General features: G+C 59.3%; 54 protein-coding genes and 1 rRNA gene (1 of these 55 cut by a window edge). 25 read left to right on the top strand and 30 right to left on the bottom strand.

The window, feature by feature from the left end; translation table 11 throughout:
* Nucleotides 1–5: 5 nt before the first annotated feature.
* Nucleotides 6–121: ribosomal RNA gene (gene rrf / locus ACSBQQ_RS22860) — 5S ribosomal RNA — on the top strand.
* 72 nt (nt 122–193) lie between these two features.
* Here rrf and mobB read toward each other — a convergent pair.
* Nucleotides 194–712: a molybdopterin-guanine dinucleotide biosynthesis protein MobB gene (gene mobB, locus ACSBQQ_RS22865; protein ID WP_033654511.1), complete on the bottom strand. Its 519-nt coding sequence runs from the start codon at nt 710–712 to the stop codon at nt 194–196.
* A complete protein-coding gene (gene mobA / locus ACSBQQ_RS22870; RefSeq protein ID WP_060427004.1) occupies nt 709–1,299 on the bottom strand; it encodes a molybdenum cofactor guanylyltransferase MobA in 591 nt (196 codons plus the stop codon). Before mobA ends, mobB begins: the two co-directional genes overlap by 4 nt.
* A gap of 148 nt (nt 1,300–1,447) precedes the next feature.
* On the opposite strand from mobA, the gene ACSBQQ_RS22875 reads away from it, so the two are divergent.
* The 3 genes from ACSBQQ_RS22875 (at nt 1,448) to dsbA (ending at nt 3,455) form a co-directional block, all read left to right on the top strand.
* Nucleotides 1,448–1,717 (top strand): YihD family protein, encoded by a 270-nt coding sequence (locus ACSBQQ_RS22875; protein ID WP_033638631.1) that lies wholly within the window; start codon nt 1,448–1,450, stop codon nt 1,715–1,717.
* 98 nt (nt 1,718–1,815) lie between these two features.
* Nucleotides 1,816–2,802 carry a serine/threonine protein kinase gene (locus ACSBQQ_RS22880; RefSeq protein ID WP_060427002.1) on the top strand — a complete coding sequence of 329 codons (987 nt, stop codon included), beginning with the start codon at nt 1,816–1,818 and terminating at the stop codon, nt 2,800–2,802.
* Between the two features lie 29 nt (nt 2,803–2,831).
* Nucleotides 2,832–3,455 (top strand): thiol:disulfide interchange protein DsbA, encoded by a 624-nt coding sequence (gene dsbA, locus ACSBQQ_RS22885; protein WP_004931264.1) that lies wholly within the window; start codon nt 2,832–2,834, stop codon nt 3,453–3,455.
* A 46-nt stretch (nt 3,456–3,501) separates the two neighbouring features.
* Here the strand turns inward: dsbA and ACSBQQ_RS22890 are convergent, their stop codons facing one another.
* Nucleotides 3,502–4,398, bottom strand: coding sequence for an acyltransferase (locus ACSBQQ_RS22890; RefSeq protein WP_033636498.1), 897 nt, complete (start codon nt 4,396–4,398; stop codon nt 3,502–3,504).
* Nucleotides 4,399–4,895: 497 nt separating this feature from the next.
* Between ACSBQQ_RS22890 and polA the strand changes: the two genes are divergently transcribed.
* On the top strand, nt 4,896–7,697 hold the full coding sequence (gene polA / locus ACSBQQ_RS22895) for a DNA polymerase I (RefSeq protein ID WP_060427000.1): 2,802 nt from the start codon (nt 4,896–4,898) through the stop codon (nt 7,695–7,697).
* 517 nt (nt 7,698–8,214) lie between these two features.
* On the opposite strand, the gene yihA is transcribed toward polA, so the two are convergent.
* Nucleotides 8,215–8,859, bottom strand: a complete 645-nt coding sequence (gene yihA, locus ACSBQQ_RS22900; RefSeq protein ID WP_019452177.1) for a ribosome biogenesis GTP-binding protein YihA/YsxC — start codon at nt 8,857–8,859, stop codon at nt 8,215–8,217.
* A gap of 505 nt (nt 8,860–9,364) precedes the next feature.
* Between yihA and ACSBQQ_RS22905 the strand changes: the two genes are divergently transcribed.
* The 3 genes from ACSBQQ_RS22905 (at nt 9,365) to hemN (ending at nt 11,689) form a co-directional block, all read left to right on the top strand.
* Nucleotides 9,365–9,568: a hypothetical protein gene (locus tag ACSBQQ_RS22905; protein WP_223182053.1), complete on the top strand. Its 204-nt coding sequence runs from the start codon at nt 9,365–9,367 to the stop codon at nt 9,566–9,568.
* A 25-nt stretch (nt 9,569–9,593) separates the two neighbouring features.
* The gene (gene yihI, locus ACSBQQ_RS22910) at nt 9,594–10,133 is read left to right on the top strand and encodes a Der GTPase-activating protein YihI (RefSeq protein ID WP_071883854.1); all 540 of its coding nucleotides are present in this window, start codon (nt 9,594–9,596) and stop codon (nt 10,131–10,133) included.
* 182 nt (nt 10,134–10,315) lie between these two features.
* Entirely contained in the window at nt 10,316–11,689 is a 1,374-nt protein-coding gene (gene hemN, locus ACSBQQ_RS22915; RefSeq protein ID WP_048322033.1) for an oxygen-independent coproporphyrinogen III oxidase, read from the top strand.
* Nucleotides 11,690–11,723: 34 nt separating this feature from the next.
* Here hemN and ACSBQQ_RS22920 read toward each other — a convergent pair whose 3' ends face one another.
* The 4 genes from ACSBQQ_RS22920 to glnA form a co-directional block, all read right to left on the bottom strand.
* A complete protein-coding gene (locus ACSBQQ_RS22920; RefSeq protein WP_015379453.1) occupies nt 11,724–11,846 on the bottom strand; it encodes a YshB family small membrane protein in 123 nt (40 codons plus the stop codon).
* 113 nt (nt 11,847–11,959) lie between these two features.
* Entirely contained in the window at nt 11,960–13,372 is a 1,413-nt protein-coding gene (gene glnG, locus ACSBQQ_RS22925) for a nitrogen regulation protein NR(I) (protein ID WP_048322032.1), read from the bottom strand.
* Nucleotides 13,373–13,380: 8 nt separating this feature from the next.
* Nucleotides 13,381–14,430 carry a nitrogen regulation protein NR(II) gene (gene glnL / locus ACSBQQ_RS22930; RefSeq protein WP_004931246.1) on the bottom strand — a complete coding sequence of 350 codons (1,050 nt, stop codon included), beginning with the start codon at nt 14,428–14,430 and terminating at the stop codon, nt 13,381–13,383.
* Nucleotides 14,431–14,623: 193 nt separating this feature from the next.
* Complete coding sequence (glnA, locus tag ACSBQQ_RS22935) at nt 14,624–16,033, bottom strand: glutamate--ammonia ligase (protein WP_004931244.1); 1,410 nt, start codon at nt 16,031–16,033, stop codon at nt 14,624–14,626.
* A 370-nt stretch (nt 16,034–16,403) separates the two neighbouring features.
* On the opposite strand from glnA, the gene typA reads away from it, so the two are divergent.
* The 5 genes from typA (at nt 16,404) to fabY (ending at nt 21,331) form a co-directional block, all read left to right on the top strand.
* Nucleotides 16,404–18,227, top strand: a complete 1,824-nt coding sequence (gene typA, locus ACSBQQ_RS22940) for a ribosome-dependent GTPase TypA (RefSeq protein ID WP_004931243.1) — start codon at nt 16,404–16,406, stop codon at nt 18,225–18,227.
* Nucleotides 18,228–18,393: 166 nt separating this feature from the next.
* Nucleotides 18,394–18,984 (top strand): glucose-1-phosphatase, encoded by a 591-nt coding sequence (yihX, locus tag ACSBQQ_RS22945; protein ID WP_033636494.1) that lies wholly within the window; start codon nt 18,394–18,396, stop codon nt 18,982–18,984.
* A gap of 51 nt (nt 18,985–19,035) precedes the next feature.
* The gene (locus tag ACSBQQ_RS22950; RefSeq protein ID WP_033636493.1) at nt 19,036–19,929 is read left to right on the top strand and encodes a virulence factor BrkB family protein; all 894 of its coding nucleotides are present in this window, start codon (nt 19,036–19,038) and stop codon (nt 19,927–19,929) included.
* The gene (dtd, locus tag ACSBQQ_RS22955) at nt 19,926–20,363 is read left to right on the top strand and encodes a D-aminoacyl-tRNA deacylase (RefSeq protein WP_016929644.1); all 438 of its coding nucleotides are present in this window, start codon (nt 19,926–19,928) and stop codon (nt 20,361–20,363) included. The genes ACSBQQ_RS22950 and dtd overlap by 4 nt, the downstream gene beginning before the upstream one ends.
* A gap of 20 nt (nt 20,364–20,383) precedes the next feature.
* Nucleotides 20,384–21,331 carry a fatty acid biosynthesis protein FabY gene (fabY, locus tag ACSBQQ_RS22960; RefSeq protein WP_033636491.1) on the top strand — a complete coding sequence of 316 codons (948 nt, stop codon included), beginning with the start codon at nt 20,384–20,386 and terminating at the stop codon, nt 21,329–21,331.
* A gap of 36 nt (nt 21,332–21,367) precedes the next feature.
* Here the strand turns inward: fabY and ACSBQQ_RS22965 are convergent, their stop codons facing one another.
* Together ACSBQQ_RS22965 and ACSBQQ_RS22970 are read right to left on the bottom strand one after the other, a co-directional pair.
* Nucleotides 21,368–23,029, bottom strand: a complete 1,662-nt coding sequence (locus ACSBQQ_RS22965) for an AsmA family protein (RefSeq protein ID WP_060429421.1) — start codon at nt 23,027–23,029, stop codon at nt 21,368–21,370.
* A 128-nt stretch (nt 23,030–23,157) separates the two neighbouring features.
* On the bottom strand, nt 23,158–24,558 hold the full coding sequence (locus ACSBQQ_RS22970; protein WP_060429420.1) for a nucleobase:cation symporter-2 family protein: 1,401 nt from the start codon (nt 24,556–24,558) through the stop codon (nt 23,158–23,160).
* Nucleotides 24,559–24,798: 240 nt separating this feature from the next.
* Here ACSBQQ_RS22970 and gltS point away from each other — a divergent pair, with 240 nt between their 5' ends.
* A complete protein-coding gene (gltS, locus tag ACSBQQ_RS22975) occupies nt 24,799–26,010 on the top strand; it encodes a sodium/glutamate symporter (protein WP_033649747.1) in 1,212 nt (403 codons plus the stop codon).
* A 42-nt stretch (nt 26,011–26,052) separates the two neighbouring features.
* Here gltS and recG read toward each other — a convergent pair whose 3' ends face one another.
* The 6 genes from recG to ACSBQQ_RS23005 all read right to left on the bottom strand — a co-directional run bounded on the left by recG (nt 26,053) and on the right by ACSBQQ_RS23005 (nt 32,744).
* On the bottom strand, nt 26,053–28,134 hold the full coding sequence (gene recG / locus ACSBQQ_RS22980) for an ATP-dependent DNA helicase RecG (RefSeq protein WP_033636486.1): 2,082 nt from the start codon (nt 28,132–28,134) through the stop codon (nt 26,053–26,055).
* On the bottom strand, nt 28,131–28,826 hold the full coding sequence (trmH, locus tag ACSBQQ_RS22985; protein ID WP_060429419.1) for a tRNA (guanosine(18)-2'-O)-methyltransferase TrmH: 696 nt from the start codon (nt 28,824–28,826) through the stop codon (nt 28,131–28,133). Before trmH ends, recG begins: the two co-directional genes overlap by 4 nt.
* Nucleotides 28,827–28,831: 5 nt before the next feature.
* On the bottom strand, nt 28,832–30,943 hold the full coding sequence (gene spoT, locus ACSBQQ_RS22990; protein ID WP_019452189.1) for a bifunctional GTP diphosphokinase/guanosine-3',5'-bis pyrophosphate 3'-pyrophosphohydrolase: 2,112 nt from the start codon (nt 30,941–30,943) through the stop codon (nt 28,832–28,834).
* Nucleotides 30,944–30,961: 18 nt separating this feature from the next.
* Nucleotides 30,962–31,237: a DNA-directed RNA polymerase subunit omega gene (gene rpoZ, locus ACSBQQ_RS22995; RefSeq protein ID WP_004931221.1), complete on the bottom strand. Its 276-nt coding sequence runs from the start codon at nt 31,235–31,237 to the stop codon at nt 30,962–30,964.
* Between the two features lie 54 nt (nt 31,238–31,291).
* Entirely contained in the window at nt 31,292–31,915 is a 624-nt protein-coding gene (gene gmk, locus ACSBQQ_RS23000; RefSeq protein ID WP_004931218.1) for a guanylate kinase, read from the bottom strand.
* A gap of 211 nt (nt 31,916–32,126) precedes the next feature.
* Nucleotides 32,127–32,744, bottom strand: a complete 618-nt coding sequence (locus ACSBQQ_RS23005) for a trimeric intracellular cation channel family protein (RefSeq protein WP_025304704.1) — start codon at nt 32,742–32,744, stop codon at nt 32,127–32,129.
* Nucleotides 32,745–32,997: 253 nt separating this feature from the next.
* Here ACSBQQ_RS23005 and ACSBQQ_RS23010 point away from each other — a divergent pair, with 253 nt between their 5' ends.
* A complete protein-coding gene (locus ACSBQQ_RS23010; protein ID WP_060429418.1) occupies nt 32,998–33,432 on the top strand; it encodes a DUF3574 domain-containing protein in 435 nt (144 codons plus the stop codon).
* Nucleotides 33,433–33,466: 34 nt separating this feature from the next.
* Here the strand turns inward: ACSBQQ_RS23010 and ACSBQQ_RS23015 are convergent, their stop codons facing one another.
* Nucleotides 33,467–34,651, bottom strand: coding sequence for a NupC/NupG family nucleoside CNT transporter (locus ACSBQQ_RS23015; protein WP_004931212.1), 1,185 nt, complete (start codon nt 34,649–34,651; stop codon nt 33,467–33,469).
* 361 nt (nt 34,652–35,012) lie between these two features.
* Here ACSBQQ_RS23015 and ACSBQQ_RS23020 point away from each other — a divergent pair, with 361 nt between their 5' ends.
* Nucleotides 35,013–35,402, top strand: coding sequence for a hypothetical protein (locus ACSBQQ_RS23020; protein WP_048322030.1), 390 nt, complete (start codon nt 35,013–35,015; stop codon nt 35,400–35,402).
* A 55-nt stretch (nt 35,403–35,457) separates the two neighbouring features.
* Here the strand turns inward: ACSBQQ_RS23020 and ACSBQQ_RS23025 are convergent, their stop codons facing one another.
* Nucleotides 35,458–36,321, bottom strand: a complete 864-nt coding sequence (locus tag ACSBQQ_RS23025) for a YicC/YloC family endoribonuclease (RefSeq protein ID WP_015379441.1) — start codon at nt 36,319–36,321, stop codon at nt 35,458–35,460.
* Between the two features lie 126 nt (nt 36,322–36,447).
* Here ACSBQQ_RS23025 and rph point away from each other — a divergent pair, with 126 nt between their 5' ends.
* On the top strand, nt 36,448–37,164 hold the full coding sequence (gene rph, locus ACSBQQ_RS23030; protein WP_025160305.1) for a ribonuclease PH: 717 nt from the start codon (nt 36,448–36,450) through the stop codon (nt 37,162–37,164).
* Nucleotides 37,165–37,260: 96 nt separating this feature from the next.
* Nucleotides 37,261–37,902 (top strand): orotate phosphoribosyltransferase, encoded by a 642-nt coding sequence (gene pyrE, locus ACSBQQ_RS23035; protein ID WP_004931204.1) that lies wholly within the window; start codon nt 37,261–37,263, stop codon nt 37,900–37,902.
* A 31-nt stretch (nt 37,903–37,933) separates the two neighbouring features.
* Here the strand turns inward: pyrE and slmA are convergent, their stop codons facing one another.
* The 3 genes from slmA to coaBC form a co-directional block, all read right to left on the bottom strand.
* Complete coding sequence (gene slmA / locus ACSBQQ_RS23040) at nt 37,934–38,530, bottom strand: nucleoid occlusion factor SlmA (protein WP_004931203.1); 597 nt, start codon at nt 38,528–38,530, stop codon at nt 37,934–37,936.
* Nucleotides 38,531–38,781: 251 nt separating this feature from the next.
* Nucleotides 38,782–39,240 (bottom strand): dUTP diphosphatase, encoded by a 459-nt coding sequence (gene dut / locus ACSBQQ_RS23045; RefSeq protein ID WP_033636478.1) that lies wholly within the window; start codon nt 39,238–39,240, stop codon nt 38,782–38,784.
* Nucleotides 39,218–40,435 (bottom strand): bifunctional phosphopantothenoylcysteine decarboxylase/phosphopantothenate--cysteine ligase CoaBC, encoded by a 1,218-nt coding sequence (coaBC, locus tag ACSBQQ_RS23050; RefSeq protein WP_033649757.1) that lies wholly within the window; start codon nt 40,433–40,435, stop codon nt 39,218–39,220. Before coaBC ends, dut begins: the two co-directional genes overlap by 23 nt.
* A 183-nt stretch (nt 40,436–40,618) precedes the next feature.
* Between coaBC and radC the strand changes: the two genes are divergently transcribed.
* The 4 genes from radC (at nt 40,619) to mutM (ending at nt 42,877) form a co-directional block, all read left to right on the top strand.
* The gene (radC, locus tag ACSBQQ_RS23055; protein ID WP_025304698.1) at nt 40,619–41,302 is read left to right on the top strand and encodes a RadC family protein; all 684 of its coding nucleotides are present in this window, start codon (nt 40,619–40,621) and stop codon (nt 41,300–41,302) included.
* 262 nt (nt 41,303–41,564) lie between these two features.
* Nucleotides 41,565–41,801 carry a 50S ribosomal protein L28 gene (rpmB, locus tag ACSBQQ_RS23060; RefSeq protein WP_004931195.1) on the top strand — a complete coding sequence of 79 codons (237 nt, stop codon included), beginning with the start codon at nt 41,565–41,567 and terminating at the stop codon, nt 41,799–41,801.
* An 11-nt stretch (nt 41,802–41,812) separates the two neighbouring features.
* On the top strand, nt 41,813–41,980 hold the full coding sequence (gene rpmG, locus ACSBQQ_RS23065; RefSeq protein ID WP_002442576.1) for a 50S ribosomal protein L33: 168 nt from the start codon (nt 41,813–41,815) through the stop codon (nt 41,978–41,980).
* A gap of 81 nt (nt 41,981–42,061) precedes the next feature.
* Nucleotides 42,062–42,877 (top strand): bifunctional DNA-formamidopyrimidine glycosylase/DNA-(apurinic or apyrimidinic site) lyase, encoded by an 816-nt coding sequence (gene mutM / locus ACSBQQ_RS23070; protein ID WP_039569556.1) that lies wholly within the window; start codon nt 42,062–42,064, stop codon nt 42,875–42,877.
* 2 nt (nt 42,878–42,879) lie between these two features.
* Here the strand turns inward: mutM and coaD are convergent, their stop codons facing one another.
* Genes coaD through waaA form a run of 3 tightly spaced genes read right to left on the bottom strand, consistent with a single transcriptional unit; the run spans nt 42,880 to nt 45,420 of the window.
* The gene (gene coaD, locus ACSBQQ_RS23075; protein WP_004931181.1) at nt 42,880–43,365 is read right to left on the bottom strand and encodes a pantetheine-phosphate adenylyltransferase; all 486 of its coding nucleotides are present in this window, start codon (nt 43,363–43,365) and stop codon (nt 42,880–42,882) included.
* A gap of 3 nt (nt 43,366–43,368) precedes the next feature.
* Nucleotides 43,369–44,142 (bottom strand): glycosyltransferase family 2 protein, encoded by a 774-nt coding sequence (locus tag ACSBQQ_RS23080; protein ID WP_060429417.1) that lies wholly within the window; start codon nt 44,140–44,142, stop codon nt 43,369–43,371.
* The gene (gene waaA, locus ACSBQQ_RS23085) at nt 44,143–45,420 is read right to left on the bottom strand and encodes a lipid IV(A) 3-deoxy-D-manno-octulosonic acid transferase (protein WP_025304695.1); all 1,278 of its coding nucleotides are present in this window, start codon (nt 45,418–45,420) and stop codon (nt 44,143–44,145) included.
* A 125-nt stretch (nt 45,421–45,545) separates the two neighbouring features.
* Here waaA and ACSBQQ_RS23090 point away from each other — a divergent pair, with 125 nt between their 5' ends.
* Nucleotides 45,546–46,559, top strand: coding sequence for a glycosyltransferase family 9 protein (locus ACSBQQ_RS23090; protein ID WP_060429416.1), 1,014 nt, complete (start codon nt 45,546–45,548; stop codon nt 46,557–46,559).
* A 44-nt stretch (nt 46,560–46,603) separates the two neighbouring features.
* Here the strand turns inward: ACSBQQ_RS23090 and ACSBQQ_RS23095 are convergent, their stop codons facing one another.
* The 3 genes from ACSBQQ_RS23095 to rfaQ are packed head-to-tail and all read right to left on the bottom strand — an operon-like array spanning nt 46,604 to nt 49,913.
* Nucleotides 46,604–47,704 carry a glycosyltransferase gene (locus ACSBQQ_RS23095; protein ID WP_060429415.1) on the bottom strand — a complete coding sequence of 367 codons (1,101 nt, stop codon included), beginning with the start codon at nt 47,702–47,704 and terminating at the stop codon, nt 46,604–46,606.
* A gap of 2 nt (nt 47,705–47,706) precedes the next feature.
* Nucleotides 47,707–48,834, bottom strand: coding sequence for a glycosyltransferase family 4 protein (locus ACSBQQ_RS23100; RefSeq protein WP_033649737.1), 1,128 nt, complete (start codon nt 48,832–48,834; stop codon nt 47,707–47,709).
* Nucleotides 48,831–49,913: a putative lipopolysaccharide heptosyltransferase III gene (rfaQ, locus tag ACSBQQ_RS23105; RefSeq protein WP_033649736.1), complete on the bottom strand. Its 1,083-nt coding sequence runs from the start codon at nt 49,911–49,913 to the stop codon at nt 48,831–48,833. Before rfaQ ends, ACSBQQ_RS23100 begins: the two co-directional genes overlap by 4 nt.
* Before the next feature lie 210 nt (nt 49,914–50,123).
* Between rfaQ and ACSBQQ_RS23110 the strand changes: the two genes are divergently transcribed.
* Together ACSBQQ_RS23110 and ACSBQQ_RS23115 are read left to right on the top strand one after the other, a co-directional pair.
* Nucleotides 50,124–51,080 (top strand): polysaccharide deacetylase family protein, encoded by a 957-nt coding sequence (locus ACSBQQ_RS23110; protein WP_033636469.1) that lies wholly within the window; start codon nt 50,124–50,126, stop codon nt 51,078–51,080.
* Nucleotides 51,081–51,088: 8 nt separating this feature from the next.
* Nucleotides 51,089–52,183 (top strand): glycosyltransferase family 9 protein, encoded by a 1,095-nt coding sequence (locus ACSBQQ_RS23115; protein ID WP_047570021.1) that lies wholly within the window; start codon nt 51,089–51,091, stop codon nt 52,181–52,183.
* Nucleotides 52,184–52,219: 36 nt separating this feature from the next.
* Here ACSBQQ_RS23115 and ACSBQQ_RS23120 read toward each other — a convergent pair whose 3' ends face one another.
* The 3 genes in view from ACSBQQ_RS23120 to ACSBQQ_RS23130 are tightly spaced (at most 28 nt apart) and all read right to left on the bottom strand, a layout consistent with a single transcriptional unit that may run on beyond the window.
* Nucleotides 52,220–53,197: a glycosyltransferase family 2 protein gene (locus ACSBQQ_RS23120; RefSeq protein WP_060429414.1), complete on the bottom strand. Its 978-nt coding sequence runs from the start codon at nt 53,195–53,197 to the stop codon at nt 52,220–52,222.
* Complete coding sequence (locus ACSBQQ_RS23125) at nt 53,194–54,435, bottom strand: O-antigen ligase family protein (RefSeq protein ID WP_060429413.1); 1,242 nt, start codon at nt 54,433–54,435, stop codon at nt 53,194–53,196. The genes ACSBQQ_RS23120 and ACSBQQ_RS23125 overlap by 4 nt, the downstream gene beginning before the upstream one ends.
* Nucleotides 54,436–54,463: 28 nt before the next feature.
* Nucleotides 54,464–55,180, bottom strand: the 3' portion of a protein-coding gene (locus tag ACSBQQ_RS23130) for a glycosyltransferase (RefSeq protein WP_033654528.1). The gene runs 450 nt beyond the window's last position; 717 of the gene's 1,167 nt are visible here — the last part of the coding sequence; the start codon falls outside the window, past its right edge — the gene reads right to left on this strand; it ends in the stop codon at nt 54,464–54,466.

The following is a 55,180-nucleotide window of genomic DNA, read 5'->3' on the forward strand; positions in this document are numbered from 1 at the left end:
ATTTGCCTGGCGGCAATAGCGCGGTGGTCCCACCTGACCCCATGCCGAACTCAGAAGTGAAACGCCGTAGCGCCGATGGTAGTGTGGGGTCTCCCCATGCGAGAGTAGGACACTGCCAGGCATCAAACCAAGCCGAAAGCCCTGAACTGACGTTCAGGGCTTTTTGCTATGCGTAAAACGCAAAAAAGCGCAGCTACGCTGCGCCTTTCAACCACTCGACAATAAAGTCGGCGATGCTTTCCGGTTGATTGAGATCCAACTGCTTAGCCGCGATGGATAGCGGCTGGTCGCTGGCTACCGCCACGACAAATTTATCCAGCATGTCTTCCAACGGTCTGCCGATCTCGGCCCGATAAAGCAGGATCTTGCTGACCGGCTCATGTTTGAACCCTTCCACCAGAATCAAATCGACCTTATCGGCGTCAAAACGCCCTGCCAGGTAGCGTAGATCCAAAGGTTGTTGCTCCGGCGTTTCGGTCATCAATGCCCAACGGCGATCGCTGGCGACCAGCGTTTGGTCGGCACCCGCTTTGCGCAGCTCATAGCTGTCTTTACCCGGCGTATCCACATCCATGTCGTGATGCGTATGCTTTATCAGCCCAACCCGCACCTGGCGCTGTTTCAGCATTGGGATCAATTGCTTGAGCAGGGTGGTTTTCCCCGTCCCGCTGTAGGCGCCTATGGCCAGCAAAGGGGGCAATGAACGATTCATGTTTTTAGCTCTCGTGCTTGCTGCCAGTGCAGGCAGTCTTCCGGCGTATTCAGGTTATGAAATGCCGTTTGCTGCCCGCTGAACACCACGCGTTGTGCGTTAATCTGATGCAAGAACAGCATCAGCTTGCGTTCACCGCGCGCCAGATAGTCGGCCAGCTGCGGCGCTATTTGGCTATGCAATAATGCCAGCGTAGGGTGATCTCGTTCACCATCGCTGGCAAAGGCTGCTGGCGCCGCGCCTTTTTGCCGCCATAGCTGCGCGACTAAGTCGGCGGGAAAGTCGGGGACGTCACAAGGGACGAAGGCCACCCACTCGCTGGGGGCCTGTTTGAGCCCGGCGAGCATCCCGGCCAACGGCCCGGCGAAATCGGGCGTCAGATCGCCAATCACCGGCAAACCGCTCGCCTGGTAACGTGCCTGATTGCGATTGGCGCTGATGGCGACGGAAGCCACTTGCGGCCGTAACCGAGCCAATACGTGTTGATAGAGTGCGATACCGGCAATCGACACCAGGCCTTTGTCTTCACCGCCCATACGCGTGGCCCGTCCGCCGGCCAAAATGACGCCGCTGATTTCTTTATGCATCTCGTTTATCCCGCTTTGTCGATGCGCTGATTGTAGCGCTAAAGCCAGCGCGACATCAGGATTTACCTTTATTGACAAGCCGGTTCTTTCACTGCGTGGGTAAGCCTGTTACTTTGTGAGTTTATTCATGCTATTGGACGATATTGAGATGAAAACGCATCGCGTAAACGAGTTGATCGAGCTGTTGCACCCGGCCTGGCAGGAAGATCCCGATCTCAATTTGATGCAGTTTTTGCAAAAGCTGGCACAGGAAGCGGGCTTCCAGGGCGAGTTGTCCGAACTGAGCGACGACATTCTTATTTACCATCTGAAAATGCGCGGCAGCGCCGGCACGGATCAGATCCCGGGCCTGAAGAAAGATTACGAAGAAGATTTTAAAACGGCGCTGTTGCGCGCTCGCGGCGTTATCAAGGACTGATCCTCGCGCGGTGCGAGAAAGCATAGCTCGTGAAAGGCGCCATTAATGCTACTATTTCTCATTCCCGGCACCGTGCTGTCAGCGATCAAACGAACGTTATGAATAACTCTGCTTTTAATTTCGACACCCTGTCGCCCGATTTGATTATGGACGCGCTAGAAGGGGTTGGCCTGCGCGTCGATTCCGGCCTGACGGCGCTGAACAGCTATGAGAACCGCGTCTATCAGTTTATGGACGAAGATCGCCGGCGCTACGTAGTGAAGTTTTACCGCCCGGAGCGCTGGAGCGCCGCACAAATCGGTGAGGAACATCAGTTCGCTCTGGATCTGGCCAGCGCGGAAATTCCTGCGGTGGCGCCGCTGGCGCTGCAAGGCGCTACGCTGCATACGCACGGTGGATTCTTCTTTACCCTGTTTCCCAGCGTGGGCGGGCGCCAATATGAGATAGACAACCTGGATCAGTTGGAATGGGTGGGTCGTTTTCTGGGCCGTATCCATCAGGTCGGCGGCGAGCGTTTGTTCGCCGAACGGCCGACGATGGGGGTTGAAGAATATCTCACCGCCCCGCGTCAGGTGTTGGCCGATTGCGGGCTGTTGCCGGCAGCACAGCGTGACGCGTTCCTGCTGGCAACGGACAACCTGATTGTGGCGATCAAGGCGCACTGGCATCTGGACTGGCAGCCGCGCCGTTTGCACGGTGATTGCCATCCGGGCAATATTCTGTGGCGCGACGGCCCGCTGTTCGTCGATCTTGATGACGCGCGTAACGGCCCGGCGGTGCAGGATTTGTGGATGCTGCTGCACGGTGAGCGGCGCGATCAATTGATGCAGCTGGACGTCTTGCTGGAAGCGTACGGCGAATTTGCCGAGTTCGACCAACGCGAGCTGGCGTTGATTGAGCCGCTGCGGGCAATGCGCATGGTGTATTACCTGGCCTGGGTCGCCCGCCGTTGGCAGGATCCGGCCTTCCCTAAGAGTTTTCCGTGGATGGCGGAGTCTGATTTCTGGTTGTCTCAGACTGCGGCCTTCACCGAACAGGTTAAGCTGTTGCAGGAGCCCCCTCTGCAGCTGACGCCAATGTATTGAAGCTTTAACACAATGGAGAGTTTAGTCTTATGAAAAAAATATGGTTGGCGCTCGTTGGCATGGTGATGGCCTTCAGTGCCTCGGCGGCACAGTTCAGCGATGGCGCTCAGTACGTGACCCTGGACAAGCCGGTGACCGGTGAGCCTCAGGTGCTGGAGTTCTTCTCCTTCTACTGCCCGCACTGCTACCAGTTCGAGCAGGTCTATCACGTGTCCGAGAACGTGAAGAAGGCGCTGCCTGCCGGCACCAAAATGACCAAGTACCACGTTGAGTTCCTGGGGCCGCTGGGCAAACAGCTGACTCAGGCATGGGCGGTGGCGATGGCGCTGGGCGTGGAAGACAAGGTAAGCCCGTTGATGTTTGAAGCGGTGCAGAAAACCCAGACCGTGCAAACGCCGGACGATATCCGTAACGTCTTCGTGAAAGCGGGCGTGACCGCCGCAGATTATGACGCGGCATGGAACAGCTTCGTGGTGAAATCTCTGGTGGTTCAACAGGAGAAAGCCGCGGAAGATCTGCAACTGCGCGGTGTGCCGGCGGTATTCGTGAACGGCAAATACATGGTTAAAAACGATGGCCTGGACACCAGCTCGATGGACGCTTACGTGAAGCAGTTCGCCGACGTGGTTAAATTCCTCAGCCAGCAGAAATAAGCCAGATTCAACATGAAAAACGCCGGCGTTCGTTGCCGGCGTTTTTTTATCCGTATTGCCGCTTCAATTTATCCAGCAGCCGGTCTTTTTCCTGCCACAGCGTATTCAGCCACAGTTGGAAACGCCGCTTGAACTGCTTGTCGTTGAAATAGTCCCCGTGCAGGGTTTCATCGATCGGTAGCGTCTCTATTCTTACCACGATGCGCGTCAAACGACCGCACAGCATATCCAGAAAAGGCCGTTGGTTATTTTCCGGATAGAGCAGGGTGACGTTCAACACTTTGTCGAACTGATTGCCCAGCGCGCTAAGGGTAAACGCGATGCCGGCGGCTTTGGGCGCCAGCAAATTGCGATACGGCGAATTGCTTTTAATTTTCTTGGCTTCGGTGAAGCGCGAACCTTCGACGAAATTGACGATGGTGGTTGGACGTTGACGGAATTTTTCGCAGGAACGGCGCGTGGTTTCGATATCCTTGCCGCGCTTCTCCGGATGCTTGAGCAAATAGGCGCGGGAGTAACGCTTCATGAATGGCATATCCAGCGCCCAGCAGGCCAGGCCGACAAAAGGCACCCAGGCGAGCTGTTGCTTGAGGAAATACTTATTCATTGGAATATGATTTCTGAACAGCACGCACAACACGACAATGTCTGACCAGCTTTCGTGGTTGCTGATCAGCAGATACCAGTTTTTGCGATCCAGCCCTTCCAGCCCTTCAATATCCCAACGCAATTGCCCGTTAATGCGCAATAACAGCGCCAGCCCCTGACACCAACACCACATCATGAAATCGGCGAAAGCAGAGATATATCGCCAGACGGCGGGAATGGGCACCAGGAGTTTCACGATGCCGGCCAGCGTGATGGGGATAGAACACAACACCGTCACCAGAATGGTGAGTATGACGGAAATGATAAAAATAACAGGCGTTAACAATCTTGGCATGGTTATGGGCTGACGGTTGTTGGGAACATCGTTGCATGCCGAAGCGCATGAACAAAAGCCTATTTTAACAGAGAATGTCGGGGTAAAGCGCCGCTAAAAATCACTGTTTTTGGCCTCCCCGGATAACCATTTGCCGAGTTTTTGTGCAACTTGTCCAGCTTGTGCTAAGGTAATTGAGGCGCCGAATTTGATTAATAGTGCGATTAAAATCCGGCGAAAGTTATATCCACAAATTCAATAAAAGCCAGTAATAAAGCGTCGCCGGAATTCGTTCTTTTAACGCGGTGATTTAAATAGGAATTTTATTCGCCGTTATAACGATAATCACAACGTTATAATTCGGTCTCTTTTCTATGCACAAAGTTATCCACAGGTAAGATCTTGCGGATCCTCGCGCACAATCTCATCATTTTCGTCCGCAATGCACGCTAAGGTTCGTCTCCGGCGGCCAGCTATGGCATGCTTACCCCTATGTCCGATCACGATAAAGAAACGCTATGGCCCAGATTGCAGAAAACCCACTAATCCTGGTTGACGGTTCCTCCTACCTCTACCGCGCTTATCACGCCTTCCCGCCGCTGACCAACTCGGCGGGTGAGCCGACCGGCGCGATGTACGGCGTGCTGAATATGCTGCGCAGCCTGCTGCTGCAGTATCAACCGAGCCACGTTGCCGTGGTGTTTGATGCCAAAGGGAAGACCTTCCGCGATGATCTCTTCGCCGAATACAAATCGCACCGGCCACCGATGCCGGACGATCTGCGTGCGCAGATCGAGCCGCTGCATAACATGGTCAAGGCGATGGGCCTGCCGCTGCTGGTGACGCCCGGCGTTGAGGCGGACGACGTTATCGGTACGCTGGCGCTGGAGGCCGAAAAAGCTGGCCACGCGGTGCTGATCAGCACCGGCGACAAAGACATGGCGCAGTTGGTGACGCCGAACGTCACCCTGATCAACACCATGAACAACACCATCCTCGGCCCGCAGGAAGTGTGCGACAAGTACGGTATTCCGCCGGAGCTGATCATCGACTTCCTGGCGCTGATGGGCGATTCATCGGACAACATTCCCGGCGTGCCGGGCGTGGGTGAGAAAACCGCTCAGGCGTTGCTGCAGGGTATCGGCGGGCTGGATGCGCTGTATGGCAATCTGGAGAATATCGCCACGCTGAGCTTCCGCGGCGCCAAAACCATGGCGGCCAAGCTGGAGCAGAACAAAGAGGTCGCGTACCTCTCCTATAAGCTGGCGACGATCAAAACCGACGTTGAGCTGGATCTGACCTGCGCGGATCTGACGGTCTCTGCACCGGATGTCGATACGCTGCAGCAGCTGTTCAAACAGTACGAATTCAAACGCTGGCTGGCGGACGTGGAAGCCGGCGTATGGCTGGAAAACAAGAAAGGCGCGGGAGCGAAAGCTGCCGGCGGCGCCAAACCGGCCGCCGCCGCCGCGGAAGCGCCGAAGGCGCTGGCGGAGGCCAAGCTGTCCCAGGACGGTTATGTCACCATTCTGGATGAAGCGACCTTTACCGACTGGCTGGCGCGGCTGAAAAAGGCCGACGTGTTTGCCTTCGATACCGAAACCGACGGTCTGGATACCCTGACCGCCAACCTGATCGGCCTGTCCTTCGCGATCGCGCCGGGCGAGGCGGCTTATTTGCCGGTGGCGCACGATTATCTGGACGCACCGCCACAGCTGGACCGCGCCTACGTGCTGGAAGCGCTCAAGCCGCTGCTGGAGGACGATAAGGCGCTGAAGGTCGGGCAAAACCTGAAGTTCGACATGAGCCTGCTGGCGCGCTACGGCATTGAGATGCGCGGCATCGCCTACGACACCATGCTGGAGTCCTATGTGCTGGACAGCGTCGGCGGCCGTCACGATATGGACAGCCTGGCCGATCGTTATCTGAGCCATAAAACCATCACCTTCGAAGAGATCGCCGGCAAGGGCAAAAACCAGCTGACGTTCAATCAGATCGCGCTGGAGCAGGCGGCGCCTTACGCCGCCGAAGACGCCGATGTCACGCTGCAGTTGCACCTGGCGATGTGGCCGCAGTTGAAACAGAGCGCAGAGCTGCTGACGGTGTTCAACGAGATTGAAATGCCGCTGCTGCCGGTGCTGTCGCATATCGAACGCACCGGGGTGCTGATCGATCCGGCCATTTTGTCGGCCCACTCCCAGGAGCTGGCCAAGCGTCTGGCTGAGCTGGAGGCGCAGGCCCACGAGCTGGCGGAAGAGCCGTTCAACCTGGCGTCGACCAAGCAGCTGCAGGCTATCTTGTACGAGAAACAAAAGTTGCCGGTGCTGAAGAAAACCCCGGGCGGTGCGCCTTCTACCAACGAAGAAGTGCTGGCCGAGCTGGCGCTGGATTACCCGCTGCCGAAGGTGATCTTGGAATACCGCGGCCTAGCGAAGCTGAAGACCACCTATACCGACAAGCTGCCGCTGATGATTAACCCGGTCAGCGGCCGGGTACACACCTCGTACCATCAGGCGGTGACTGCGACCGGCCGTCTCTCCTCGAGCGATCCGAACCTGCAGAACATCCCGGTGCGCAACGAAGAAGGGCGGCGCATCCGCCAGGCTTTCATCGCGCCGGAAGGCTACCGCATCGTCGCGGCCGACTACTCGCAGATCGAGCTGCGCATCATGGCGCATCTGTCACAGGATGAAGGGCTGCTGAAGGCCTTCGCCGAAGGGAAAGACATTCACCGCGCCACGGCGTCGGAAGTCTTCGGCGTGCCGTTGGATAAAGTGACCGGCGAACAGCGCCGCAGCGCCAAGGCGATTAACTTTGGCCTGATTTACGGCATGAGCGCCTTCGGCCTGGCGCGCCAGTTGGGGATCCCGCGTGGGGAAGCCCAGCGCTATATGGATCTGTACTTCGAGCGTTACCCGGGCGTGCTGGACTACATGGAGCGCACCCGTCAACAGGCTTCCGAACAGGGCTATGTCAGCACGCTGGACGGGCGCCGCCTGTACCTGCCGGACGTCCGCTCCAGCAACGCCATGCGCCGCAAGGCGGCCGAGCGCGCCGCCATCAACGCCCCGATGCAGGGCACCGCGGCCGATATCATCAAGCGTGCGATGATCGAGGTCGACGCCTGGCTGCAAGGGCAGGAGAAGCCGTTGGTGCGCGCGATCATGCAGGTGCACGATGAATTGGTATTTGAGGTGCATGAGTCGGTGATCGAAGAAGCCAGCCAACGCATCCGTCAATTGATGGAAGGCAGCATGACCCTGGCGGTGCCGCTGAAGGTCGACGTGGGCGTCGGCATGAACTGGGATGAGGCGCACTGATTACCGGGTTATCGCCGGATGCGCTAACTGGCGATAACCTAAGCACTTTTCGTAATTAAGCTACAAGATGCGGCGATAGTTTCCCCAACTTCGCCGTTCTTGCGCCGCAAATTGTGTAAGTAAACTACAAAAAATTCTTTTGCCCTGCGAAAAAATAAGGTAGAGTTACAGGCGTAGGGTACAGAGGTAAGATGTTCTATCTTTCAGACCTTTTACTTCACGTAATCGGATTTGGCTGAATATTTAGCCGCCCCAGTCAGTATTGACTGGGGCGTTTTTTATTGTAAAAACAGCAGCAAACCATACGTTTTTCCTATCGCTCCGCACCGCTTTTCGTTCCTGCTTTCCTCCTTTCGACTCGCGTAATCCGGCGAGATAAGCCAGCCCTGGCGATAAGTTTTTATGATGGCTTTATTTCAGAACTGTAATTAGATAACAAAAAATCCCGCCTGCGGCTGAACTGCGGGTATAAAAAAGCCGATGCGGCGAGGCATCGGCTCTGGCGTTCGGCCTGGGCTTATTCGCCGGCTTCGTCTTCCGGCAGCACTTCCGGTGGGATCTCGTTAAACCAGGTGTCCAGCTTCTGGCGCAGCTTGTCGACGCCGATCTTCTTCAGCGACGAGAAGGCTTCAACCTGGATATCCCCCATAAACGGCAGCACCGCTTCACGCACCATATTGAGCTGCGCCTTGCGTGCGCCGGAGGCCAGCTTGTCGGCCTTGGTCAGCAGCACCAGCACCGGCGTGCCGACGTCGACCGCCCACTGGATCATCTGCTGGTCGAGATCTTTCAGCGGATGGCGAATATCCATCAGCACCACCAGGCCTTTCAGGCTGTTGCGCATCTGCAGGTATTCGCCCAGCGCGCGCTGCCATTTGCGCTTCATCTCTTCCGGCACTTCGGCGTAGCCGTAACCCGGCAGGTCGACCAGGCGGATGCCGTCTTCCACTTCGAACAGGTTGATCAGCTGGGTGCGCCCCGGCGTCTTACTGGTGCGCGCCAGGCTTTTTTGGTTGGTCAGCGTATTCAGCGCGCTGGATTTCCCGGCGTTGGAACGGCCGGCAAAGGCGACTTCAATTCCTGCATCCCCCGGCAGATGGCGAATATCGGGTGCGCTGGTGACGAAATGGGTCACATGATAGTTGTAGTTCTTGCTGGTCAAAATTTTTCGTCTCCGTGAGGATGGCTAACTGGTTGGCGATTATAACTGCATCAGCGGTAAAAATGGCGTGTTTCTCGGTTTTTAAGCGGCGGGACGCGATAAAACGACAGTTATGCCGCGCGTACGTTGTGAGACATTTGCCATTCGAATCGCGGGTAATGTCGCTTTATTCGAAAGTGATGTTTCTGTTTTTATTTTAAAAACAATATGTTGTTTTTTCGTTGTAGGGAAATGTCGTCCAAATCGGCGTCAGGTGCCTTGAGCCTTGGCAACAATAACGTAAAGTAGTCGTTAACGCAGGGTTGCGCAGGATTAAGGAACATCCGGGAAGGATGACAAATCTCAGGGAATGCACAGGGCGTGCAATGAGTGCCAGGATGAACGCAACAGGAAGTGACCCTTTCGCACCGGAACAGGCGGCAGGCACATCGGATGGTGAAGTATTGGCAGTTTGGATGCCGGCAGGAAGCGCGCTCGGGAAGAGCGGATGCGAATGGATTGCGCCATGGACGATTTTTCTTTCAGGATGAAGGACGTAGTGGCAGGGAATGCGGTTATAGCAGAAGGAAAAACCGGGATGTTGCATGTGCGCAAGGAGCGCGTAACAGGAATACCCTTCGCAAGAAGGTGCGAAATAGGCGGCAGGTTTAACCTGCCGCCTTTTTTCTTTGTCCGCTTTCTGCTAGATTCCGCCGCAATTCTATACTGAATCTACATACCTAAGAGCACACGCTATGAACCAGCCATCAAAAGCACCTCGCGGCAGCGCGGCGAAGTCAAAAACGAAAAAGAAAAGCCGTATGGAGCTCGATCAGGAAGCGCGCGAGCGCAAACGCCTGAAAAAGCGCCGCGGCCACGCTTCCGGTTCGCGCACCCAGGTCGAGTCCGGCAGCCAGAAGAACAAATCGGCGGCGGAAGCCAAAGATCCGCGTATCGGCAGTAAAGTGCCGGTAGCGCTGGTGGTCGACGAAACCAAAGTAAAGGCCAAACCGCAGCCGAAGCCAAAGGCCGAAGCGAAACCGCGCCTGTCGCCGGAAGAAGAGCTGGCGAAGCTGGAAAATGACGAACGCCTGAACGCGCTGCTGGATCGCATCGACGATGGCGAAACGCTGAACGCGGAAGAGCAGACCTATGTCGACAAAACGTTGGATCGCATCGATGTGCTGATGGACGTGTTGGGCATCGAACTGGGTGAAGACGACGACGAAGAAGAAGAGAAGCAGGAAGATATTCTGAAGCTGCTGAAAGGCGGCAACCCGAAAGACGCTTTTTAACACGCTATGTGGCTAATCCCGGCAATAGCCCTACTCTTGATGTGTTATCTGCTGTGGTTATTCGGTAAACTATGGCGGCTGTCTAAGCGCAAAGCGCGTTTTCGCAGCGCTTCCGTGGCCAGACAGCGCAGACAACCGCCTCTCTCCAGGCCCGGTAGAAAAAGATATCGGAAGGAGTGAGCATGTCAGAGCAGACGATTGTCTGGGATTTGGCCCTGATCCAAAAATATAACTACTCAGGGCCGCGTTATACTTCATACCCCACGGCGCTGGAGTTTAACCAGCGCTACGACGAAGCGGCGTTTCAACGCGCCGCTGCGCGTTACCCTGAGCGGCCGCTGTCGCTGTATGTGCATATCCCTTTCTGTCATAAGCTGTGTTACTTCTGCGGCTGCAACAAGCTGGTGACGCGCCAGACCCACAAGGCCGACGAGTACCTGAACGTTTTGGCGCAAGAGATCGCCAGCCGTGCGCCGCTGTTCGCCGGCCGCAAGGTCGGCCAGATGCACTGGGGCGGCGGTACGCCGACCTACCTGGATAAAGCGCAAATCAGCCGGTTGGTGGCGTTGCTGCGCGAACACTTTGATTTCCTGCCCGATGCGGAGATGTCGATCGAGGTCGATCCGCGCGAGATAGAGCTGGATGTGCTCGATCATTTACGCGTCGAAGGCTTTAACCGTCTGAGCATGGGGGTGCAGGATTTCAACAAGCAGGTGCAGCAGTTGGTCAACCGCGAGCAGGACGAAGCCTTTATCTTCGCCCTGATTGAGCGGGCCAAAGCGCTGGGCTTCCGCTCGACCAATATCGATCTGATCTACGGCCTGCCGAAACAGACGCCGGAAAGCTTCGCTTTCACGCTGCAGCGGGTGGCTGAATTGAATCCCGATCGCCTCAGCGTGTTCAACTACGCGCATATGCCGAACTTGTTCGCCGCCCAGCGCAAAATCAAAGACGCCGATCTGCCCAGCGCCCAGCAGAAGCTGGATATCCTGCAACAGAGCATCGCTTTCCTGACCGGCGCCGGCTATCAGTTCATCGGCATGGATCACTTTGCGCGCCCGGACGACGAGCTGGCAATCGCCCAACGCGAAGGCAAGCTGCACCGCAATTTCCAGGGCTATACTACCCAGGGCGACAGCGATCTGCTGGGGTTGGGCGTGTCGGCCATCAGCATGCTCGGCGACAGCTATGCGCAGAACCAGAAAGAGCTGAAGCATTACTATGAGAGCGTACCGGCGCAGGGCAACGCCCTGTGGCGCGGGCTGGCGCTGACGGACGACGATTGCCTGCGGCGCGATCTGATCAAAACCCTGATCTGCAATTTCCGGTTGGCGTATCAGCCGCTCGAACGGCATTACGGCATCGATTTCACCGCTTACTTCGCCGAAGACCTGCAGCTGCTGGCGCCGTTTGAACGCGATGGGCTGGTGGAGCGCGACGAGCAGGGCATTCGCGTCACGCCACGCGGGCGCTTGCTGATCCGCAATATCTGCATGTGTTTCGATCGCTATCTGCGGCAACAGGCGCGCAGCCAGCAGTTCTCACGGGTGATCTGAGGATGAAAAAACAGCCGCTGATGCGGCTGTTTTTTTAACTGAAGAAGTTAATCAGCGCGGCGCACAATACCGCGGCAACCGCCGCCTGCGGGGTGTGGCTGGCGGCGGAGCCCAGCTCCGCGCCCTGAGAAATGAATACGATGAATGAGTCCAGCATCGTCAACCTCCAGAGTGTGCGACACGATCATACTGCGCCCGCACCGGCTGTAAAGCCTGCGGTTGGCGTTTTTTTGTGCGCCGGACGGCGTTTTTCATCATCCATCCCCGTTCCTAATCCATACCCAGCTCTTTGAGCTTGCGGGTCAGGGTATTACGCCCCCAGCCCAGCAGGCGCGCGGCTTCCTGTTTGTGCCCCTGGGTGTGGCGTAGCGCGGTGGTGAGCAGCGTGCGCTCCATCTCCGGCTGCGCTTCCGACAGCAGGTTTTGATGACCGGAACGCAGCGCGCGATCGGCCCACTGCGCCAGCAGCGTGGCCCAGCTGTCCGGCAGACTGTGGCTGGGGCTTTCCGGCGCGGCGGTTTCGAACAGCTCACCCGGCAGATCCTGGATCAGCACTTCCTGCCCGGCGGCCATCACCGTCAGCCAGCGGCAGGTGTTCTCCAGCTGGCGCACGTTGCCCGGCCAGGGCAGGCGGGTCAGCGCGGTTTCGGTTTCCGGGTGCAGGTTCTTGGCCTCGACGCCTAACTCTTTGGCGGCGATCTGCAGGAAGTGGCGCGCCAGCCGCGGGATGTCTTCACGGCGCTCGCGCAGCGGCGGCAGGTGTACGCGGATCACGTTCAGGCGGTGGAACAGATCCTCGCGGAACTTGCCTTCCTGCACCCGCAGCTCCAGATTCTGGTGCGTGGCGGCGATGATGCGCACGTCGACCTTCACCGGCGCATAGCCGCCGACCCGGTAGAACTGGCCGTCCGCCAGCACCCGCAGCAGGCGCGTTTGCACGTCGAGCGGCATATCGCCGATCTCGTCGAGGAACAGCGTGCCGCCGTCGGCCTGTTCAAAACGGCCCTGACGAATTTGGTTCGCGCCGGTGAAGGCGCCTTTCTCGTGGCCGAACAGCTCGGACTCGATCAGATCCTTGGGGATGGCGGCCATGTTCAGGGCGATGAACGGCGACTTGGCGCGCGGGCTGTGGCGGTGCAGCGCATGCGCCACCAGCTCCTTGCCGGTGCCGGATTCGCCGTTGATCAACACGCTGATCGACGAACGCGACAGCCGGCCGATGATGCGAAACACGTCCTGCATCGCCGGTGCCTCGCCGATGATGTCCGCCGCCGGATCGCTGGCCGGCTGGCTGCGCACCGGCTGCTGCTGCTCCTGATAATGGCTGATGGCGCGCTCGACCAGCGCCACCGCTTCGTCGATGTCGAACGGCTTCGGCAGGTAGTCGAAGGCCCCTTGCTGATAGGCGCTGACGGCGGCGTCCAAATCCGAATGCGCGGTCATGATGATCACCGGCAGCATCGGGTGGCGCTGTTTGATCTGCTTGAGCAGCGCCAGGCCGTCTATGCCCGGCATGCGGATATCGGACAGCAGCACGTCGGGGGTTTGCGTGGCCAAGGCTTCCAGCACGTCATTGCCGCCTTCGAAGGTGGCGCAGCTCAAGCCCGCGCCGGTGAGCGCGCGCTCAAGCACCCAGCGGATGGAGCTATCGTCATCGACGATCCAGACTATCCCTCGTTGCATAGCAAACCTCACTGACGAATGGGCAGGTAGACCGAGAATTCGGTATGACCTGGCCAACTGTTGAATTCAATTTTTCCGCAATGCTGATCGATAAGATTGCGGGCGATGGATAATCCCAGGCCGGTGCCGCCCTCGCGGCCGCTGACCATCGGGTAGAACAGCGTGTCCTGCAGCTGCGCCGGCACGCCGGGGCCGTCGTCTTCAACGTCGATGCGCGCCGCCAGCCGGTAGCGGGTGCCGTGCAGCGTAATCTGAAACGCGGTGCGGGTGCGCAGTGTGATGGTGCCGCCCGCTTCGCCCAGCGCCTGCAGCGCGTTGCGGGTAATGTTCAGCAGCACCTGTTCTATCTGATCCGGGTCGTGGGCCATTTCCGGCAGGCTCGGATCGTAATCGCGCACCAGCGTGACGTTATCCGGCATTTCCAGCGACACCAGCTGGCAGACGCGCTCCGCGACCTGATGGATGCTCTGGGTGATGTGCTGGCCGGGCCGCTGCGGGCCGAGCAGGCGATCCACCAGATTGCGCAGCCGATCGGCCTGCTCGATGATCACCTTGGTGTATTCGGTCAGCGCCGGATCGGGCAGCGCTTTGGCCAGCAGCTGTGCCGCGCCGCGCAGGCCGCCCAGCGGATTTTTAATCTCGTGCGCCAAACCGCGCACCAGATCGCGGGCCGCCACCTGTTGGGCATGCTGCAGCTGTTCCTGGCTCAGGCGGCGCTGATTGTCCATCGGCGCCAGCTCGACCAGAATATAGCCTTCCGGCAGCGCCTGAGCGGTCAGGGAAAGGATATGCGCACGGCCGTCGACCACCAGGGTCACTTCGTTGTCGGTGAAGCCCTGACCGGCGCGCAGGCTTTCACGCATCAAAGAGACGTTCAGCGAAAAATAACCGAGCAAATCGGGCAGCGGCGTGCCGAACAGCTTGCGGGAGCTTTGCGCCAGCAATTGCTGTGCCGCAGGGTTGGCGTAGTGAACCGCCAGAGAGTCATCCAACAGCAGGATGCTGTTGATGAGTGAATTGAGGATCTGCCCAGCATCGGGCAGCTTGCCAGTTGCCATACAGCAGACTCCTGCACCTTTTTAGTGCATCTATCCTACTCCATCCGGGATCGGCGCGGTATGGAATAGTTTTGCAGAAAATACGGTGGAGAAAAAAACCCATCCGAAGATGGGCTGAAAGTTTCCACGGCAACAAAAAAGCGATAACAAAAATGTGGGCGCCGTCCGCCTGCGCAGACGGCGCGGGTAGGGCTTAGACGCTGTAGTACAGTTCGAACTCAACCGGGTGTGGCGTCATGCGAATGCGGTCCATCTCTTCTTTGCGCAGTTCGATGTAGGCATCGATCGCATCGTCGGTGAACACGCCGCCGCGGGTCAGGAACTCGCGGTCTTCGTTCAGTGCGGCCATCGCCTCGTCCAGCGAGCCGGCCACTTTTGGGATCTCGGCTTCTTCTTCCGGCGGCAGGTCGTACAGGTTTTTGTCCATGGCGTCGCCAGGGTGGATCTTGTTGATGATGCCGTCCAGGCCGGCCATCAGCAGCGCGGCGAAGCACAGGTATGGGTTAGCCGCCGGATCCGGGAAGCGGGCTTCGATGCGGCGCGCTTTCGGGCTGGCGACCACCGGGATGCGGATGGACGCGGAGCGGTTACGGGCGGAGTAAGCCAGCATCACCGGCGCTTCGTAACCCGGCACCAAACGTTTGTACGAGTTGGTGGTCGGGTTGGCCAGGGCGTTGATCGCCTTGGCGTGCTTGATGATGCCGCCGATGTAGAACAGCGCGGTTTCAGACAGGCCGCCGTATTTGTCGCCGGCGAACAGGTTGGTGCCGTTCTTGGACAGCGACATGTGGCAGTGCATGCCGGAACCGTTGTCGCCGAACATAGGCTTCGGCATGAAGGTCGCGGTTTTGCCGAAAGCGTGCGCCACGTTGTGCACCACGTATTTGTAGATCTGAATTTCGTCGGCTTTCTTGGTCATGGTGTTGAAGCGGGTTGCCACTTCGTTCTGACCGGCGGTCGCCACTTCGTGGTGGTGCGCTTCAACCACCAGGCCCATCTCTTCCATGGTCAAGCACATGGTGGAACGCAGATCCTGCGAAGAGTCGACCGGTGGAACCGGGAAGTAACCGCCTTTCACCGCCGGACGGTGGCCTTTGTTGCCGCCGTCGTATTTTGTGCCGGAGTTCCAGGCGCCTTCGATGTCGTCGATGGCCACGTGGGAACCGCGGATGCTGCTGCCGAAGCGGATGTCGTCGAACAGGAAGAACTCAGGCTCTGGCCCGAACAGCACGGTATCCGCGATGCCGGAGGAGCGCAGGAAGTCTTCGGCGCGTTTGGAGATGGAGCGCGGGTCGCGATCGTAGCCTTGCATGGTGCCCGGCTCGAGAATGTCGCAGCGAATAATCAGGGTAGGTTCTTCGAAGAACGGATCCAGAACCGCCGTGCTGGCGTCCGGCATCAGCACCATGTCAGATTCGTTGATGCCCTTCCAACCACCGATAGAGGAGCCGTCAAACATTTTGCCTTCTTCGAAGAAGTCGGCGTTTACCTGGTGAGCCGGGATAGTCACGTGCTGTTCCTTACCCTTGGTGTCAGTGAAACGCAGGTCTACGAATTTCACTTCATGCTCATTCAGCATCGTCAAAACGTGTTCAGCGGACATACTTAACTCTCCCGGTTTATCATTGTCGTCGTCGTGGAACGAATCTGTGGAACTGGCTTTTTTTCGCCTTGAAAAGACTAAAGCGAAAAGCGTGCCAACTTTTTAAAAAGGCGTTCATCGCCTTTCTGCGCGGGTTTTACCCAGCCACAGTATGCACCATCAACGATAAATTGCACTGTTATGGTGCAATAAGGGTGGGCGCAGGCACCGAAATGGTGCAAAAGTGCAGCGATTGCGGCTTTTTGCACCGTGAAAGGGATCACAAACTGACCGGTACGCGGTTGTTTATAAGAGATGGTTGTGATCTTGTTTAGTCCCTCGCTTAATACGTGTACAATAGCGCGCTATTTCTAATGCCCGAGGCAAAGCTGTGATCGAAAATTTGCGTAACATCGCCATTATTGCCCACGTTGACCATGGTAAAACCACCCTGGTTGATAAGCTGCTGCAACAATCCGGTACTTTCGGAGAGCGTGCGGAAGCCACCGAACGCGTAATGGACTCCAACGATTTGGAGAAAGAGCGTGGGATTACCATCCTCGCAAAAAACACCGCCATTAATTGGAACGGTTACCGTATCAACATCGTAGATACCCCGGGACACGCCGACTTCGGCGGCGAGGTAGAGCGCGTGATGTCGATGGTTGACTCGGTGCTGCTGGTTGTGGATGCAATGGATGGCCCTATGCCGCAAACCCGCTTCGTGACCAAGAAGGCCTTCGCCAACGGTCTGAAGCCGATCGTGGTCATCAACAAGGTTGACCGTCCTGGCGCGCGCCCTGACTGGGTTGTGGATCAGGTGTTCGACCTGTTCGTGAACCTCGACGCGACCGACGAGCAGCTCGACTTCCCGATCATCTACGCTTCTGCGCTGAACGGCATCGCCGGCGTCGACCACACCGACATGGCGGAAGACATGACCCCGCTGTATCAGGCGATCGTCGACCACGTGTCTGCGCCGCAGGTTGAGCTGGAAGCGCCATTCCAGATGCAGATCTCCCAGTTGGACTACAACAACTACCTGGGCGTTATCGGCATCGGCCGCATCAAGCGCGGTAAAGTGAAGCCGAACCAGCAGGTCACCATCATCGACAGCGAAGGTAAAACTCGCAACGGTAAAGTGGGCAAAGTGCTGGGCCACCTGGGTCTGGAGCGTATCGACAGCACCTTGGCGGAAGCGGGCGACATCATCGCCATCACCGGCCTGGGCGAGCTGAACATCTCCGACACCATCTGCGACACCAACGCCGTAGAAGCGCTGCCGGCGCTGTCCGTCGACGAACCGACCGTCACCATGTTCTTCAACGTCAACACCTCGCCGTTCTGCGGTAAAGAAGGCAAGTACGTGACGTCGCGTCAGATCCTTGACCGTCTGAACAAAGAGCTGGTGCACAACGTAGCGCTGCGCGTTGAAGAAACCGACGATGCAGACGCCTTCCGCGTCTCCGGCCGTGGCGAACTGCACCTGTCGGTGCTGATCGAAAACATGCGTCGCGAAGGTTTCGAGCTGGCGGTTTCCCGTCCGAAAGTTATCTTCCGCGAAATCGATGGCCGCAAGCAGGAGCCATTCGAGAACGTGACGCTGGATATCGAAGAGCAGCATCAGGGTTCCGTGATGCAGGCGATGGGCGAGCGTAAAGCCGACCTGAAAAACATGGATCCGGACGGTAAGGGCCGCGTGCGTCTCGACTACGTGATCCCAAGCCGCGGTCTGATCGGCTTCCGTAACGAATTCATGACCATGACTTCGGGCACCGGTCTGCTGTACTCCACCTTCAGCCACTACGACGACGTGCGTCCGGGCGAAGTGGGCCAGCGTCAGAACGGCGTGCTGATCTCCAACGGCCAGGGCAAAGCGGTCGCGTTCGCGCTGTTCGGCCTGCAGGATCGCGGCAAGCTGTTCCTGGGCCACGGTGCGGAAGTGTATGAAGGCCAGATCATCGGTATTCACTCGCGTTCCAACGACCTGACCGTAAACTGCCTGACCGGTAAGAAGCTGACCAACATGCGTGCTTCCGGTACTGACGAAGCGACTACCCTGGTTCCGGCCATCAAAATGACCCTGGAGCAAGCTCTGGAGTTCATCGATGACGACGAACTGGTAGAAGTGACGCCAACCTCGATCCGTATCCGTAAGCGTCACCTGACGGAAAACGATCGTAAGCGTGCCAGCCGCGGTCCTAAAGACGCTTAATCGCTGATTGAGTGTCTCATGCTTAGGGCGCGGTTCTCGCGCCCTGAGTTTTTTCCTCTGTTGTTCCCCGTTTGTGCGGCGCGCTATGCGCTTTTCCGTTCGCTCCCTGTTCAGCTGTTCCTTTTCCCGCTACAGTGAAATCTCACCGGCCCATCAGGAGAGGACTATGCTGTATATCTTTGATTTAGGTAATGTGATCGTCGATATCGATTTCAAGCGTGTGCTGGGCGTGTGGAGCAATTTGAGCGGCACGCCGTTGGCGGTGCTGTCCGATCGTTTCACCATGGGTGAGGTGTTCCAGCAACATGAACGCGGTGAAATCAGCGACGAAGACTTCGCCGGCAAGCTGTGCGATGAAATGGGCATCGCGCTCAGCTTCGAGCAATTCGCCACCGGCTGGCAGGCGGTATTCGTCGCGCTGCGCCCGGAAGTGATCGACATCATGCAGCGCCTGCGCAACGAGGGCCACCGGGTGGTGGTGCTGTCGAACACCAACCGTCTGCACTGCAACTACTGGCCGCAGCACTATCCTGAAGTGGCCGCCGCCGCCGATCATCTCTATCTGTCGCAAGATCTCGGCATGCGCAAGCCGGAGGCCGAGATCTACCAGCATGTGCTGGCCGCGGAAAACACCGCCGCCGCCGACGCGGTGTTCTTCGACGATCACCCGGCGAACGTCCTCGCCGCGCAGGCGTTGGGGATCAAGACGGTGCACGTCACCGATCGCGACGTGGTGCCGGCCTATTTTGCTCAATGAGCGTAGGGCGCGTTAAGCTTAAGGCGTATCAACGGACATCAAGGAGTGACCATGTCGTTTTTCCGCCGCAAGAAGCTGCCCTCTGCGATTAAGCCCGGCGTCACCTTCGGACGGCTGCTGTACCAGCGTATCGATCACGATGGCCTGACGATGTTGGCGGGCCATCTCGCCTATGTTTCCCTGCTGTCGCTGGTGCCGCTGGTCACCGTGGTGTTCGCGCTGTTCGCCGCTTTCCCGATGTTTTCCGACATCAGCGAACAGCTGAAGAGCTTCATCTTTTCCAATTTCGTGCCGGCCGCCGGCAACGTCATACAGAACTACCTGGAACAGTTCGTCGCCAACTCCAACAAGATGACCGCCGTCGGCACCTGCGGGCTGATCGTCACCGCGCTGCTGTTGATCTCCTCGGTGGACAGCGTGCTGAACACCATCTGGCGCAGCAAGAACAAGCGGCCGATCGTCTTCTCCTTCGCCGTGTACTGGATGGTGCTGACGCTGGGGCCGCTGCTGGTGGGTGCCAGCATGGCCATCAGCTCCTATCTGCTGTCGCTCAACTGGCTGGCGCAGACCGGCGTCAACGGCCTGGTGGATCAGGTGCTGCGCATCTTCCCGCTGATTTTGTCGTGCGCTTCCTTCTGGCTGCTGTATTGCATCGTGCCGACGGTGCGGGTGCCGCCCAAAGACGCGCTGATTGGCGCGCTGGTGGCCGGATTGCTGTTCGAGCTGGGCAAGAAGGGATTCGCGCTGTACGTCACCATGTTCCCTTCCTACCAGCTGATTTACGGCGTGCTGGCGGTGATCCCGATTTTATTCCTGTGGGTCTACTGGAGCTGGTGTATCGTGTTACTCGGCGCGGAAATCACCGTGACCATCGGCGAATACCGCGACTACCGCCGGCAGAAGGCGGAGCAACAGGAACAGAAACCAGAAGGGCAGCAGGAATGATTGCGTTGATTCAACGGGTGTTAAACGCCAGCGTCACGGTGGGTGGCGAGACGGTAGGCAAGATTGGCCCCGGTTTGTTAGTGTTATTGGGCGTGGAGCAGGGCGATAACGAGCAAAAAGCGCAGCGCCTGTGCGAACGCGTGTTGGGATACCGCATTTTCGGCGACGAGAACGACAAGATGAATCTCAACGTCCAGCAGGCCGGGGGCAGCGTGCTGGTCGTTTCGCAGTTCACCCTGGCGGCGGACACCCAAAAGGGCATGCGGCCCAGCTTCTCGCGCGGCGCCGCACCTTTGGTCGCCGATCGGTTGTATCAATATTTTGTTGGCCAGTGCCGCGAACGCGGCGTAGAGACCCAGACCGGCGAATTCGCCGCCGACATGCAGGTGGCGCTGGTCAACGATGGTCCGGTGACATTCTGGCTACAGGTCTAAGCATTGGAGAACAGGCGTCTATGTATCACCTACGAGTACCCGTAACAGAGCAAGAACTGAAGGAGTATTACCAGTTTCGCTGGGAAATGCTGCGCAAGCCGCTGCACCAGCCGGTGGGTTCGGAAAAGGATGCCTATGACGCCATGGCCCATCACCAAATGGTGGTGGACGAGGCCGGTAAAATCGTCGCCATCGGGCGGCTGTACATCAATGCCGACAACGAGGCGGCGATCCGTTTTCTGGCGGTAGATCCGACGCTGCAGGATAAAGGGCTGGGGACGCTGGTGGCGATGACGCTGGAGTCCGTTGCGCGGCAGGAGGGCGTGAAGCGGGTGGTGTGCAGCGCCCGTGAGGACGCGGTGGACTTCTTCGCCAAGCTGGGGTTCGTCAATCAGGGGGAGATCACTGCGCCGCAGACCACCCCGATCCGCCACTTTTTGATGATCAAACCGGTAGCGACGCTGGACGATATCCTGCATCGCCCCGACTGGTGCGGCCAACTGCAGCAGGCCTGGTATGAACACATCCCGCTGAGCGAAAAGATGGGCGTGCGCATCAGCCAATACACCGGCCAGCGCTTCGTCACCACCATGCCCGAGACCGGCAACCAGAATCCGCACCACACGCTGTTCGCCGGCAGCCTGTTCTCGCTGGCGACGCTGACCGCCTGGGGGCTGATTTGGCTGCTGCTGCGCGAGCGCCACCTCGGCGGCACCATCATTCTGGCGGACGCGCACATTCGCTACAGCAAACCGATTACCGGCAGGCCGCGAGCGGTGGCGGATCTCGGCTCGCTGAGCGGCGATTTGGCGCGTCTGGCGCGCGGCCGCCGCGCGCGCGTGCACGCCGAAGTGCATCTGTTCGGCGACGAGGATAAAGGTGCGGTGTTCGAAGGCACCTACATGGTGCTGCCGGCCGAGCCGGATGTGCCGCTGGATCAGGGCGGCTCTGAGGCGCTGGAAGAGTAAGACGGCGGCCTGCCTGAGGGCGGGCCGCGCAGGGCATTACGGCAGTTGCTGGTTCACCGCTTGGCCGTCGCCGGCGGTGGCCTGCAGATTTCCCTTCAACGAGGCTTTGAACGGCCCGTCGCTGTTCAGCAGCCCTTTCAACTGCAGCTCAAGGTTGCCGTCGCCCGTCAGCGGCACCGGCTGCCATCCCCATTGCTGCAAGGTGTTGATCGGTACCGAACGGCCGTGCAGCGTCAGCTGGAACGGCTTGCCCGGCAGCTGATCGACGGTCGCTTTGGCCTCAAGCAACCCATTAGGCATAAAGGCGCTGAGCTCGGTGACGTTAATCTGATTGGCGTCGGCGTTCAGCGCCAGCGAAGGGCGCCGCACGTCTATCTTGTTGAAGGTCGCCTCGCTGCCGTTCAGGTTGAGCGATCCGGACCATATGCCCCAATGGCGATCGCGCGCCAGCAGCAGGTTGCTGCCGTAGCCGTCCAGCGCGGTGATCTGGAACGGGAATGCCGGGTTGATATCGATGATCAGATTGCGGTTGGTGGTCAGCTTGGTGACGTACACCTCCGCCAGCCAGTCCGGCAGCGGTTTCAGCCACAGTTCGCGCCAGTCGATCGGCAGGGTGTACTCCAGCGCCGCCATGGCCACTTCATCCAGCTGCAGGCGTTTGCCGGCGCGCAGCCAGTTGCCGGAGGTGCGCAGCAGCCCGCCTTCCCAGCGGGTGGTGAACTGTTGAATGGCGATGCCGGCGGAGGAGAGCCGCAGGGTGGCGATCGGATCGATCAGGTGGAAGCCGCCGTTGATCACGTCGCTGGCGTTGACGTTGAGCGAGCCGTCTTCGCTGCGCCAGTCGCCTTTTTCGACGCTGACGTTTTGCAGCGACAGATCGAGATCGTTAAACGCCCATGCCTTGCCTTCCAGGCGCGCGTCGATCAGATCGAAACGCTTGAGGGTGACCGGCGGCAGCGTGGTAAAGCGCTGCATGAATTCCGCCAGCGTCAGCGGGGTCTGCATGCGCACGCCGCTCAGCCGCAGGCGATCCACCTGCCAACTGCCGTCGGCGGCGCGGCTGGCCACGCCGGTCAGGTCGCCCTGCGCCAGATCGGCGCCGAAGTTGTTCAACAGCAGCTGGCCCTGCTTCTGCTCCCCCTGCACCAACACCTTCGAGGCGGGGATGCCGTTCAGCGTCATCGAACCGGCGCTGAACTGGAACTGGTTGTTGTCCCCCAGCAGATGACCGGCCAGCGGGCGCCACGGCGTGATGCCGGCAGTGACCTGCTGCGCGTTGAGTTGCCACTCGTTATCGTTGGACTGCAACGCCATGTTGCTAAGCTGCAGCACGTCGGCCTGTACAGGCAGCGCCGCCACCTGCGGCTGCACGTTCAGCGTGCCGTCGCGCAGCGTGACGCTGTGAAAATAGCGCGGCTCGGTGATTTGGCGCAGGCTGAGGCCCAGATCGACGCGTTTGGCGACCAGCGCCTGCGGCTGGCCGTTGCGCGCCAGTTGCACGTCTTCCAGCTCAATCTGGTTCGGCTGGCTCCACGAATGGGTGATTTTTCCTATCGACAGGCGGTATTCGCTGTTGTCGCTGATCCAGGCGCTCAGGCGGCCTGCCGCCCAGCGGGTTTGCCCGACCAAGTACAGTACCACTGCCGCCAGCACGATCAGCAGCAGCAACGTCAGCAACAGCTTTCCGATAAATTTCATCGTCTACATCCGCATCGGTCAAAAAAGATACCCTGTTTATGCCGCAATTGGCCGGGCATCTCAAGGGCAATGGTCTGATAGACAATAAAAAACGGCCGCAAGCGGCCGTTTGAACGCCAATGGACGGGTTACTTCTTCTCGTGTTCCTGCGGGAACACCAGGTTCAGCACGATGGCGGTAATACCGCCGGCGGCGATGCCGGAAGAGAGCAGGGTTTTCAGCCAGTCCGGCGCGAACTGCAGGATCAGCGGCTGCTGGGAGACGCCCATGCCGACGGCCAGCGACAGCGCCATGATCATGATGGCGCGGCGGTTCAGACGCTCGCGCGAAACGATGCGCACGCCGGAGGCGGCGATGGTGCCGAACATCACGATGGTCGCGCCGCCCAGTACCGGTTCGGGGATGTGCTGCACGAAGCCGGCCACCGCCGGGAACAGCCCCAGCGCGATCAGCATCAGCGCCACCACGAAGCCGACGTAGCGGCTGGCGACGCCGGTCAGCTGGATCACGCCGTTGTTCTGGCCGAAGCAGGAGTTGGGGAAGGTGTTGAACACCGCCGACAGCATCGAGTTCAGGCCGTTGGCCAGCACGCCGCCCTTCAGGCGCTTCATGTACAGCGGCCCGCTGACCGGCTGTTCGGAGACGTCGGAGGTGGCGGTGATGTCGCCGATGGTCTCGAGCGAGGTGACCATAAAGATCAGCATCAGCGGCAGCAGCAGGTTCCAGTCGAAGCCCAGGCCGTAATAGAGCGGCGTGGGGATGGTGATTGCCGCCGTGGGGGCCGCCGGTGCGTCGGCGGGCAGCATGTCCATCGCCCAGGCCAACAGATAGCCGACTGCCATGGCGATCACCAGCGAAGCCACGCGCAGATAAGGGTTGCGCTGGCGGTTCAGCAGGATGATCACCGCCAACACCGCGCCGGCCAGCAGCAGGTTTTTCGGCGAGCCGAAGCTGTGATCGTTCATCGCGGCGTAGCCGCCGCCGATCGAGGTCAGGCCGACCTGAATCAGCGACAGGCCGATGATCATCACCACGATGCCGGAAACCAGCGGGGTGATGATGCGGCGCGCCAGATGCAGCACGCGCGACAGCAGAATTTCGGTGCAGGAGGCGACCATCAGGGTACCGAACAGCGCGGCCATCATGGTCGGCACGTCGGCGCCGTCGTTTTTCAGCGCCAGACCGCCCATGATCAGCGGCGAAACGAAGTTGAAGCTGGTGCCCTGAATCGACAGCAGCCCGGAACCCACCGGCCCCCAGGTTTTGATTTGCAGAATGGAAGCCAGACCGGAGGCGAACAGCGACATGCTGATGATGTGCTGGGTATCCTGTGCCGGCAGGCCCAGCGCCTGGCAGATCAGCAGGGCCGGGGTGATCACCGCGACGAACATCGCCAGCAGATGCTGGCCGGCGGCAAACAGCGTTTGCGGCAGCGGCGGGCGATCTTCCAGGCGATAAATCAGTTCACTGGCGCGGGGTTCTGAGGCGGCTTGGCGCGCGGCATCAAGCTCGGAGGATGACATGCTCATGGTGTGGCGTTTCCAGATACGGCAAAGCAGGCATTTTAATGCTCCGCCCCGCAAAAGCAAACGGTTGCGCGTAAATATTATGTTGCCGACTTTCTCGCTTATGTCGCATTTTCATTCATTTTTTCTTGTCATCTCAGCGTTTTTTACTTTTAATCCTGCACTCATCAAGTTTAAAAACTAAGTGGTTTTCTATAACTTATTATTTTTATTTGGATCTTTTCCCTTACATGGAGTACCTGGATGTTTCATCTTGATACTTATGGCACGTTAGTCGCGGCGACGCTGGTTTTGCTCCTCGGGGGCAAGTGCGTCAGAACCATTCCTCTGCTGCGAAAATATACCATTCCTGCTCCCGTCGCCGGCGGTTTGCTGGTGGCTCTCCTGCTGTTAGCCCTGAAAAAGCTCGTCAACTGGGAAATCAGTTTTGACATGTCGCTGAAGGATCCGCTGATGCTGGCCTTCTTCGCCACCATCGGCCTGAACGCCAACCTGGCGCGTTTGCGCGCCGGCGGCAAGGTGCTGGTGGTGTTCCTGTTCGTGGTGCTGGGGCTGCTTATCGTGCAGAACGCCATCGGCATCGGCATGGCGAAAATGCTGGGGTTGGATCCGCTGATGGGCCTGATCGCCGGGTCGATCACCCTGTCGGGCGGCCACGGCACCGGGGCGGCCTGGAGCAAGCTGTTCATCGAGCGCTACGGCTTCGAGAACGCCACGGAAGTCGCCATGGCCTGCGCCACCTTCGGGCTGGTGCTGGGCGGCCTGATCGGCGGCCCGGTGGCGCGCTATCTGGTCAAGCACTCCTCCACGCCGGAAGGCACCCCGGATGACAGCGTGCAGCCGAGCGGCTTCGAGAAGCCGGAAAGCGGCCGTCTGATCACCTCGCTGGTGATGATCGAAACCATCGCCATGATCGCCATCTGTCTGAGTCTGGGGCAGCTGATTGCCGGCCTGCTGAGCGGCACGGTGTTTGAACTGCCGAACTTCGTCTGCGTGCTGTTCGTCGGGGTGATCCTCAGCAACACGCTGGCCTTCACCGGTTTCTATACCGTGTTCGAGCGGGCGGTGTCGGTGCTGGGCAACGTCAGCCTGTCGCTGTTCCTGGCGATGGCGTTGATGAGCCTGCGCCTGTGGGAGCTGGCCTCGCTGGCGCTGCCGATGCTGGCGATCCTGGCGGTGCAGACGCTGGTCATGGCGCTGTACGCGATCTTCGTCACCTATCGGGTGATGGGTAAAAACTACGACGCGGCGGTGCTGGCTGCCGGCCACTGCGGCTTCGGCATGGGCGCCACGCCGACGGCGATCGCCAACATGCAGGCGATCACCGATCGTTTCGGCCCGTCGCACGTGGCGTTTTTGGTGGTGCCGATGGTGGGGGCGTTCTTTATCGATATCGCCAATGCCATCGTCATCAAGCTGTATCTGCTGCTGCCGGTGTTCCCGGCGGTGGGGTGATATCGCGGGTCATCGCGAAAAGGGCGCCTGCGGCGCCCTTTTTTATGCGTTGGAGTAGCGCGCCTTCTCCGGCAGCCAGCGTTCGATCAGCGCCTGGGCGTGCTCCGGATAGTGCTGATGGAGATGGCGAGCGACGCGCTGCACTTCGGGGATCATCGCCTGATCGCGCAGCAGATCCGCCACCTTGAATTCGGCGCTGCCGGTCTGGCGGGTGCCCAGCAGCTCGCCCGGGCCGCGGATCTCCAGATCGCGCTGCGCGATGACGAAGCCATCGTTGCTGTCGCGCAGCACCTGCAGGCGCGTTTGCGCAGTCTTGCTCAGCGGCGTTTTGTACAGCAGCACGCAGTGTGAGGCCACGGCGCCGCGCCCTACGCGGCCGCGCAGCTGGTGCAGCTGAGCCAGGCCCAGCCGCTCCGGGTTTTCGATGATCATCAGGCTGGCGTTCGGCACGTCGACGCCGACTTCGATCACCGTAGTGGCCACCAACAGCTGCAGCTCGCCCTGTTTAAACGCCTGCATCACCGCCTGCTTTTCCTGCGCTTTCATGCGGCCGTGCACCAGCGCTACCTTCAGCTCTGGCAGCGCGGTTTTCAGTTCTTCCCAGGTGGCTTCCGCCGCCTGCGCTTCCAGCAGCTCGGACTCTTCGATCAGCGTACATACCCAGTAAGCCTGCCGCCCCTCTTCCAGACAGGCGCTTTTCACCCGTTGAATGATGTCGGCGCGGCGGGTATCGGGGATGGCGACGGTGGTCACCGGCGTGCGGCCCGGCGGCAGCTCGTCGATGACCGAGGTATCGAGATCGGCATAGGCGGTCATCGCCAGCGTGCGCGGGATCGGCGTGGCGGTCATGATCAGCTGATGGGCGTGGAAGCCTTGCTCTTCGCCTTTCTCCCACAGCGCCAGCCGCTGATGCACCCCGAAGCGGTGCTGCTCATCAATGATCACCAGCGCCAGGCCGTTGAACTGTACCTGCTCCTGGAAGATGGCGTGGGTGCCGACCACCATCGACACCTGGCCGCTGGCGATAGCCTCCTGCTGCGCGATGCGCGCCTTGCCTTTCTGTTTGCCGGCCAGCCAGCCGACCTCCAGCCCCAGCGGTTCAAACCACTGACGGAAATTGTTGGCGTGCTGCTCGGCCAGTAGCTCGGTCGGCGCCATCAGCGCTACCTGCTTGCCGTGCGCGATGGCGCGCAGCGCCGCCAGCGCCGCCACCAGCGTTTTGCCGGAGCCGACGTCGCCCTGCACCAGCCGCATCATCGGGAAGTCTTTTTGCATATCGGCTTCGATGTCGGCCACCACGCGCGTTTGCGCGCCGGTCGGCGAGAACGGCAGCTGGGCGAGAAAACGGTTTTTCAGCCGATCGTCCGGCAGCAGCGGCTGCGCCTGATAGCTCTGCGCGCCGGCGCGCACCGCCAGCATGCTGAGGTTATGCGCCAGCAGCTCTTCAAGGATCAGGCGTTTTTGCGCCGGGTGTTTGCCCAGCTCCAGATCCGCCAGCTGGATGTCCGGCGGCGGGCGATGCAGGGTGTGCAGCGCCTGCGGCAGGCTCATCAGGCCGCCGCTCAGCTCCGGCGGCAGCAGCTCGGCGATAGCGCAGGTATCCAGCAGCTCCAGCGCCTGATCGGTCAGCTTGCGCAGCGTGGCCTGCCGCACCCCTTCGGTGGTGGGGTAGACCGGCGTCAGCGACTCTTGCAGCTCAACCTCGCTGGCTTCGCCCTGAATGCGGTATTCCGGATGGATGATTTCCGCGCCGTGGTTGCCGCGCTTGATCTCGCCGTAGGCGGTCACGCGGCGGCCGGTGGCCAGGCTGTTCTTCATTGCGGCGTTGAAGTTGAAGAACCGCATGGTGAGGATGCCGGTGCCGTCGCTGATCTGGCAGGTCAGCATGCGGCGGCGGCCGAAGCTGATGTCGCTGCGCAGCACTTCCCCTTCTACCGTGGCGTAGATGCCCGGCAGCAGATCGTTGATCGGGTAGAGGCGGGTGCGGTCTTCGTAGCGCAGAGGCAGGTGCAGCAGCAGATCCTGAATGGTCTCGAGGCCGAGTTTGGCCAGTTTGCCCGCCTGGCTGGCGCCAACCCCGGAAAGCGTGGTGAGTGGGACAGCATCCAGCAGGCGGCCTTTCATTTGCGCACCGTCGCCTGCATGGCCGTCCACCATTCGGCGCTGGCGACCACCTGGCCCTGCTCGTCAATTTGCGGGCGCGGCAGCCCTTTGCGCTTGGCCACGTTGGCCAGCACCGGGTAACCGCCTTCGAACAGCAGACGCTGCTGCTCTTCTTCATCCAGCATGCTGTTGTCGCGGCGATACAGGCCGGCGTTCTGCCGCTGGCGCTGCGCTTCATACAGGATCAGCGCCGAGGCCACGGAGACGTTGAGCGATTGCACCATGCCGATCATCGGAATGACGATGTCCCGATCGGCCAGCGCCAGCGCTTCTTCGGTGATGCCGGTTTTTTCCTGGCCGAGCAGCACGCAGGTGGGCCGGGTGTAGTCCACCTCGCGGAAATCGACCGCGCGCGCAGACAGATTGGTGGCCAGAATTTGCATGCCCTGCGCTTTCAGATGACCGACCGCGTCGCCGATGGTGCGATGGGTTTTGACGCTGACCCAGCTGTTGCTGCCGGCGGCGGAGGAAACAAGGGTGCGCATGCGGGTGGTGGGCCACACGGCGTGGACCTGATGCACGCCGACGGCGTCGGCGGTGCGGATAATGGCGGAGACGTTATGCGGCTTGTGCACTTGCTCCAGGCAGACCGTCAAATCCGGCTGCCGGGTCGCGAGCATTTCACAAATCCGCGCATAGCGTTCAGGACTCATAAGCGCTAGTTTCGGTTGCGGTTAACTTTGATCACATCCGGCATGATACGGATTTTACGCATAATGTTTGCCAAATGGATGCGATCGCGGGTGGTCAAGCGGATAAAGGCGCTATAAACCCGACCGTCTTTCTCTTCGGTGTTCAGGCTCTGAATATTGGACTCGGCCGCGTTGATCGCCGCCGTCAGGTTGGCCAGCGCGCCCTGGTGGTTGAACATATCCACCTTGATCTCGGCGATGAACTCCTGCTCGGTCTCTTTATCCCACTCGACCGCCATGAACTTCTCAGGCTCTTTCTGATAGCCGCGAATATTGCGGCAGGACTCATGGTGGATCACCAGCCCTTTGCCCGGGCTGACGTGAGCGATAATCGGATCGCCCGGAATCGGACGGCAGCACTTGGCGAAGGTGATCAACACCCCGTCGGCGCCCTTGATGGCCAGGTTACGCACGCCGGAGGATGCGCCCAGGCTGGACTGATCGCCCTGCAGGTTCTTCGCCACCACCACGCTCATGGCGTTGCCGAGGCCGATTTCCGCCAGCAGATCGTCCAGCGTCGCCAGCTTCATGCGGTCCAGCTCGTGCTGAATGTTTTCCTGCGGGATTTCGGCCAGCTTGCGGCTGCCGCCCAGCGCGTGGTTGAGCAGACGGCGGCCGAGGCCGACGGAGTCGTCGCGCTTGAGGTTCTTCAGCATCTGGCGAATTTTGGCGCGCGCTTTCGAGCTGACCACGAAGTTCAGCCAGGCGGCGTTGGGCCGCGCGCCCGGCGCGGTGATGATCTCGACGGTCTGGCCGCTGGTCAGCGACTGCGACAGCGGGTACGGCTGACGATCGACGCGCGCGCCGACGCAGGCATGGCCGATATCGGTATGCACCGCATAGGCGAAATCGACCGGCGTGGCGCCGGCGGGCAGCTCGACGATGCGGCCTTCCGGGGTGAAAACGTAAATCTCATCCGGGAACAGATCGGATTTGACGCTCTCGATAAATTCAAACGAACTGCCGGCGCTTTGCTGCAGCTCCAGCAGGCTTTGCATCCAGCGCTGGGCGCGGATCTGCGCCGTGGTGCCGGTTTCGCCCTGTTCTCTTTCCTTATAAGCCCAGTGCGCGGCTACCCCCATCTCAGCCATCTGGTCCATGTCTTCGGTGCGGATCTGCACTTCGACCGGCACGCCGTGCGGGCCGATCAGCGAGGTATGCAGCGATTGATAGCCGTTGGCCTTGGGAATGGCGATGTAATCTTTCACCCGCCCCGGGCGCGGTTTGTACAGGCTGTGCACCTGGCCGAGCACGCGGTAGCAGGTATCGACCTCTTTCACGATCACCCGGAACGCGTAGATATCCATGATGGAATGGAAACGCTGTTCCTTGAGGTGCATCTTGAGGTAGATGGAGTAGAGGTGTTTTTCCCGCCCGCTGACGCGGCAGGCGATACCGGCTTCGGTCAGTCGCCCTTCGATCTCGGAGAGGATTTTTTGAATCATCTCTTTGCGGTTGCCGCGCGCGGCTTTCACCACTTCCTTGATCACGCGATAACGGTTCGGATACAGCGCCTCGAAGCCCAGCTCTTCCAGCTCGGTCTTCAGGTGATGAATACCCAGACGGTGGGCGAGCGGGCTGTAGATTTCCAGGGTTTCACGCGCGATGCGCCGGCGTTTGTCGGGGCGCAGCGAACCGAGGGTGCGCATGTTGTGCGTACGGTCGGCCAGCTTGATCAGCACGACGCGGATATCCTGCACCATCGCCATGATCATCTTGCGGAAGTTTTCCGCCTGCGCTTCTTTCTTGTCCTGGAACTTCAGCTTGTCGAGCTTGGAGACGCCCTCCACCAGTTCGGCGACGCTCTTGCCGAACAGCTGTTCCATATCTTGATAGGTGGCTGGGGTGTCTTCGATGACGTCGTGCAGCAATGCCGCCATCAGCGTCTCGTGATCGAGACGCATTTCCGCCAGGATGCAGGCCACGGCGACCGGGTGAGTAATGTAAGGCTCACCGCTGGAGCGTGTCTGGCCCTCGTGCGCGTCGCGCGCGACGAGGTATGCCTGTTTGAGGCGCTTAATCTGCTCCTCGGGCAGGTAACGTTGAATCAGCAGATTCAGGCTTTCAAACAGGTACAAGGCGGACTCGCAGTCTAATTAACGACGACCTTCAGCAATCGCGGTAACCGCTTGAATCTCTGCGGCTTCCTGCTCTTGCTGCTCCTGGCGCTCACGCACGTCGAGGATCTGGCTGGTGATCAGGCCTTCTTCGATTTCGCGCAGGGCGATAACGGTGTACTTGTCGTTCTCTTCCGGAACCAGTGCATCTTTGCCGCCGGTCTGGATCTGACGCGCCCGACGAGCAGCGACCAACACCAGGTCAAAACGGTTACCAATTTTCTCTACAGCGTCTTGAACAGTTACGCGTGCCATATTTGTGCTACTCCACAGGTGACGAAAAGACTGGGCATGATACTGAAACTGCCTTCAGTCTGCCAATAGTTTGCTGATTAAAGCGTCATGCCGCAGCAATTGGCGGCCCAAACGCAGGCGTTCGGCGCGAATGATGGTCTTCAGATCGGACAGCGCCAGATCGAAATCATCGTTCACGATCAGGTAATCGTACTCCGCGTAATGCGTCATCTCCGCCACGGCCTGAGCCATGCGCTTGGCGATCACCTCTTCGGAATCCTGCCCGCGCCCGCGCAGGCGGCGGCCCAGTTCTTCCTTCGACGGCGGCAGAATGAAGATGCTGCGCGCCTGCGGCATTTTGGCGCGGATTTGCTGCGCGCCCTGCCAGTCGATATCCAGAAACACGTCTACGCCGGTCGCCAACACTTGTTCGATGGCGGCGCGCGAGGTGCCGTAATAGTTGCCGAACACTTCGGCGTGCTCAAGAAATGCGTCCTGCTCGATCATCCGACGGAATTCGTCTTTCGAGACGAAGAAATAGTGTTCGCCGTGATTCTCACCCGGGCGGCTGTCGCGCGTGGTGTGCGAAACCGAAACCTGCGTGTCGTACAGCGGTTGCGTCTTTAACAAAGCCTGAATCAGACTTGATTTACCTGCGCCACTGGGAGCAGAGACAATATAAAGCGTGCCTTGAGCCATGATGATGTTCGTTGATAACGGTTGATATGCCAATAACAGCGGATGTGTATTTTCTCCGCACAGTATACACGGCTAACGCGCCGGGTGCAGCGTTAGCTCGCATTTTGCCCGCCGCTTTGCGCGGAAAAAGCGGCGAATGAGCGAATTTGCGCGTCGAAGGGCAACATTTCTGCAGTTTTGGCCTCGGCGGCGGCGCGTTGCCGCCCCGAGATCAGTGATCCGGATGCTGGTAGTTGAACACCGGCAGGCCGAGGCGGAAGCGCAGGGCGATCAGGCGCGCGCTCAGGCCGGCGACCAGCGTGAGGATCACCACCAGATTGTGCGGCAGGCTGAGGTGCTGCAGGCCGATATACAGCCAGGCGGCGCTGAAGGAGATGCCGGCATAGATCTCTTTCTGGAAAACCAGCGGGATGCGGTTGCAGAACATGTCGCGCAGCACCCCGCCGAAAACGCCGGTGATCACCGCGGCGATGGCGGCGATAATCGCGCTGTGCCCCATGTCCAGCGCCACTTGGGCGCCGATGATGGAGAAGACGATCAGGCCGACGGCGTCGAGCACCAGGAACAGGCGGCGCAGATGGCGCATCAGGGGGGCCACCCAGGTGGTGACGATCGCCGCTATCGCGACGATGACGATGTATTCCGGGTGTTTGACCCAGCCCAATGGAAAATGCCCGAGCAGCATATCGCGCACCGACCCGCCGCCGATCGCCGTGACCGAAGCGATGATGATCACGCCGAACATGTCCATTTGGCGGCGGCCGGCCGCCAGCGCGCCGGTCATGGCTTCGGCGGTGATGCCGATGATATAAAGGATGCTCAGTAACATAAGGGGTTCACAGCGTACTTGCGTCAGAATGATGGCCGGCAGGGTAATCGCCGCCGATAATGCGCGCTACTGAGTTTTTTTCACCGATGGTGTTTCGGATTAATTTATCTAATTCAAACTCCGTTTTTATTGCCGATAACCAGCCTTTTTTAACATCTTGGTGTTAATAAAAGCATTAGAAATCTCGCGCTGATTTCCATCGCTGACTATGCTTTTTGCAGCGAATCCTTCAACCGAGAAACTGAGATTGCAGATGAAAAACTCCCCGAAACTGGCCGCCGGCGCCTTGTTGGTTGCCCTGTTGCTGAGCGGCTGCGTGGCGCCAGGCCACCAGGCTGTTTCACCCGCCCCGGCTTGCCACACCGGCGATCCGATGATGCAAACAACGCTCTACTTCGGCCTGAATCGCCCGGCGGGGCCGGCGATCACCGCCGTCGAGTGGCAAACCTTCGTCGACAGCCAGGTGACGCCGCGTTTTAAGGACGGGCTGACGGTCTTTGATGCCAAAGGGCAGTGGCTGGGCCACGACGGCAAGCTGGCGCGTGAGAACAGCAAGGCGCTGCTGTTGATCCATGCGCCGGGCAAAGAGAGCGAGGCGAATATCGAGGCGCTACGCAGCGGCTATAAGCAGCAGTTTGCGCAGGATTCGGTAATGCGGGTGGATGCGCCGGTGTGCGTGGCGTTTTAAAGCGAAATCCCGGCCATGCGGCCGGGAGTGGGGATTACAGCACCAGGCCGGCGATGGCCGCCGACAGCAGGCTTACCAGCGTCGAGCCGTAAACCAGCTTCAGGCCAAAACGGGAAACCACGTTGCCTTGCTGCTCGTTCAACCCCTTGATGGCGCCGGCGACGATGCCGATGGAGGCGAAGTTGGCGAATGACACCAGGAACACCGACAGAATGCCCAGCCCGCGCGGCGACAGCTCCGCCGCGATTTTCTTCAGCTCAATCATCGCCACGAATTCGTTGGCCACCAGCTTGGTCGCCATGATGCTGCCCGCCTTCAGGGCCTCTTCCGCCGGGATGCCGATCAGCCAGGCCAGCGGATAGAACACATAGCCGAGGATCTGCTGGAAGCTGATGCCGAGCACCGCGGAGAACAGCGCATTGACGGCGGAGATCAGCGCGATAAAGCCGATCAGCATCGCCGCGATGATCATCGCAATCTTGAAGCCGGCCAGAATGTACTCGCCCAACATTTCGAAGAAGCTCTGATCTTCGTGCAGCTTGTTCAGCTTCAGCTCGGGCTCGTCTTCGACCTGATACGGGTTGATGATCGACAGGATGATAAAGGTGCTGAACATGTTGAGGATCAATGCCGCCACCACGTACTGCGCGTCGATCATCGACATGTAGGCGCCGACGATGGAGAGCGATACCGTCGACATGGCGGTCGCGGCCATGGTGTACATGCGGCGCGGCGAGATATCGCCGATGATGCCTTTATAGGCGATGAAGTTCTCCGACTGCCCCAGCACCAGCGTGCTGACGGCGTTGAACGACTCCAGCTTGCCCATGCCGTTGACCTTGGACAGCAGGGTGCCGACCAGGCGGATGATCAGCGGCAGGATGCGGAAATGCTGCAAAATGCCGATCAGGGCGGAAATAAAGATGATAGGGCACAAAACGCCGAGGAAGATGAACGCCAGGCCATCCTTGCTCATGCCGCCGAACACGAACTCCGATCCTTGGGCGGCGTAGGCGAGCAGGGTGTCGAAGAAGCCGGCGACGTGTTTGATCACGCTGAGCCCGCTGGCGGAGTGCAGGAAGAAATAGGCCAGCGCGCCTTCGATCACCAGCAGCTGGATGATATAGCGCAGGCGGATTTTCTTGCGATTATTGCTGACCAGCAGCGCCAGGGCGATGATCACCACCAGAGCCATAATAAATTGCAGAATTTGTGGCATAAACGGTCCGTACGGTTCACGGGCAGGAAAAAAACACATTTAGCCACAGCATCGCCGCCCTTTCATTACCTTGCGTGATAATTAGAACAAAATACTTATGGCGTGCGGGATATCTTGCCGATTGTCATCCGCACGCGCTGCTCGGCAGTTTTTCATAAGCTTCCCGGTGGCCGGTTGCCCAGAGGCCTGCCGGCTCGCAACCTGATGCAATCGCCGTCACTCGCGTGCAAACGCTTGGAATCTGGCTCGCAACTGGCGCTTTTTCATGGCGTAAAGCGTGGTTTTCTCGAGAGAGGCAGAGAAAAATGCCTGAACAAAGCGCCACGACCGGCGCGTATTTTCTCGGACAAGGAGGCGAACGATGAATACCGGCACGTTGCTCAGGGCGCTGGCCAACGGCGTTAATCCCGACACCGGCGAGCTGTTGAGACCGGCTTCGGCGGCCTGTGCGCCAGAGGCTATCCGCCTGCTGTTCGCGTTGGCCAATGAGTTCGACGGTGAAGCCGAACTGCAGAAAAAAGCCCGGCTGACGCCGGAGGAGAAGCGGCAGAAGAATCTGGCCGAGGGCCGGCCGGCCAATGCCTACTTCCCTTGGCCGGAAGAAGAAAAACTGCGGCTGCGTGAGAGCCATGCGGCCGGGGCGACGCTGGAAGCGCTGAGCGATGAGTTCGAGTGCTCAACCTGGAGCATTGCGGTGCAGCTGCAGAAAATGGGGCTGATTGATGAAGAGCAGGCGGCCGCCCATCGCTGATCTGCAGCCATAAAAAAGCCCGCTTGGCGCGGGCTTGATGGCATGCGGGGCAGGATCACTCGATGTTCTGGATCTGCTCGCGCATTTGCTCAATCAGCACTTTCAGCTCGATGGCGGAAGCGGTAACGTCGGCATTGATCGACTTGGAGGCCAGGGTGTTCGATTCGCGGTTGAACTCCTGCATCATAAAGTCGAGGCGGCGGCCGACGGCTTCTTTCTTCTTCAGAATGTTGTGCGTCTCTTTCACGTGCGCTTCCAGACGGTCCAGCTCTTCGGCGACGTCGATGCGCTGCGCCATCAGCACTAGCTCCTGCTCCAGGCGGGTGTTTTCCAGCTGTACCTGTGCCTCTTCCAACTTGCTGACCAGGCGCTCGCGCTGCCATTGCAGGATGTTCGGCATCTGGGCGCGCACTTTGACCACTTCGGCGCTGACGCCGTCGAGGCGCTGTTCGATCAGCGTTTTCAGCGCGGCACCTTCGCTTTCGCGTGCGACGATGAAGTCATCCAGCGCGCCGTCCAGCGCCTGCATCAGCTCGGCGCTGATGGCGTCCAGATCCTGCTCCTGCGCGGACATCACGCCCGGCCAGCGCAGCACGTCGATCGGGTTGATTTCACCTTCGTCGCTCTGCATTTTCACCCAGTTGGCGGCTTCGACCAGCTGTTTGGCCAGTTTTTCGTTCAGGATCAGCGAGCTTTGCGCGCTTGGATCCAGCTCGAAACGCAGGTTGCATTCGACTTTGCCGCGGGTCAGGCGGCCACGGATACGTTCACGGATCACCGGCTCCAGGCTGCGGAATTGTTCCGGCAGGCGGATGTAGGTTTCTAAGTAGCGCTGGTTAACGGAACGCAGCTCCCAGGCTGCGCTGCCCCATTCACCCTTGATTTCACGCCGGGCGTAGGCGGTCATGCTGCGGATCATTGATGCGTACCCGTAATAGGAAAAGATGGGGCGATTATAGCGTCGCGGCTGCGGGCAGGATAGGCATTACGTCACGAAGCCCGTATAATGCGCAGCCAATAGTTGATTTGAAGCCGGAGAGAGCCCATGCGTCCTGCAGGCAGAGCACCACAGCAAGTTCGCCCCCTGACACTGACCCGTCACTATACCAAACACGCTGAAGGTTCAGTGCTGGTTGAGTTTGGCGATACCAAAGTCTTGTGCACCGCCACGGTAGAAGAGGGCGTTCCGCGCTTCCTGAAAGGCCAGGGGCAAGGTTGGATCACCGCCGAGTACGGCATGCTGCCGCGCTCCACCCACAGCCGCAACGCTCGTGAAGCCGCCAAAGGCAAACAGGGTGGCCGCACGCTGGAGATCCAGCGCCTGATCGCCCGCTCGCTGCGCGCCGCGGTAGACCTGAAAAAGCTCGGTGAATTCACCATCACCCTCGACTGCGACGTACTGCAGGCCGACGGCGGTACCCGAACTGCCTCGATCTCCGGCGCCTGCGTGGCGCTGGCCGATGCGTTGAACACGCTGGTGGCCAACGGCAAGCTGAAAGCCAACCCGATGAAGGGCATGGTGGCGGCGGTTTCCGTCGGCATCGTCAATGGCGAAGCGCTGTGCGATCTGGAGTATGTGGAGGATTCCGCGGCGGAAACCGACATGAACGTGGTGATGATGGAAGATGGCCGCATGATTGAGGTGCAGGGCACCGCCGAAGGCGAGCCGTTCAGCCACGATGAGCTGTTGGCGCTATTGGCGCTGGCCCGAGGGGGCATCGAAACCATCTTCCAGGCGCAGAAAGCGGCGCTGGCGGACTGATTTTTTAAGGCGACTGAGAAGTCGCCTTTTTTATGCCCGGCGATCGGGCGGCAGTAATAACAAGACCTAAGCAGATTCAGACGAGGAGAAGCAGTAATGAAAGCCTATCAGCGCCAGTTTATCGAGTTCGCGCTTAACAAGCAGGTATTGAAATTCGGCGAGTTCACCCTGAAATCCGGCCGCACCAGCCCGTATTTCTTCAACGCCGGCCTGTTTAATACCGGGCGCGATCTTGCGCTGTTGGGGCGCTTCTACGCCGAAGCCCTGATGGACTCCGGCATCGATTTCGACCTGCTGTTTGGCCCGGCCTATAAAGGCATTCCTATTGCCACCACTACGGCGGTGGCGTTGGCGGAACACCATGAGCGCGACGTGCCTTACTGCTTTAACCGTAAGGAAGCCAAGACCCACGGCGAAGGCGGTTCGCTGGTGGGCAGCCCGCTGCAGGGGCGAGTGATGTTGGTGGACGATGTGATCACCGCCGGCACCGCGATCCGCGAGTCGATGGAAATCATCGGCGCCAGCGGCGCTTCGCTGGCGGGCGTGCTGATTTCCCTCGACCGTCAGGAACGCGGCCGCGCGGATATCTCCGCCATTCAGGAAGTGGAACGCGACTATCACTGCAAGGTGATTTCGATCGTGACGCTGAAGGACCTGATCGCCTATCTGGAAGAGAAGCCGGAAATGGCGGACCACCTGGCGGCGGTGCGCGCTTACCGCGAGCAGTACGGGGTGTAAGTAAAAACGCCGGGCATGCCCGGCGTTATCTTTATTGCAGCTGGGCCGCCAACAGCGGCCAGCGGGCGTCGAATTCCTGCGTTGGGCGATAGCGGAATTCCGAACGCACATAGCGCGACAACATGCCTTCGCAGAAGGCCAGCAGCTGGCTGGCCAGCAGCGTTTCATCGACGATAAAGCCTTTGCCTTCGCGCAATTTTCGCTCTTTCAGCACCTGTCGCAGCTGCGCCTCGATGCGTTCGAACAGCTGGTTGATGCGGCCCTGCAGGCGATCCTGTTCAAACATCAGCGCGTGGCCGGTCATGATGCGCGTCAGCCCCGGGTTGCGTTCCGCAAAGCCCAGAATCAGCAGTAAAATCAGGCGCAGACGATTAAACGTCTCTTTCTCATCCTGCAAGATCAGGTTGATGCGGGTGATCAGGCTGTCTTCGATAAACTCGATCAGGCTGTCGAACATCCGTGTCTTGCTGGGGAAATGCCGGTACAGCGCAGCTTCAGAAACACCCACGTTCGCGGCGAGCTTGGCGGTGGTGATGCGTTGGCTGCCGTCGCTGGACTCCAGCATCTGGGCTAACGCCTGCAATATTTCCTCGCGCCGATTCCTTTTCGTCTTTTCTTTTTCTGCCATGTCTGATTAGACCCTTGCTAAAACTTAACTGACGGAAACCCGGGCACCGGCCGCTGCAGAGCAGGCTCTGTGCGGCTTATGTGATAGCTTTTTTACGATGCTGGGGTCAGCGGCCTTAACGGCCTTTTCCGCGCTGCCTGGTGTGCGCTGCAATTGTCGCGGTAAAACCTTGCCGCAGAGAACATCCTTCTCCCCGGAAAGGCAAGGTTCAGGCGACGTTTCCCTGCCGGCCCTCATGCCTTGGGTGGCGCTTAGTGGCGCCCCGAGTGGCCGAAGCCGCCTTCGCCGCGCTCGCTGCCGTCGAATTCTTCCACCAGGTTGAATTCTGCCTGCACTACCGGCACGAAGACCATCTGCGCGATGCGTTCACCCGGCTCTATGGTGAAGTGCTTCTGGCCGCGGTTCCAAACGGACACCATCAGCTGGCCCTGATAATCGGAGTCGATCAGGCCGACCAGGTTGCCCAACACGACGCCGTGCTTATGGCCCAGGCCTGAGCGCGGCAGGATCACCGCCGCCAGGCTTGCGTCGGCGATATGGATCGCGAGGCCGGTAGGCAGCAGCGTGGTTTCACCCGGCGCCAGCTCTACCGCGCTGTCCAGGCAGGCGCGCAGGTCGAGACCGGCGGAGCCCGGGGTGGCGTAGGTCGGTAGCGGGAAATCCTGACCGATGCGCGGGTCGAGGATCTTAACGTCGATTTTTTTCATCATAACGGCTGACTATCTCGTCTATTAAACGTTGGCCAAGGAGTGCCTTGTCGCTCAGCGCCAGGCGTTTCTCTCCATCCTGCCAAAAAAGGTGCAGGGCATTGGTGTCGCTGTTGAACCCGTGCTCTGCAAGCGATACATCGTTAGCGCAAATCAAATCCAGCTTCTTACGCGCCAGTTTTTGCCGCGCGTATTCTTCCACATTCTGGGTTTCGGCGGCAAACCCCACGACAAACGGTCGATTTTTGGTCATCGCCGCCACGCCGGCGACGATGTCGGGGTTTTTTACCATCTTGAGGATGATTTCATCACCCTGTTTTTTTATTTTTTCATCGGCGATCCGCTCGGGGCGGTAGTCGGCCACGGCGGCGCAGGAGATGAAAATCTGCTGTTGCGCGGCGCGCTGTTGCACCGCCTGCTCCATCTCCAGCGCGCTGGTGACGTCCACTCGGGTGACCGATGGCGGCGTCGGCAGGCTGACCGGCCCGGCGATCAGCGTCACCTGCGCGCCGCGGGCGGCGGCGGCGCGGGCGATGGCGAAGCCCATTTTGCCGGAGCTGTGGTTGCTGATGAAACGCACCGGATCCAGCGCTTCACGCGTCGGGCCGGCGGTGATCATAACCTGCAAATGTTGCAGATCCTGCGGGGCGGAGAAATGACCGTTCGCCAGGTCGACGATGTCCAGCGGATCCAACATGCGGCCCGGGCCGACGTCGCCGCAGGCCTGGCTGCCGCTGTCCGGCCCCCAAAGCAGCATGCCGCGCGCCTGCAGCGTTTGCAGGTTGGCCTGCGTGGCGGCGGCGCGATACATCTGCTGGTTCATGGCGGGCGCGGCGGCGATGGGGGCATCGGTCGCCAGGCAGACGGTGGTCAGCAGATCGTTGGCCATGCCGGCGGCGACGCGCGCCAGCAGATCGGCGGTCGCCGGCGCCAGAATAACCAGATCTGCCCACTTGCCGAGTTCGATGTGGCCCATGGCGGCTTCGGCGGCGGGATCCAACAGATCGTCGGACACCGGGTAGCCGGAAACGGCCTGCAGCGTCAGTGGCGTAATGAACGCCTTGGCGGCGTGGGTCATCACCACGCGCACTTCCGCACCCCTGTCTCGCAGGCGGCGCACCAGCTCTGGGCATTTGTAAGCGGCGATGCCGCCGCTGATGCCAAGCACAATATGTTTGCCGGAAAGTCCCGTCATCATCATTGTCCGATTGAAAGCCGAAAGATGCGCCATTTTAGCATATCCGCCGTTCAGGTGAGCGATTCCGCAATGGCTGCAGGGCGTTACATTGTGCTTTGCGAAACACTTCGCAATGTTATCAAACACCTGTCGAACGCGCCGGGCGGCACATGGCATGCTGTAGCCCTTTCAGGGAGGAACACGATGAGCAACCCGATTGTGGCGTGCTGGCCGGGCGCGCTGGCACCGCGTGAAAAGCTGCTGATGCAGGGGGCGGCGGCGCTGTCCGACGCAGAGCTGTTGGCCATTTTCTTGCGCACCGGGTTGCCCGGCGTGCACGTGATGCAGCTGGCGGAGCAGCTGCTGCGCCGGTTCGGCTCGCTTTATCACCTGATGTCGGCCGATCATCAGGCTTTTTGCAGCCAAAAAGGCCTGGGGGACGCCAGCTATACGCAGCTGCAGGCGATTGCCGAGCTGGCGCTGCGCTTCTTTTCCAGCCATTTGTCGCAGGAAAACGCCATGCTCAATCCGCGGGTCACCCAGCATTATCTGCAAAGCCTGCTGGCGCATCGCGAGCGGGAGGTCTTTTTGGTATTGTTTTTAGACAATCAGCACCGGGTTATTCGCCATCAGGAGATGTTTGCTGGTACCATCAGCAGCGTCGTCGTCTACCCGAGAGAAATTGTGCGCGAAGCGTTGAAGGCTAATGCCGCCGCGCTGATTCTCGCGCATAATCACCCTTCGGGTAAGGCTGAACCCAGTCATGCCGACCGCTTGATAACGGAACAGGTGGTGAAAGCCTGTCAGTTATTGGAGATCCGAGTGCTTGATCATTTGGTGATCGGTCGGGGTGAATGCGTCTCTTTTGCCGAGCGCGGATGGCTTTAAGCGATTTTTTCGCGATCCTTGTGGGATCTTTAGCTGTTCGGGACTTGAGCACTTACGCTTCAGAGCGTATACTACGCCACCTTTGAGAATCTTGGGTTTGGCGCAAGAGCCTATCTCAGCAGGTTTCTGACCTGATGTGTGGTTTCTACCTGATGACGAGAGTCTCCTCAGTATGAAGTTTGCTGAGATGGGCTCTAAAAGCCTGACGAGGCGGCCATACCCTATACGAAGCTCGAGCTGATTTGATTTTTGGAGAATAGACATGTCCCGAGTCTGCCAAGTTACTGGCAAGCGCCCGGTGAGCGGTAACAACCGTTCCCACGCAATGAACGCGACCAAACGCCGTTTTCTGCCTAACCTGCACTCACACCGTTTTTGGGTTGAGGCTGAGAAGCGCTTTGTAACTCTGCGTGTATCTGCTAAAGGTATGCGTGTTATCGATAAGAAGGGTATTGAGACGGTTCTGGCCGATCTGCGTGCCCGTGGTGAGAAGTATTAAGGAACTGAATCATGGCTAAAGGTGTTCGCGAGAAGATCAAGCTGGTTTCTTCTGCTGGTACTGGTCACTTCTATACCACCACGAAGAACAAGCGTACTAAGCCGGAAAAATTGGAACTGAAGAAATTCGATCCAGTTGTCCGTCAGCACGTAGTATACAAAGAAGCTAAAATTAAATAATTTTAGTGGATTAATGAAAAACCCGGCCTTGGCCGGGTTTTTTGTTTTATAAAGGGTAGAAAACGTCGGAGGGGAAGCCAGATGCCTGAATTACCGGAAGTTGAGACGAGCAGACGCGGTATAGAGCCTTATCTTGTCGGCCACAGCATTCAGTATGCGGTGGTGCGCAACGCGTGCCTGCGCTGGCCGGTTTCCGAGCAGATCCTGACGCTGAGCGATCGGCCGGTGCTCAGCGTGCAGCGCCGGGCCAAATATCTGCTGATCGAGCTGGAGAACGGTTGGATTATCGTGCACCTGGGCATGTCGGGCAGCCTGCGCATGCTGCGTGAGGAAAACGAAGACGAAGCCGGCAAACACGACCACGTCGATCTGGTGATCAGCAACGGCATGATCCTGCGCTATACCGATCCGCGCCGTTTCGGCGCCTGGCTGTGGTGCGAAGATTTGGCGACCAGCAGCGTGTTGGCGCATCTGGGGCCGGAACCGCTGAGCGAAGCGTTCAACGGCGACTACCTGTATGAAAAATCACGTAATAAGCGCACGCTGATCAAACCGTGGCTGATGGATAACAAGCTGGTGGTCGGGGTCGGCAATATTTACGCCAGCGAATCGCTGTTCAGCGCCGGGATCCTACCCGATCGTCCCGCGGGATCGTTGAGCAAAGCCGAAGCGGCGCTGCTGGCGCAGACCATCAAGGCGGTGTTGCAGCGCTCTATCGAGCAGGGCGGCACGACGTTGCGCGACTTTTTGCAGTCGGACGGAAAACCGGGATATTTCGCGCAGGAACTGCAGGTTTACGGTCGGGCGGGAGAACCCTGCCGCGCGTGCGGCACGCCGATCGAATCCGCCAAGCACGGGCAGCGCAGCACCTTCTTTTGCCGCCGCTGCCAGCGCTGAGATTACTCGGCGGCGAGCTTCGCCATCAGCGCCTGGGTGACCACATCCGGCAGGAAAGGCGCGATATCGCCGCCGTGACGGGCGACCTCCTTCACCAGTGAGGAGGAGATGAACGACCACTCTTCGGAAGGCATCAGGAACACGCTTTCCAGCGTCGGCATCAAATGGCGGTTCATGTTCGCCAGCTGCAATTCGTATTCAAAGTCAGACACCGCACGCAGGCCGCGCACCAGGATATTGGCATTTTGGTGAGCGGCAAAGTGCGCCATCAGCTCGCTGAAGCCCAGCACTTCCACATTGTCCAGATGCGAGGTGACCTGCGTCGCCAACGCCACGCGTTCATCCAGGCTGAACAGCGGCTTTTTGCTCGGGCTGGCGGCGATGGCCAGAATCACGTGATCGAACATCAGTGACGCGCGCGTCACTAAATCCAGGTGGCCGTTGGTCATGGGATCGAAGGTCCCGGGATAGATGGCTTTGCTGGTCATGATTCACTTCTCTGAGTAGTTGCGGCCCAATGCCCATAATGCGGCATATTTATTGAAGGTATATTGCGCGTTGACCACCGCTAACAGCAACCCCTGTTTGCCATCCAGGAAGCCGGCGCGCAGCAGCCAGGTTTTGACGAAGGCGCCGAGCGTATGGGTCAGGATAGACAGATAGCCGCAGCGCTTGCCGGCCCGGTGGCGCTGCGTTGCCCACTCTTCGGCGTAGCGCAGCTGTTTGCGCTGGAAGGCGAAGAAGTCGCGGCAGGTCAGGTGCAGCATATCGCCGCTGAGGGGGATCACTTTGGCGCCGCCGATGTTCAGCGATTCGTGCACCAGATCGTCGTTATAACGATAGCATTGGTTGGCGTACAGGCGGTTGACGCGGTCGGGATACCAGCCGCTGTGGCGCATGAAGCGGCCTAGAAACAGGTTGCGCCGCGCACAGCTGTAGACGGCGCCGTCGTCCGGTGCATTCAACACCCGCTCGATGGATTGCCGCAGCTCGGGCGTGACACGTTCGTCGGCGTCGATCATCAAAACGTAGTCATGGCTGGCATAGCTTTGTGCCAGCTGACGCTGCTTGCCGAACCCTTGCCAGTCGGTGTGCGTGAAGACTTTGGCGCCCAGGCCTTCGGCGACGGCGACGCTGTCGTCCTCGCTGCCGGAGTCCAGCACGATGATTTCATCGGCCCATTCGACCGAACGCAGACAGTCCGGCAACAGCCCGGCTTCGTTTTTGGCAATCATCACTACCGACAGGCTTTTGCGGCTGCTCATTCAGTGACTCCGGGGCGGCAGGTGCGGTTCCAGCAGCTGCAGCAGGCGCTGCAACGCTCCCTGATTCTGATACAACACTTCCACCGCATGGCGGCCGTAGTAGCGCCGATAGTCTTCGTCGGTTAGCAAGGTTTCCACTTCCTTCACCAGCGAATCCACGTCGGTCACGGTGATCAGGCCTTCGGCCTGCGAGAGCTTGGCGCAGATGTCTTTGAAGTTGAAGGTATGCGGGCCCATCAGCACCGGGATGGCGTGCGCGGCGGCTTCCAGCGGGTTGTGCCCGCCGCGTTCAACCAGACTGCCGCCGACAAAGGCCAGATCGGCGATGCCGTACAGCAGCATCAGCTCGCCCATGGTATCGCCGATCACCACCTGGGTGCTGCCGGACGGGATTTCGCCGCTGCTGCGCAGGGTGTAGCTGAAGCCGGCCTTCTGCACCAGCTCTTTGGCGGTTGGGAAGCGTTCCGGGTGACGCGGCACCAGGATCAGCAGCAGATCGGGGTGTTTTTCCAGCAGTTTGCGATGCGCTTCCAGCAGGATGGTTTCTTCACCGTCATGGGTACTGGTAGCGATCCACACCGGGCGGCGCGGCGCCCATTGGCGACGCAGCGTAACGGCGCGGGCGGCCAGTTCCGGGGTGACGGAGATATCGAACTTCAGGCTGCCGGTTACGGCCAGCTGCGAGCGCTTCAGGCCCAGTTCGATAAACCGATCGCCGTCTTCCTGGTTCTGTGCGGCGATCAGCGTGATGCGGCGCAGCATATCGCGCATGAACCCGCCAATTTTCTTATAGCCGGCGGCGGAGCGGGCCGACAGACGCGCATTGGCGATCACCAGGGGGATCTGCCGCTGATGCAGCGCGTTAATCAGGTTAGGCCACAGCTCGGTTTCCATGATGATCACCAGCTTGGGATTCACCTGGTCGAGGAAGCGGTTCATGGAACCGGGCAGATCGTAGGGCAGATAGACATGATGTACGTCTTTGCCGAAAGCGGACTGGACGCGTTCTGAACCTGTTGGGGTCATTGTGGTCACAGTTATCGGCAAAGCGGGGTAACGGTGGCGCAGTGCCCGTACCAACGGGATGGCCGCCAGCGTTTCGCCGACGGAGACGGAATGCAGCATGATGCCGCCTGGCACGACTTTCCCGGCGCAGAAGCCATAGCGTTCCGCCCAGCGTTTACGGTAGGCTGGAGCTTTGCGGCTGCGCAGCAGTAAGCGGAGCCAGATCAGGGGTTGGATGAGGTAGAGTAGTACCTGATATAAACGCAGCAACATTCTATCAATTTCATTTATATGGGTTATTCGGAATAGTACCATAACTGGAAGGGAAAGGCGCTAATTTGGTAACCTTGGGTGTCAGTTTCAGACAACCGGCGAGCGATTTCGCCGACAGGCTCGGAATGAAGAATATTTTAATTATTCGCCGCGACAACATCGGCGATCTTGTTTGCACCACGCCTCTGATTGAAGGGGTGAAAATTGCCTATCCGGACGCTAAAGTTTATCTGCTGATCAATAAAGTCAGCCAGGACGTTGTTAAAAACAATCCTCATCTCGAGAAAGTCTTTGTCTATAAAAAGGCCAAGCACAAGGCGAAAAATGAAACGACGTTGGGCGTTTATTTCGAACGCCTGATGATCTTCCTGAAGCTGCGAAAAATAAAGTTCGATGCGGTCATTCTGGCCAACCCGGTGCCTTGCAAATACAGCCTGCGTTTAGCGAAAATGGCCGGCGCCACCCATATCATCGGCGCCGATTTGGGCACGAAAGATATTCATCGCCCGTTCCGCAAGGACGATTTCCACGGTCAACATCAGATCGAACATACCTACAGCTATTTATCGGCGATAACCGATCAATCCATTCCGATCCCGCCGGTGCGGGTCTTTCTGACGCCTGAAGAGCGGCAATTGGCGGCGCAACGGCTACAGGAGCGTCTGCCGCCGGTCGAACGCGTATGCGCCGTGCACATCAGCAGCCGCAGCCCGAAAAGGCGTTGGCCGGTTGAACGCTATGCCGAAATCATCAACCGTCTGGTTGCCGATCCCCACACCGGCGTGCTGATCTTCTGGTCGCCGCAGGGCACGCTGGCGCCGGACGACATCGGCGACCAGCAGCGCGCCGAACAGCTGTTGGCGCTGTGCCAAAACGAACGCGTCGCGCTTTATCCGACGGCCTCGGTGCGCGAGCTGTTGGGTGGGTTCGATTTATGCGACCGGGTGCTGTGCAGCGACGGTGGGCAGATGCATCTTGCCGCCGCGCTGAATAAGGACATGGTGGTGTTCTTTGGCGATACCGATAAAGCCTCCTGGCATCCATGGACCGGCCGTCATCATATTTTGCAGAGTGAGTCGGGGCACTGTGAAGATGTTTCTGTCGATGAGGTTTGGCAGAAAATGCAGGCGCTCAGCTAACGAATAAAATAAGGCAGGCATCCCCTGCCTTATTTCATTCTTTATTATTTTCTTTCCAGTTCCAGATATTGGCGGCAAATAGGCTCAAGCCCATAGCTCAGCAATTGCTGTTGATTTATCTGCGGCGGATTGGCGTAAATCTCCGCCATTTTTTCTGCCAGCGACGCTTCGTTTAATTCCGCCAGCGCGTTAGCCATGCCGGCTTTTTCCAGAATTTCCGCAGGGCCACCCGGACAACGGGTGCTGACCACCGGTGTGCCGCACAGCAGCGATTCTACCAGCACGTTGCCAAACCCTTCGCTGTCGGAGCTGAGCACCAGCAGCGAGGCATGGCGAATAAACGGGTAGGGATTAGCCTGGAAACCGAGAAACAGCACGCGCTCTGCAATGCCCAGGTCTGTCGCCAGACGTTTGACCTCGGCGACTCTGGCGTCGTCCCCGGCGCCGATCAAGGCCAGCGGCGCCTGAATGCCGGAGTACGCATAGGCTTTCAGCAGGCGGTCATGCCGCTTGGTGGCGTGAAAGCGGCCGACGTGCACCAGATAGTCCTGGCCGGCCAGTTCGCAAGGCATCGCCGCCTGTTGCTGGATGGCGTCGATATCGAACGGGTTGTTGATGACCGCCAGCCGGCGCGGGCGGATCGGCAAGTTCTGCTGCAGATCGTCGCTGACCGCCCGTGAAACGGCGACGATATTTCTTCCCTGGTAAACGTTGGCGATTTTGCGTTGCTTCAGCCAGCGATCCAGGCCCTTGCGGTGGCCGAGGTAGGAGGTGGAGAGAATGCCGTGAATGCAGAACCACAGGCGATCCGCGGCCAACCGCTTGCTGCGGCTGACGATGCGATCGGTTTTATGCAGGTTGGAGAACACCAGATCGAACGCGCCGTGTTGGCGCTCGTGTTCGGCTATCGCCCGATCCAGCGCGCCGGCGCGGCGCGACAGCTCGGTCAGCTTGCGCCAGGGGGCGCGGCTGCGATCGGCCACCACCTGATAATCAATGCCCGGCGGGATAGGGTAATTGCAGACGTCGCGCAGCGAGATCAGACTGACGTCATGCCCCTGTTGCTGCATGCCCTGGCACAGGGTCAGCACCACTTTTTCCGCGCCGCCTCCCGGCAGGCCGTCGATGATCATCAGAATACGCATAGCTAATCCAGTAACCGGTTATAGAGGGAAATAAGCTGTTCGGACAGATGCGCCGGCGTAGCCGGCATAATACGCAATCTTGCCGCTTCGCCCATGGATGATCCCAGCGCCTGGCGCGGCAGCGCGCGAATGGCCTCCGCGATGGCCGGTACGTCGAGCGCATCGGTCACGAAGCCGTTCTGGCCGGGGGTGATAAACTCGGCGCCGCCGCAGGTGGTGCTGGTGATAACCGGCAGGCCGCACGACATCGCTTCCAGAATCACATTCGGGAACGGATCGTACAGCGTCGGCAGCAGCAGCGCATCTGCGGCCTGATAAAACGGCAAGGTCTGCTTCTGCACGCCCATAAAGTGAACCCGATCGCTGCAGCCCAGCGACTGTGCCAGCGCCCGGTAGCGTTTTTCGGCCTTGTCTTTGCCGACCACCAACAGGTGGCTGTCGGTCGCTGCCACGGCGCGGATGGCGGCCGCCAGCCCTTTGCGCTCAAAGCCGGAACCGACGAAGATCAGGCAGTGCGCCTGTTGCGGGATCTGATACTGCTCGCGCAGACGTTGGCGCAGGGCCTCGTCGGCGGGCGGGAACTTTTGATTATCGATGGCGTTATAGATCACCGTGATTTTTTCGGCGGGCACGCCAAAGTCCGCGATGATTTCCTGCTTGATCATCTCGGCGTTGCAGATGACGGCTTTCAGCTCCGGTGCGGCATACATGGCGCGTTCGGCGCACATCACATAGCGGTGATAACGGTTGGAGAACAGCCATTTGCGGCGCCATTCCGGCAGCAGACGCGCGCGTTGCAGCAGCCAGCGGCGGTGTACGCCGTCGCCGGCGCGGTAGATGTCGCAGCCGGGAATGCGCTCGTGGCTTTGCACCAGATCAAAATGCTCTTTCTGCCACAGCGCCCTGGCCGCCACGGCGAAGCCCCGTTCGCGGCTGATGCGGCCGAGTTTTAGCGGGTTGCACAGGTGGATATGCCAGTTGGGATTGGCGTCACCCTGCCATTCGCGGGTGATGACGTTCAGATCGAGATCCTGTTGCTCCAGCGCCTCCAGGGCGCGGGAAACGAAACGTTCGGCTCCGCCGTCCGGGCGGTATTTTTGGCGAACGATCGCCAAACGAAATGCTTTCATGCCAGCGTGCTCCGCGCGGCTGCAATCACCGCGTCTGTAGGAATAAGGTCGAGATACCGTTCGTCGGTGCCGGTATCGATGGCGTCCGGATCGGGCAGTTCGCCGAAGTCGCCGGCCCAGATCACGGCGCCGGTAGCCTGCCACGGCCGCCAGAAAGTCAGCTTGGAAGGGCCGAACAGCGCTACGCACGGCGTGTGCAGCGCGGCGGCCATGTGCATCGGCACCGAATCCACGCCGATAAACAGCTTGGCGTGGTCGATCAGGGCGGCCAACTGGCGCAGCGTCAGCTGGCCGGCTAACGAAATCACGCCCTGCGGCGGGCAGAGCGCCAAAATGCGCTCTACCATGGCTTGTTCTCTGGCGTCGGGGCCGGAGGTGATCACCAGCTGGTGGCCGTCGGCCTGCAAGGCGGTGAGGGTGGCGGCCATTTTCTCTTCGCTCCAGCATTTGAAGAACCAGCGCGAGGTGGGCTGCACCACAATATAACTGCCGGTGACGCCCTGTTTCTGTAACCGTTGCTCACATGCCTGCCAATCCTGCGGATCGTAACTCATGGTCACATGATCACTGAGCGCGGGCAGGTTCAGCGGCGCCAGCAGCGAGAGGTTTTGTTCGACGGTATGCAGGTGGGCGTGATTGTCGACCGGCACCAGCTGCGTGTGGCAGTGGCGCCACAGGAAGCCGCGGCGTTTGGGGAAATCGAAGCCCAGACGGATGCGCGCGCCGGTCAGGCGCGTGAGGATGGCGCTGCGCCACTGATCGGCCAGGTTGACCACCAGATCGTAGCGCTGCGCCTTCAGGCGGCGCAGCAGCGCCAGCTCGTGCCCCAGATGTGCGCGGGCACCCTGTTTTTTCCATTGGCGGTCGATGGCGAACAGCGTCGACAGTTCCGGATTACTGGCCAGCATCTCCTGCGTTTCCTGATACAGCAGCACATCGATCTGCGCCTGCGGGTAGTTTTGCCGCAGGCTGCTGATGACCGGCGTGACCAGCAGCATATCGCCGTGATGGCGCAGTTTTATGATCAAAATACGCTGTACGGATGGGGCGGAAGTTGGGGCTGGCGCGTCGTTCATCATGAGTCGCTTTCTGGGAAACCAATCTTTGATTCTAAATGACCCGATCGCATGTGGCTACTGTTGCAAGGTTTTCTTGCCGGGCCGCAAAAAAATCGCCGAGCCGGGGACGAATGCGTTTCAATGTTGTCCAAACCAGGCAGCAAAGTCGTTTGCCCTGGCGAAACGGGCTGCGTAACATAGTGCATTCTGTTGATATCAGGCTCGATATTCATGACTAAACCGGCGTTTCTCATCACCATTGATACCGAAGGCGATAATCTGTGGCAAAACCACGATCGCATCGCGACCGAAAACACGCGTTTCTTGCCGCGCTTTCAGGCATTGTGCGAAAAATACGCCTTCAAACCGGTTTATCTCACCAACTATGAAATGGCGATGGATCCGGCTTACGTCGAGTTCGCGCGTGACGTGATCGCCCGCGGCGCGGGTGAAGTCGGCATGCACCTGCACGCCTGGAACAGCCCGCCGCTAACGCCGCTCACCGACGACGACTGGCGCCACAAACCGTATTTGATCGAGTATCCCGCCGATCAGATCCGCGCCAAGGTCGATCACATGACCAAGCTGCTGGAAGATGCCTTCCAGACCAAAATGCTCAGCCATCGCGCCGGCCGCTGGGCGTTCAACGAATATTATGCCTCGCTGCTGCTGGAGTATGGCTATCAGGTGGACTGTTCGGTGACGCCGCGCGTCAACTGGCAGTTTTCGCCGGGCAATCCGCAGGGCAACGGCGGCACCGATTACAGCCGGTTCCCGTCGCAGGCCTATTTCATCGATCCGCAGAACATTGCCAAACCGGGCGCTTCGGCGCTGCTGGAAGTGCCGATGAGCATTCAGTACAAGCACTCGGCGCTGATGAACGCGTTCAAGCAAGGTTATGATCGGCTGCGCGGCAAGCGGCGTTCGCCGTCTGTCAACTGGCTGCGGCCGAGTGGCGGCAACGTGGCCAAGATGATAAGCGTGGCTGAAGCGTCGCTGGCGCAGGGGCATGACTACGTCGAATTTATGCTGCACTCCTCCGAGTTCATGCCGGGCGGCAGTCCGACGTTCAAAACCGAGCAGGATATCGAAGTGCTGTACCGCGATCTGGAACAGCTGTTTGACTGGCTGCAGCAGCGCACGGTGGGCATGACGCTGGCCGAGTATTATCAACTTAAAGCGAATTAAGCACGCACATGTCGAAAAAATGGAAAATCAAGGTTGCCGACTGGTTCTTGCGGCGCTATACGGCGAAGTACGGCCGTTTTCAGGACAAGGCGACCTTCGACGGCGCCCAGCAGTTTGACAATATCGTTATCTATTCCACCACGGCGTTGGGCGACTTCATGTTCAACACGCCGGCATTGAGGGCGATGAGGGAACGCTACCCCAATGCGCACATCACGCTGGTGGTGCACAAGAAAAACCGCGAGCTGGTGGAAAACGGCCGTTATTACGATCGCGTGGTGTATTGGGACAGCAAGATCAAGACGATCCGCCCGTTGCTGAAATCGCTGCGCGAACATCAGCCGGATTTGGCGCTGATCCTGCACTCCCATCTGCCTTATGACATCATCAGCGCCGTACTGGCCGGGGCGAAGTACATTATCCGCGATAACTACAGTTCGGGCATTTGCGGGCTGGAGCCTTGGCTGACCAACTATGTCTTCCATTATTACGGCCACTTCGTGCGCCGCAAGCTGGAGCTGATTTCCATTTTGGGCTGCCGCAGCGACGATCCGACGATGGAAATTCCCGTGGATTATCAGCGCGGCGTCAAAAGCAGCGAGCATCCCACCATCGGTTTTCAGCTGGGGGCGTCAACAGAGTCGCGTTGCTGGCCGGTTTCGCACTATGCGCGGCTGGCCGATGAGCTGGTGGCGAAGCACCCCAATGTACGCATCGTGCTGATTGGCGCACCGTTTGACGACGGCAAGGCCAAACAGTTTATGAGCCTGATCGGCCCGCAAACGCAGGCCTGCGTGGATAACCAGATCGGTAAAACGGGGCTGCAAGGCTTGCTGACGTTGATCGACAGTTTCCATGTTCTGGTCACCGGCGATACCGGGCCGCTGCACCTGGCGGTGGCGTTGAAGGTGAAAACCATCAGCCTGTTCGTGACCGCCGACTCACGCTCCACCGGCCCGATTCAGGATGCTGAACTGCACCGCATCATTCAGGTGTCGCGTACCGGTTATACGATGCCGCTGGAGGCGGAAAGCCCGATGGGGGTCATCCAGCCGCAGCGGATTTATGACGAGCTGGTCGCACACGTGCCTTTAGCGCGCTAAAGGCGAGACGACGCATCGGCCGCCCGGCCGATGCGGTTAGCGCGGCCTGCGCCCGCGCAGCTTAGAAAGAAAGGTATCCACTCGCGCATAGCGCATCTGGCGGACTTTTTTGCCCGGCACGTCGCTGTTGCGGCAGACGTCGGCGGCGCGGCGCAGGATGTGCAGCGTTGCCGGTGCGTAATGGTAATAGCCGTAGACCGCCTTCGACATGCTTTTCACCTCGGAAAAGCAGTTGGCCAGCATCAGGGCGGCCAACCGGCGCAGCGGCTCATCCCCAGGATGCTGCGCCACAAAACGCAGCATCTTCTCCATGGCGAACAGCAGATCGTCAATGTCTTTGGGTTTGATATTGCGGGTGATGCCCTGGCTGTTGTCCCGATAGAAGTAGAGATCGCCGTCAAGATGGGCGATGCGGCGGGTTTTGAAATATTGAAAAGGCGTGAAAATCACGTCTTCGTAGCGCCTGCCTTCTTCGAACGTTTCCCCTTCCAGCAGCGAACGTTTATACACACGGCTCCAGAGATGCCACATCGAGCGTGCGAACAGCGGTTGCAGGCAGCCGAGCCCCAATTGTGAAAAGTCGTAGGCTACGGGCCGCGCCGCGCGGTTATCCGGCGTCGGCGGATGCCCGGTGAACTTCTGATAATTAAAATCGATCAGGTCATCTTCACCGGCGGTAAGCAGGGGCCGCAGGATTGCCAGATAGTCGTCGCTCAGCAGATCGTCGCCGTCGAGGAAGGTGATATAGCGTCCGGTGGCCAGACGTAAGCCGACGTTGCGGGCGTGCGCAATGCCGCCGTTGGACTGTGAAGTAAAGACCACGCGCGGGTGCCGCCGCTGCGCCAGATATTGACTGACCAGCGCGCCAGAGGCGTCGGTGGAGCCATCGTCGATGATCACCACCTCGATATCGTCGCTAATCTGTGCAAATAACGAATCCAGCGCAGCGATAACGAACGCTTCATTATTATAAAACGGCACGATAACGCTGAGCAGCGGCTGCTGAGGATTCACGGGGTGGGCTCCTGAACAGGGGGCTGTTTCGGGACGGAAAGAACGGCGGCGATCAGCGCCAGGCCGAACATGGCGGTACCTTCCGTGCTGAAGAAGATGACGTCGCTCAGGCCGTAAACGAACAGGCTGGCGCTGACGCTCAGCAGCAGCGCGTTGCGCTGTGGCCGGAAGGAAGAGAAAAACAGGCTGACATACAGCGCCAGCAGCAGCAGTACGCCCCAGAGGCCCTTGAGCGAGTAAGTTTCCAGCAGCTCGTTGTGCAGGTGGACGTTGATGTAGGGCATGACGCCAGACAGGCGGGGTTGCTGTGCGACCATCGCACGGATCTCTTCGCCGCGCTGTTCGGCGGATTGGCCCCACGGGGCTTGTGACCCGGTATGCCATGCCAGCGTTTGCATCGACAGCCGGGAAATGATGGAGTTTTCAGTCTGCGGCTGGTCCATCAGGCGCATGTCGGTCTCAAAAGCCTGAATGCGTTCTTCTATCTGCGGTTTAAACACCAGGCCGCAGGCTACGAGCAGCAGCGGTACCGAGGCCACCAACGCAAGCTTGTGTTTTCTGGAAACCAGCTGCTTGGTGGCCAGCAGTGACAGGCAGACCGCCACCGGGTAGACCAACATGGCCGCGCGCGTGCCGGTGAGCACCAGCGCAGAGAAGGACAGCAGGAATGCCGCAATGTACAACACCAGGCGGTAGCGGGTGCGCAGCATCAGGATGGCTTGCATCATGACCAGATCGATGGCGGTCATCAGATAGGCGGCGACCGTGGCGCGATCGAAGTTGAGCTCTACACGCGGGATATCCAGACGCAGCCCCTGATAGAGGGAATAACCGTTGATCGCCAGACCGGTGGCGAGAGCCACAACGATCAGCAGGCGCTGTACGCACAACCGCTCATTGAGCGCAATCAGCAAGATGAAAGCGGTCGCGAGCTGCAGTTTGCCGGTCGACATATAAGAGCGATAAATATTGATGTACTCACCCGGCTGTTTGAAGTGATGCATCCAGAGGATGGTTCCCATGCCCACGCTGAACATCAGCGCGGGCAGCAGCAGGTTTCTAACGTTGCTGAAGTAGTAGCGCGGGTACAGGCAAACGGCGATAAAGGCGATGTAGCTGGAAACGTAAAACAGATTGCGTCCGGTCGCGGAACCGAAAGGAATGGTGCAAAAAGCGATGGCGCACCCCAGATAGATCAGATAGCTGAAGGCAGGGTGCGGCGTTCTGTGTTTTAGCATCGGGCGTATTTTCCGGCTCACGTTTCAATTAAGCGATAAAGGATCGCAGCGTGTCGTCGAATTCAACTTTGAACTGAGCATAGTTGAAATGTTCCGCAGGATAGCGCTGCGCATTTCGGCTCAGAGTCTGGTAGGTTTCTCGCTCCAGCAATTTCTCAACGGCATCCGCACAGTCGATATGCGACAGCAGCTTGGGCGCGACCAGGCTGTCGGTCAACGGATCGTAGACCTCATGCGGGAAGTCGACCTCGATATCGGTGAGCTGCCGGTGTTGTTCGATGGTGACCGACGGCGTCAGGCCAATGCCGCAGACCCCATCTTTCACCGCTTCCGGCTGGCCGTCGACCTGCGGGAAGATGACCGGCACGCCGAAATAGAGCGATTCCATGCAGGACAAGCCGAACGGCTCGGTGATCGGCGTGCTCATGTAGATGTGCGTGCGATTGAAGAAGCCGGCGACGTCATCCTGATAACCGCTGAAGGTGACGCGATCGCCGAGCTGTAGCCGGGCCGCCAGCGCCTCGAACGCCGCGCGATCCGGCCCTTTGCCGGCTACTTCCAGCGTGACGTCATGCCCGCGCCGCAGCAGTTCCTGCATCATCAATAATGACACGCTGATGCCTTTCAGGCTGACCAGGCGTGAGGCAGTGCCGATCCTGACCGGCTGCGACAGGGTTTTCGGCGCAGTATCGATCCCCGCCGGTGTTTTGATGCGGTTGATCACCACGTGATTTGGGCAAGGCAG

Origin of the sequence: Serratia sp. G204Y (assembly GCF_051172435.1) — a bacterium.
GTDB lineage: Bacteria > Pseudomonadota > Gammaproteobacteria > Enterobacterales > Enterobacteriaceae > Serratia > Serratia sarumanii.

Coding starts and splice junctions, on each gene's coding strand:
- yihI (WP_071883854.1), top strand. CDS start 9,594: ATGAACCAGCCATCAAAAGCACCTCGCGGCAGCGCGGCGAAGTCAAAA.
- dsbA (WP_004931264.1), top strand. CDS start 2,832: ATGAAAAAAATATGGTTGGCGCTCGTTGGCATGGTGATGGCCTTCAGT.
- ACSBQQ_RS23015 (WP_004931212.1), bottom strand. CDS start 34,651: ATGCCACAAATTCTGCAATTTATTATGGCTCTGGTGGTGATCATCGCC.
- ACSBQQ_RS22890 (WP_033636498.1), bottom strand. CDS start 4,398: ATGCCAAGATTGTTAACGCCTGTTATTTTTATCATTTCCGTCATACTC.
- ACSBQQ_RS22905 (WP_223182053.1), top strand. CDS start 9,365: ATGGACGATTTTTCTTTCAGGATGAAGGACGTAGTGGCAGGGAATGCG.
- mobA (WP_060427004.1), bottom strand. CDS start 1,299: ATGCATAAAGAAATCAGCGGCGTCATTTTGGCCGGCGGACGGGCCACG.
- ACSBQQ_RS22965 (WP_060429421.1), bottom strand. CDS start 23,029: ATGAAATTTATCGGAAAGCTGTTGCTGACGTTGCTGCTGCTGATCGTG.
- gmk (WP_004931218.1), bottom strand. CDS start 31,915: ATGGCTCAAGGCACGCTTTATATTGTCTCTGCTCCCAGTGGCGCAGGT.
- rfaQ (WP_033649736.1), bottom strand. CDS start 49,913: ATGATGAACGACGCGCCAGCCCCAACTTCCGCCCCATCCGTACAGCGT.
- dut (WP_033636478.1), bottom strand. CDS start 39,240: ATGATGAAAAAAATCGACGTTAAGATCCTCGACCCGCGCATCGGTCAG.
- rpmG (WP_002442576.1), top strand. CDS start 41,813: ATGGCTAAAGGTGTTCGCGAGAAGATCAAGCTGGTTTCTTCTGCTGGT.
- radC (WP_025304698.1), top strand. CDS start 40,619: ATGAGCAACCCGATTGTGGCGTGCTGGCCGGGCGCGCTGGCACCGCGT.
- trmH (WP_060429419.1), bottom strand. CDS start 28,826: ATGAGTCCTGAACGCTATGCGCGGATTTGTGAAATGCTCGCGACCCGG.
- ACSBQQ_RS22950 (WP_033636493.1), top strand. CDS start 19,036: ATGTCGTTTTTCCGCCGCAAGAAGCTGCCCTCTGCGATTAAGCCCGGC.
- ACSBQQ_RS23010 (WP_060429418.1), top strand. CDS start 32,998: ATGAAAAACTCCCCGAAACTGGCCGCCGGCGCCTTGTTGGTTGCCCTG.
- ACSBQQ_RS23110 (WP_033636469.1), top strand. CDS start 50,124: ATGACTAAACCGGCGTTTCTCATCACCATTGATACCGAAGGCGATAAT.
- ACSBQQ_RS22875 (WP_033638631.1), top strand. CDS start 1,448: ATGAAAACGCATCGCGTAAACGAGTTGATCGAGCTGTTGCACCCGGCC.
- coaD (WP_004931181.1), bottom strand. CDS start 43,365: ATGACCAGCAAAGCCATCTATCCCGGGACCTTCGATCCCATGACCAAC.
- glnL (WP_004931246.1), bottom strand. CDS start 14,430: ATGGCAACTGGCAAGCTGCCCGATGCTGGGCAGATCCTCAATTCACTC.
- mutM (WP_039569556.1), top strand. CDS start 42,062: ATGCCTGAATTACCGGAAGTTGAGACGAGCAGACGCGGTATAGAGCCT.
- ACSBQQ_RS23125 (WP_060429413.1), bottom strand. CDS start 54,435: ATGCTAAAACACAGAACGCCGCACCCTGCCTTCAGCTATCTGATCTAT.
- hemN (WP_048322033.1), top strand. CDS start 10,316: ATGTCAGAGCAGACGATTGTCTGGGATTTGGCCCTGATCCAAAAATAT.
- ACSBQQ_RS23090 (WP_060429416.1), top strand. CDS start 45,546: ATGAAGAATATTTTAATTATTCGCCGCGACAACATCGGCGATCTTGTT.
- pyrE (WP_004931204.1), top strand. CDS start 37,261: ATGAAAGCCTATCAGCGCCAGTTTATCGAGTTCGCGCTTAACAAGCAG.
- ACSBQQ_RS23115 (WP_047570021.1), top strand. CDS start 51,089: ATGTCGAAAAAATGGAAAATCAAGGTTGCCGACTGGTTCTTGCGGCGC.
- ACSBQQ_RS23025 (WP_015379441.1), bottom strand. CDS start 36,321: ATGATCCGCAGCATGACCGCCTACGCCCGGCGTGAAATCAAGGGTGAA.
- polA (WP_060427000.1), top strand. CDS start 4,896: ATGGCCCAGATTGCAGAAAACCCACTAATCCTGGTTGACGGTTCCTCC.
- rpoZ (WP_004931221.1), bottom strand. CDS start 31,237: ATGGCACGCGTAACTGTTCAAGACGCTGTAGAGAAAATTGGTAACCGT.
- ACSBQQ_RS23005 (WP_025304704.1), bottom strand. CDS start 32,744: ATGTTACTGAGCATCCTTTATATCATCGGCATCACCGCCGAAGCCATG.
- glnG (WP_048322032.1), bottom strand. CDS start 13,372: ATGCAACGAGGGATAGTCTGGATCGTCGATGACGATAGCTCCATCCGC.
- glnA (WP_004931244.1), bottom strand. CDS start 16,033: ATGTCCGCTGAACACGTTTTGACGATGCTGAATGAGCATGAAGTGAAA.
- ACSBQQ_RS22970 (WP_060429420.1), bottom strand. CDS start 24,558: ATGAGCATGTCATCCTCCGAGCTTGATGCCGCGCGCCAAGCCGCCTCA.
- recG (WP_033636486.1), bottom strand. CDS start 28,134: ATGAAAGGCCGCCTGCTGGATGCTGTCCCACTCACCACGCTTTCCGGG.
- ACSBQQ_RS22880 (WP_060427002.1), top strand. CDS start 1,816: ATGAATAACTCTGCTTTTAATTTCGACACCCTGTCGCCCGATTTGATT.
- yihX (WP_033636494.1), top strand. CDS start 18,394: ATGCTGTATATCTTTGATTTAGGTAATGTGATCGTCGATATCGATTTC.
- ACSBQQ_RS23100 (WP_033649737.1), bottom strand. CDS start 48,834: ATGAAAGCATTTCGTTTGGCGATCGTTCGCCAAAAATACCGCCCGGAC.
- waaA (WP_025304695.1), bottom strand. CDS start 45,420: ATGTTGCTGCGTTTATATCAGGTACTACTCTACCTCATCCAACCCCTG.
- coaBC (WP_033649757.1), bottom strand. CDS start 40,435: ATGATGACGGGACTTTCCGGCAAACATATTGTGCTTGGCATCAGCGGC.
- mobB (WP_033654511.1), bottom strand. CDS start 712: ATGAATCGTTCATTGCCCCCTTTGCTGGCCATAGGCGCCTACAGCGGG.
- slmA (WP_004931203.1), bottom strand. CDS start 38,530: ATGGCAGAAAAAGAAAAGACGAAAAGGAATCGGCGCGAGGAAATATTG.
- ACSBQQ_RS23020 (WP_048322030.1), top strand. CDS start 35,013: ATGAATACCGGCACGTTGCTCAGGGCGCTGGCCAACGGCGTTAATCCC.
- gltS (WP_033649747.1), top strand. CDS start 24,799: ATGTTTCATCTTGATACTTATGGCACGTTAGTCGCGGCGACGCTGGTT.
- ACSBQQ_RS23080 (WP_060429417.1), bottom strand. CDS start 44,142: ATGAGCAGCCGCAAAAGCCTGTCGGTAGTGATGATTGCCAAAAACGAA.
- ACSBQQ_RS22920 (WP_015379453.1), bottom strand. CDS start 11,846: ATGCTGGACTCATTCATCGTATTCATTTCTCAGGGCGCGGAGCTGGGC.
- fabY (WP_033636491.1), top strand. CDS start 20,384: ATGTATCACCTACGAGTACCCGTAACAGAGCAAGAACTGAAGGAGTAT.
- rpmB (WP_004931195.1), top strand. CDS start 41,565: ATGTCCCGAGTCTGCCAAGTTACTGGCAAGCGCCCGGTGAGCGGTAAC.
- dtd (WP_016929644.1), top strand. CDS start 19,926: ATGATTGCGTTGATTCAACGGGTGTTAAACGCCAGCGTCACGGTGGGT.
- ACSBQQ_RS23095 (WP_060429415.1), bottom strand. CDS start 47,704: ATGCGTATTCTGATGATCATCGACGGCCTGCCGGGAGGCGGCGCGGAA.
- rph (WP_025160305.1), top strand. CDS start 36,448: ATGCGTCCTGCAGGCAGAGCACCACAGCAAGTTCGCCCCCTGACACTG.